Below are 55974 nucleotides of genomic sequence, written 5' to 3' on the forward strand. Positions count from 1 at the left end.
GCGGGCGGCGCTCGATCTCAAGTTCACACGACCGGTATGGCTTAAAGCCCAGCCCGACGCACATGCTTGACCAACACTTTCTCCAGCAACTCCCACATCGCCGGGTCGGTGCTGAACGCCACGTTAAAGCGCATCCAGCCGGTGGCTTTGGCATCGACCATGAACAACTGCCCAGGCCCGAGCATGATGCCTTTCTCCAGCGCGTCGTCCAGCAATGCCGCGCTGTCCGGGAGCGCCGGATGGCGGGTCCAGATGTACATGCCTTCGTCGGATTCGATGAACAATTCGAAGCCCAATCGATGCAGATGCCGGCCAACTTCCTGATGCGCCTCCGCCAGGCGCTGGCGCAGACGCTTGAGGTGCTTGCGCCAGCGGCCGTCGATGACCGCGGCATAGACCACACGCTCCATCACCTGCGATGTGGTCAGGCCCGAACGCATTTTCAGCTGCAGCAGCTTCTGCATCAGCTCGGGGTTGGCCAGCATGTAGCCGACGCGCACATTGGGCGAAATGCTCTTTGAGTAGCTGCCTACGTACACCACCTGCTGCAGGTGGTCGAGGCTGGCCAGGCAGGGCTGCGGCTCGGCGACCATGTCGGCGTACAGGTTGTTCTCGACCAGGCGGAAGCCGTGCTGGCTGGCCAGCTGCNNGGGCGGCCGGGCGGGCGGGCCGCCCCCCCCAGCCGGTGCAGCTGCGGCAGCGGGGTGCGCGAGCAGGTCGGGCTGTGCAAATGCGGCTGGGTGAAGAACGCCGTCGGGCGGTGATGGGCGAGCAACTGCTCCAACTGGTTCAGGTCGTAGCCCGCCGGGGTACGCGGGACGCCGACCAGCGTCGCGCCCTGGGTACGCAAGATGCTCATCAGGTTCGGGTAGCCCGGGTCGTCCACCAGTACCACGTCCCCCGGCCGGACCAGCGTGCGTGCGGCCAGGTCCAGCGCCTGGCTGGCGCCGTGGGTCAGCATCAGCTGTGCCGGGTTGGCCACTATCGACAATTCCTGCTGCAGGTTCTGCGCGGTCAGTGCACGCAGCTCCGGCAGGCCCATGGGGTCGCCATACCCCGACAGTTCCAGCGGGCTGCCAGCCACCTGGCGCAGGCCACGGCGCAGGCCCTCTTCGTACATCCAGTCGTTGGGCAGCCAGCCACATCCGGGTTTGTAGGGCAACTGACGGATCTCGAAGATCTGTTGCAGGTACCACTCGGAGTTGAACGTTGGTCGACTGGTGTCGGCCTCGGCGTTGTGCTGATCCAGCAGCTCGGCTGCCGCGCGGTTGACGAAAAAACCTGCATTGCCCCGGCTCACCAGCAAGCCCTGGGCCACCAGGCGATCGTATGCCTCGACCACGGTGAAGGTACTCACCGAGTAGCTCGCGGCAAAGGCGCGAATCGAGGGCACCTTGGCGCCAGGCTTGAGGGTCTGGTTATCGATCAGCTCGCGCAGCGCGTCGATGATCTGGTTCACCAACGGGGTCGAGGAGTCTGGATGTAGTTCGAGCATTCGGGGCCTTCAGGGTGCGTATCGCCAGGCAATTGCAGGGTGTACTGCATAGGCGACCTGTACAGTGCAGTGCGAGTTTGATGCCACTGTGCATGGCTCTCTGCGTCGGACATTTTTACATTAGGTGTCAGATATCGCCACCAATAGCATGTTCAGTTCGCGCCAGGCGCCAGCCCTGGGGCGCGTCAGCAGGCCGCCATGGAAGGCCTGCGTGTGTTCGCGCACACCATCCTGCCCGCATTAGCACTGATGTACAGGTGAAACCGCCAGCCATCGGGGTTTCACGGTTTTCCTTGGATAAAAAGAAGCACGGGGTACACAACTGATGGACGCAACATCCACTACCACCACCGCGAAAAGCGGGCACGAGAGCAAGCTCAGTGCCTCGCTGAAGTCGCGCCACCTGACGATGATGTCGATCGCCGGGGTTATTGGCGGCGCCTTGTTCGTCGGTTCCGGCAGCGTGATCCACAGCGCCGGCCCAGCCGCTGTCCTGGCCTATCTGGCAGGCGGCATCCTGGTGGTGCTGATCATGCGCATGCTCGGTGAAATGGCGACTTCCTCGCCTGATACCGGCTCGTTCTCCACTTACGCCGACCGCGCCATCGGCCGCTGGGCCGGCTTCACCATTGGCTGGCTGTACTGGTGGTACTGGGTCATTCTGATGGCCTGGGAAGCTTACGTAGCCGGCAAGATCCTCCATGGGTTCTTCCCGGATGTGAGCGTCAACGTGTTCGTGCTGGCCACGACCCTGTTGCTGATCACCGTCAACTTCTTCAACGTCAAGCACTACGGTGAGTTCGAGTTCTGGTTCGCCCTGATCAAGGTGATCGCGATCGTCTGCTTCCTGATCGTGTGTACCGCTGCGGTAACCAACGTCTGGCAATTCGGTGAAGTGCGCGGCATCAGCCACCTCACCGCCGAAGGGTTCATGCCCAACGGCATTACCACGGTCATTGGCGCCTTGCTGGGGGTGATGTTCGCCTTCCTCGGCGCAGAAATCGTCACCATTGCCGCTTCCGAAGCCAAAGACCCGGCCGCTCAGATCGTCAAGGCGACCAACTCGGTGGTGTGGCGGGTGTGCCTGTTCTACGTCGGTTCGATCTTCCTGATCGTCTGCCTGGTACCGTGGAACGACCCGCACCTGGGGGTTTCCGGCTATGGCGCCTACCGCCGTACCTTGGAGCTGCTGGGCGTGCCGTACGCCGAACTGCTGATGAACTTCGTGGTACTGACCTCGGTCAGCAGCTGCCTGATCTCTGGCCATTACACCGCTTCGCGCATGCTGTTCTCGCTGGCCCAGCGGGGCGATGCACCGTCGTTCTTCAAGATCACCCGCGCCGGCACCGGTGTACCGGTGTACGCGATCATGGGTTCGTGCGCGGTGGCCGTGGTCTGCGCGCTGATCAACTTCAGCGAGACCCTGCGCCCCAAAGACGTGCTGGAAACCCTGATGAACACCACTGGCATGATTGCCCTGCTGGTGTACCTGGTGATCGCTTTCTCGCAGCTGCGCATGCGCCGCAAGCTGATCGCCGAGGGCAAGGAAGTGCGCCTGAAGATGTGGTTGTTCCCTTGGCTGACCTACCTGGTCATCGCCTTCATCGTGGCGGCACTGGTCACCATGGCCTTCATGCCTGACTACCAGATCCTGGTGATCTCCACCGGTGTGGCGGCGGCCATCGTGGTGGCCATGGGTGTGGTGCACCAGATCCGCTCTGGCAGCAAGCAGCACTAAGCGTCACTCGCGCTTGGAAACGGCCGGCTCCCGTGGGGACCCGGCCGTTTCGCGTTGTTGGGCCTGGGTTTTTTCGGCGGGCATGTGAAAGCCCTGGTTCATCCACGGTGAGCCGAGCAGGGCGGCGGCCGCGATCAGGGCCAGGATGGCAATGGCGATATAGGTTTTCAGGTGGCTGCGCATACAGCAGATGACCCTGCACCCAGCCAGACAGTTCATTGCGTGTGCCGCAACGAACGCGCCGGCCGCCACATGGCGTATGCTCCACTTATCACCCGCCTGGAGGAGCTGCACATGGCCTGGTCCGCCACCCAGTATTCGCTGTTCGAAGACGAACGTACCCGCGCCGTGCGCGACCTGCTGGCCGCCGTGCCGTCACGCCCGGTACGCCACGCCACCGACCTGGGTTGCGGCCCTGGCAACTCCACCGAGGTACTGCTGCAACGTTACCCCGATGCCCAGGTAATGGCGCTGGACAGCGACCCGGACATGATTGCCAAGGCCCGGGAACGCAAACGCTTGTGCATCCCCCGGGTGCGCACGGTGGTTGCCGACATCAGCGGCTGGTCGGCCCCGGAGCCGCAGGACCTGATCCTTGCCAATGCCTCGCTGCAGTGGGTGCCCGAGCATGCCAAGCTGTACCCGCACCTGGTGCGCCAGTTGAGCGAAGGCGCCAGCCTGGCGGTGCAGACCCCGGACAACCTCGATGAGCCGGCCCACCGGCAATTGCGCGAGATTGCCAGCCAGGGCCCGTGGGCCGAGAAGTTCGCCGACCTGCAACTGCCACCCCGGCACGGGGCGGCCTTTTACTACGACCTGCTCAGCCCGCTGTGCGCGCGGGTCGATGTGTGGCGCACCACCTATCACCACCCGCTGGTGGGCGGCGCCGAGGCGGTGGTGGAGTGGTTCAAAGGTTCGGCTTTGCGCCCTTACCTGGCCAGGCTCGATGAGCGGGCGCAGGGTGATTTCCTGCAGATGTACCTGCAGGCCATGCAGCGCGACTATCCGCCGGCCACCGATGGCAAGGTGCTGTTGCCGTTCCCGAGGCTGTTCGTGATCGCTACCCGCTAGGGGCAGTTCAGTGCCAGGCGGCTGCCAGGGCGGCAGGCAAGCGGATCGAGGCTGATGAGATTTCTTGTCGAACCCATGCGCGAGGGCGTATAAACTGCACCCACTTTTGGCCGGTCGCTTCCTGAACCGGCCGCTGAAACAAAGAGAGTCGACATGGGCGCACAGTGGAAAGCCAAGCATAGAGAAACAGCTGCCAATGCCAAGGGCAAGATCATGGGCAAGCTGGCCAAGGAAATTCAGATTGCGGCCAAATCTGGCGCCGACCCGGACATGAACCCGCGCCTGCGTCTGGCCATCGTCCAGGCCAAGAAAGCCTCGATGACCCGTGAAACCCTGGAACGCGCCATCAAGAAAGGCGCTGGCCTGGACGGCGAGGCCGTGCAGTACCATGCCGTCAGCTACGAAGGGTTTGCCCCGCACCAGGTGCCGCTGATCGTCGAGTGCCTCACCGACAACGTCAACCGCACCGTTGCGCAGATCCGCGTGCTGTTCCGCAAGGGCCAGCTGGGCGCAAGCGGTTCGGTGACCTGGGACTTCAACCATGTCGGCCTGATCGAAGCCACCCCCGAAGGCGATGCCGACCCGGAAATGGCCGCGATCGAAGCCGGTGCCCAGGACTTCGAAGAAGGTGAAGAAGAGGGCTCGACCCTGTTCATTACCGACACTACCGACCTGGACGCGGTGCAGAAGGCCCTGCCCGAGCATGGCTTCACCGTGACCTCGGCGAAAATCGGCTATACCCCGAAAAACCCGGTGAGCGCGGCCAGCCTGAGCGCCGAAGCGCTGGCTGAGGTTGAAGCGTTCCTCGAAGCGATCGACGAGAACGATGATGTGCAGAATGTTTATGTTGGTCTGACCGACTGATCTGTGCAATTGGGGCCGCTTTGCGGCCCATCGCGTCGCAAGGCCGCTTCTGTAGGCGCGGCCTTGTATCGCGAAACGAGGGCGAAGCCCTCGCAGCGGTCCGGAGCCGAACCCGATGAACCCCACCTTCGCCTCCCTCAGCCTCACCCACCTGCGCACCCTCGACCACCTGCTGCAGCTGAAGAACCTCAGCCACGCTGCCGAGCGCCTCGGCGTCAGCCAGCCGGCCCTGAGCCGCCAGCTGGCCCTGCTGCGCGAAGCGTTCGGCGACCCCTTGCTGGTTCGCCAAGGCCGTGGCTACGTGCTCAGCGAACACGCCGAAACCCTGGTCGAGCCCCTGCGGCAAGTGCTTGAAGAGCTGCAGGCCCTGCGTCAGCCTGCAGTCTTCGACCCGGCCCGCTGCGAGCGGCGCTTCTGCCTGGCTGCCTCGGACTACGTGGCCGAACACATGCTGCCGTTGCTGGTGGCTGCGCTGGAACAGGAAGCGCCGGGGGTTTCCCTGGAATACCGCACCTGGCAGGCCGGCCAGTACGCCTTGCTGGCCAGCGGCGAGATCGACCTGGCGACCACGCTGTTCGACGAGTCGCCACCCAACCTGCACGGGCGCCTGCTGGGTGAGGACCGCGCGGTGTGCCTGATGCGCCGCGACCATCCGCTGACGGCGCAAGCCACCCTCAGCCAGGCGGACTACCTGGCGCACAAGCACGTGCGGATTTCCGGTGGCGGCGACAAGGACAGCTTCATCGACCGCCACCTGCGCGCCCAGGGCCTGCAGCGGCGGGTCAGCCTGGAGGTGCCGTTCTTCTGTGCCACGGTCAAGGTGGTTGCCGGCAGCCAGGCCGTGGCCACCGTCCCCGAGCACATCGCCCGGCAACTGAGCCGCTTGCATGGCCTGGCTTGGCGGCCGCTGGGCTTTATCGACCATAGTCAGCGCTACTGGGTGGTGTGGCACCAGCGTTTGCAGGCCTCGGCCGAGCACCGCTGGTTACGCAACCGGGTATTCGAGTTGTGGCGCCAGTCGCAGTTCGGCGTGCAGGGTGGGCATGCGCGTTTGCCATAGCAACTATGCGTGACATGGGGTTATTCGTCTGGGTATAGGCGCCTAGACTGGGGGCATTGTGTTGCCTGTGCTGGCCCTGTCCAAGCCAGCGTCCTGTTCTGTGGGCGCTGGCTTGCCTGCGATGGGGCCATAACAGGCTACGGATGACCCAAAGGAGAGCCCGCGTGACCCCCGAACAATTCCGCCAATACGGCCACCAGCTGATCGACCTGATCGCCGACTACCGCCAGACCGTGGGCGAGCGCCCGGTCATGGCCCAGGTCGAACCCGGTTACCTCAAGGCCGCCTTGCCAGGGCAAGCCCCCCAGCAAGGTGAACCCTTCGAGGCCATTCTCGACGACGTCAACGCACTGCTCATGCCTGGCCTGTCCCACTGGCAGCACCCTGACTTCTATGGCTACTTCCCCTCCAATGGCACCTTGTCCTCGGTACTGGGTGACTTCCTCAGTACCGGCCTGGGTGTGCTTGGCCTGTCATGGCAGTCCAGCCCGGCCTTGAGCGAACTGGAAGAAACCACCCTCGACTGGCTGCGCCAGTTGCTGGGTTTGTCCAGCCAATGGAGCGGGGTCATCCAGGACACCGCCTCGACCAGCACCCTGGTGGCGTTGATCAGCGCGCGCGAACGCGCCACCGATTACGCTTTGGTGCGGGGTGGCCTGCAGGCCGAAGCCAGGCCATTGATCGTGTATGTCAGTGCCCACGCCCACAGCTCGGTGGACAAGGCCGCGCTGCTGGCCGGGTTCGGGCGTGACAACATTCGCCTGATCCCCACCGACGAACACTACGCGCTGCGCCCGCAGGCCTTGCAGGCGGCCATCGAGCAGGACCTGGCTGCCGGCAACCAGCCCTGCGCCGTCGTGGCCACCACCGGCACCACCACCACCACAGCCGTGGACCCGCTGCGCCCGATCGGCGAAATTGCCCAGGCCCACGGCCTGTGGCTGCACGTCGACTCGGCCATGGCCGGTTCGGCGATGATCCTGCCGGAATGCCGCTGGATGTGGAACGGCATCGAGCTGGTCGACTCGGTGGTGGTCAATGCGCACAAGTGGCTGGGCGTGGCGTTCGATTGCTCGATCTATTACGTGCGCGACCCGCAGCACCTGATCCGAGTGATGAGCACCAACCCCAGCTACCTGCAGTCGGCAGTGGATGGCGAGGTGAAGAACCTGCGTGACTGGGGCATCCCGCTGGGGCGCCGGTTCCGCGCGTTGAAACTGTGGTTCATGTTGCGCAGCGAGGGCGTGGAAGCGTTGCAGGCGCGGCTGCGACGCGACCTGGACAATGCCCGCTGGCTGGCAGGGCAGGTCAGCGCTGCGCAGGGTTGGGAGCTGTTGGCGCCCGTGCAGTTGCAGACCTTGTGCATTCGTCATCGGCCGCAGGGGCTGGAGGGCGAGGCGTTGGACACGTACACCCAGGCTTGGGCGCAGCGGCTCAACGCCAGCGGTGATGCCTACGTGACCCCGGCGACGCTGGATGGCCGCTGGATGGTACGGGTGTCGATCGGCGCCTTGCCGACCGAGCGGGGCGATGTGGAGCGGCTGTGGGCGCGCTTGCAGGGCGTGGTTCAGGGCTGAAATGGCTGGGGCCGCTTTGCGGCCCCGCGCCTGTCAGTGGCTTACCGCCTGGACGCTGCCTTTACGGCTGGCTTCATAGGCTTCCTTTTCCATCGGCTTGGCCTGCGGGTTACCCAGGTCTTCCATCGCCAGGCGATGGGTTTCCGGGGCAATGTAGGCCGCCAGGGCACACACGCAAGTGATGAAGAACGCCAACCCACCGATCACCAGCGGGATGTTGTCCGAGCCGGGTGGCGCAACCAGGGCGAACAGCGCCGGCAACATGGCGGTCAGCATGGTGCCGATGTTCTGCGCAATGGCCATGGCCGAAACGCGGTAGCGGGTTTGGAACAACTCAGGGTAGAAGCTTGGGAATACCGCGTTGTAACCCTGGTAGACCATGCCCCACATGACGATCGAGGTGATGAATGCCAGTGGCACGTTCTGAATGCTGATCGCATACAGGTAGACGAACGCCAGCAGGCCCGAGCCCAGGCAGCCGGCAATCATGGTCGGGCGGCGGCCGATCTTGTCCGACAGGTTGCCGACGAACGGAATCACCAGCACCGCGACGATGTTGCCGACCACGGGGATCCACAGGTAAACGCTCTTGTCGAAGCCGATGCCATAGGCCGGCTGCACCGCGTAGGCCGCACCGAAGATGGTGGCGACTACCGGAATCACGTTCATCAGGGCCATGAACATCACCAGCACCATGTGCTTCCAGCTGTGGCGGAACGCTTCGCTGATCGGCGACTTGGCCACTTTGTCCTGTTTCTCTTCCTTCACGAATGCCGGGGTTTCATGCACTTCCTTGCGGATGATGAAACCGGCGATCAGCACGATGGCGCTCATCAGGAAGGGAATGCGCCAGCCCCAGTCATTGAAGGCCTCGCTGGGCATGAAGTACGCCAGTGGCAGGGAGACCGCCGCTGCCATGACCTGGCCCGCCTGTACACCCTGCAGGGTGAAGCTGGCGTAGTAGCCCCTTCGGCCGAAGGGCGCGTGCTCCATGATCATCGAACTGGCGCCGGAAATTTCCCCGGCCACGGCGAAGCCCTGGATCAGGCGCAGCACCACCAGCAAGGCCGGTGCCAGGAAGCCGATGTCGTGGTAGGTAGGCAGCAGGCCCACGGCCATGGTCGACAGGCCCATCAGGAACATGCACAGCAGCAACACGTTCTTGCGGCCACGGGTATCACCCCAGTGGCCCAGCACGAAGGCGCCCACCGGGCGCGCCAGGTAACCCACGCCATAGGTGGCCAGCGAAGCGATGATGGCCATTTTCGGGTCGGTATTGGGGAAGAAGATCTGCGGGAAAATCAGTGCAGCGGCCTGGGCATAGATGAAAAAGTCGTAGTACTCGAGTGCCGAGCCTATCCATCCACTGGCGGTCGCTTTTTTTGCTTGCGAGCTGGAGTGAGCCATCGTTGTCTCCGTTGTTATTGTTGTTTGCGCAGGTTCCGCCAGGGGTGTTTGCCAAGGCAGGAGGCAGCGGTCGGTGTGCCTGCGTCTGTGGATCATGTTGACCACGGGCCAGTTGACTGGCAATTCGCTAAAACGGGTTTTGTGCGATAATCGAACGCAAAACTAACCATTCCGTACAAAGAGATTGAAGCAGCGACTCTACCTGCGAATAATCGATCGTGCCATAAACTGTGACAGGTCTTTCTGCCTGTCTGGCACTGTATACCTTCCAAACAACAAGGAACTCCCGCCATGCAGCGTTCGATCGCTACCGTGTCCTTGAGCGGCACCCTGCCGGAAAAGCTCGAAGCCATCGCCGCCGCCGGTTTCGACGGCGTCGAGATCTTCGAAAATGACCTGCTCTACTATGCCGGCAGCCCCCGCCAGGTGCGGCAGATGTGCGCCGACCTGGGTATTGCCATTACCTTGTTCCAGCCGTTTCGTGATTTCGAAGGCTGCCGCCGCGACCGCCTGCAGAAAAACCTGGACCGCGCCGAGCGCAAGTTCGACCTGATGCAGGAGCTGGGTACTGACCTGGTGCTGGTGTGCAGCAACGTCCAGGCCGATGCCCTGGGCGATGAACAGGTGCTGGTCGACGACCTGCGGCTGCTTGCCGAACATGCTGGCAAGCGTGGCCTGCGTATCGGTTACGAAGCGCTGGCCTGGGGCCGCCACGTCAACACCTACCAGCAGGTCTGGAACCTGGTGCGCCAGGCCGACCACCCGGCCCTCGGGGTAATCCTCGACAGTTTCCATACCTTGTCGCTGAAGGGCGACCCGCGCGCGATCCGCGACATCCCTGGCGACAAGATTTTCTTCGTACAGATGGCTGACGCACCGATCCTGGCCATGGACGTGCTGGAGTGGAGCCGCCACTTCCGCTGCTTCCCGGGGCAAGGCGAAATGGACATGGCCGGCTTCCTCGCGCCGATCCTGGCCACCGGCTACCGTGGCCCGCTGTCGCTGGAAATCTTCAATGACGGCTTCCGTGCAGCGCCCACCCGGCAGAACGCCGCCGACGGCCTGCGCTCGTTGTTGTACCTGGAAGAGCAAACCCGGCTGCGCCTGGAACAGGAAAATACCCCGATCGAGCCTGGCGTACTGTTCACCCCGCCCGCGGCCAGTGGCTATGACGGCGTCGAGTTCCTGGAATTTGCGGTCGACGAGGCCGTCGGCGCGCGCCTGGGCAGTTGGCTGAAACGGCTGGGCTTTGCCGAAGCGGGCAAGCACCGCAGCAAGGAAGTGCAACTGCTGCGCCAGGGCGATATCAACATCGTGTTGAACGCAGAGCCTTACTCCTTTGGCCACAACTTCTTCGAAGCCCATGGCCCGTCATTGTGCGCCACCGCGCTGCGGGTCAAGGACCAGCAGGCTGCGCTCAAGCGTGCCACTGCCTACCGTGGCCAGCCGTTCCGCGGCCTGGTCGGCCCCAACGAGTGCGAGGTGCCAGCGGTACGCGCACCCGATGGCAGCCTGTTGTACCTGGTAGAGCAGGGCACCGCCGGGCATACCCTGTATGACACCGACTTCAGCCTGGACCCGAGCGTGACCGCCACCGGTGGCCTGCGCCGCATCGACCACATGGCCCTGGCGCTGCCAGCCGAGTCGCTGGACAGCTGGGTGTTGTTCTACAAGAGCCTGTTCGATTTCGCCGCCGACGACGAGGTGGTGCTGCCCGACCCGTACGGCCTGGTCAAGAGCCGCGCCCTGCGCAGCCAGTGCGGCACCTTGCGCCTGCCGCTGAACATTTCGGAAAACCGCAACACCGCCATTGCCCATGCGCTGTCCAGCTACCGCGGTTCCGGGGTGCACCATATTGCCTTCGATTGCGACGACATCTTCAGCGAAGTGGCGCGCGCCAAGCTGGCCGGTGTGCCGTTGCTGGAAATTCCGCTGAACTACTATGACGACCTGGCGGCGCGCTTCGATTTCGACGACGAGTTCCTCAGCGAGTTGGCTTACTACAACGTGCTCTATGACCGCGACGCCCAGGGTGGCGAGCTGTTCCATGTGTACACCGAGCCATTCGAAGAGCGCTTTTTCTTCGAGATCATCCAGCGCAAGGGGGGGTATAGCGGCTACGGTGCGGCTAACGTCGCGGTGCGCCTGGCGGCCATGGCCAAAGCCCGGAGCGGCGCGGTGCGCAAGCCAGTGCTCTGACTACACGGTGCCCTGGAGCCTGGGCGTCAGTCACCTCGCGGCGGCGCGCGATGGCGCCGCTGCGTACTGCGTCAATCCAGGCCTGGGCATTGTGCTGCCAGCTGTCGAGCAAAGCGTCTTCAGGGTCGCGCCTGTTCATCTGTGTTCAGCCTGCCGCGGTGCGTTGCCGTTTGACCCGGTACATGTGGCCGTCAGCATGGCGCAGCAGCATATCGGCATCGGTGCCGTCTTCGGGGAAGCGCGCGATGCCGATGCTGCAGGAAGGTGCCTGGAGCCCGGCCAACTCGGCATCCAGCGGCTCGGCCATGACGGCCAGGATATGCTGCACCTGTGCGGCCACGACCTCGGCTGACGGGCAATCGGGCAACAGCACGGTGAACTCGTCACCGCCCATCCGCGCCACCGTCGCGCTGCCCGCTACGCAGCTTTCCAGGCGCCGGGCCAGTGTGCACAGTACCCGGTCGCCCACGCTGTGGCCGTGGTTATCGTTGATCTGCTTGAAATCGTTGATATCGATAAACAGCAATGCCAATGGGCGGTCATGGCGCCGGGCGCTGGCCAGGGCGGCGTCCAGCCGTTGGTTGAACATGGCCCGGTTGGCCAGCCGGGTCAGCGGGTCGTGATGCGCCAGAAAGCGCAGCTCGGCTTCGGCCTGGTGCTGGGCGGTAATGTCACGCGCCACGCCGATGCGGGCCTGAGCCTCATCTGACCAGCAGGCTGCCCAGAGTATATGCACCACGCCACCGTCCTTGCGGATGTAACGGTTGTGGAAGTCGTAATGCGGTTGGCCATTCATGACCCGCAGGATCGAAGCGCGAGTGGTTGCCAGGTCTTCGGGGTGCATGTAGTCGGTAATTGCGGTACCGACCAGCTCGCATGCCCGGTAGCCCAGCAGCGCTTCGCAGGCATCGCTGACAAAGATGATCTGGTTGTCCCGGTCGACCACGAAGACCGTGTCGAGCATCAGGTGGATCAGCCTGGGGTACAACGCGTGCAGGTCTACGGGCATGGTTCACGGCGTCCTCGGCGGGATGCCCGATCATAGCTGAAACAGCGCCGGATGTGACCGGGGGGCAAGCCTCTGCAGGGTGGTTTGGCCGTGCCTGAGCGCCAGCCAGGCGTGGGCAGCCACCGCGGCCGTGCAGGCGCGGTATACTCCGCGCTTTTGCCCGTGCCGGAATTCGCCCATGCGCCAGGTGTTGTTAATCGTCGATGTCCAGTCCACCTTCAGCCCGCCCGAGTGGCTGGTCGATGGGCTGCGGCGGTTGTCAGCCAATATTCCTACCGTAGCCTCGGTCGAATTGCACGACGAGCGGGTCACGCCGTTTGCCCGCCAGCTTGGCTGGCACCCGGCGGCAGAGGACGAAAGCCTGGTGGAGGCTGACCAGGTGTTCGTCAAGCATGGTTACGGGCAAAGCGCCGAAGCGATCGCGTACATCCGGCAAATGGGCGTGGAGCGCGTGCTGGTGTGTGGCCTGCAGACCGAAACCTGTGTGCTGGCCGCCGGCTTTGCCCTGTTCGATGCTGGGCTGATGCCTACCCTGGTCACCGACATGACGGTCGGCTCCTCGCTGGACCGTTCCGGCAAGCTTGGCATCGAGCTATGGCAGCACCACTTCCGCCAGGTCACCACGTCGGCTGAAGTCCTGGCTGAACTGGCGGGCTAGGTCACGCGTTGCACCCCGTCATCATCCCCGCGCGTTTTTCGGCCAGCCCGCCAGCGGCTGAGCAGCCAGCGCGTGCTCGTATTCCACGCGACACTCACGGCCACGCCCCCGGCGATGGCCAAGGCAACCTCGAACAGCAGGTAGGGGGCGATACGGTCCGCCACCGACTGGAACTGGAAGTGCGTCAGGTAGATGAACAGGGTGGCCGAAGCAATCACCGCACCCGCACGTGCCAGCCAGGCCGGTACGGGGACTGCGCGCAGCCAGATCAGCGCCAGCATCGCCGGCAAGGCAATATCGACGTAGTGGGTGACGGCCTGCCAGCCAATACCGGCCACCGCCATCAGGTCCAGTTCTGCAACCACCAGCACCGCTACCGCGCTGGCCAACGCTTTGCGTGCGGGGGTATCGGCATGGTGCACGGCCATGCCCAGCACCATCACCGCCAGGAAGTGTTGCGGCACCCGGTGCAGCAGGCCACTGGCGTCGAACACCCAGCGGTCGAGTAACACATCCACCGCTACCAGCGTACAGGCAGCCATGATCAGCCAGCGGAACGGGGCAGCGTTGACGGCCTGGCGTACCCGCTTGCTCGACAGCACCAGGCCAATGATCACGATCATCTGCACCAGCACTTCGATATACCAGTAGTTGAACAGGCCAACCTCGCCGGTCGCAAACCAGTTGGACACCAATAGCAGCGTTTGCCAGTGCACCCGGTCGAACACCAGTTGCAGCAGAGCGGTATACAGCACGGTCGGCACCACGATGGCGGCCAGGGACGGCAGCAGTGTGCGTGCATCCCCCCGGGTTTCAATGGCCTTGAGCTGGAAACGCGCCAGGCTGATGCCAGAGACCAGGAACAGTACCGACGTTTCGCCCACGATCGGCCAAGGGGTCATGCCGCTGAGGTGGCCGACCACGATCAGGATGATGGCGAGCATACGCACGAACACCGGCATTTCCATGACCCGCCACCCGCCTTCATGCGGTGCGCTGAGCTCGGCCAGCTGGTTGACCGGCAGGCTTTCCCAACGGTCTGGCAGGTGGCCGATCAACCGCTCGAGCACCCTCGAGGCCTGTACGAATGAAAGCGAGTCACCGCCCAGCTCGACAAAGCTCAAGCGTGGGTCCAGGCGCGGCACCCGCAGTATTCGTGCCCACTCGCTGCAGAGCTTCTCGGCCAGCGCTGACGAGGGTTGGCTGGTCGGCGCTTGAACCGGGGCGGGCAGGGCGCGTTTGTCGACCTTGCCGTTCGGGGTGAGCGGTATGGCCTGCACGAAGATGAACAGTGCCGGCACCATGTAGTCCGGCAATTGGCGGGCGATAGCCAGGCGCAGGTCGTCGGCGCTGCCGGGCTGATGCAACACGCAGTAGGCAATCAGGCGGGGCAATGGGTGGTCATGGTTGGCCAGTACTACGCACTGCCGGACGGCAGGCAGGCGGCTGATGGTGTTTTCTATCTCCGCCAGTTCCACGCGGTGCCCCCGCACTTTCACCTGGCCGTCAGCCCGGCCGAGGAAACAGGCACTGCCATCGGCCAGGTAAGTGCCCAAGTCGCCAGTGCGGTAGCAGCGGTCGCTGGCCAGCCCGGTGAACGGGTTGGTGATGAACCTGGCTTCGGTCAGCGCCGGGTCGCCCCAATAGCCAAGGGACAGATAGGGGCTGCGGATCAGGATTTCGCCGGTTTCACCTTCGCCCACCAGTTGCCCGGCCGCGTTCACGACCAGCAGTTGCGCATCGGCGATGCCTTTGCCCAGGGGCACCCGGGCCTGTTCCGCGGTCGGGTCGAGCGTGTGGTACGCCATGGCTTGCGGGGTTTCGGTGGTGCCATAGAAATTTACGTTGACGGCATTCGGCGCCACGGCACGCATTTGCTGGTACAGCGCCGGGCTGAGTGCATCGCCGCCCCAGAACAGGTAACGCAGTTGCCTGAACAGCTGGCCCTGCAGCTGCGCGCCGGTCTCGATCAGCTTGCCAAGCGGTGGGGTGAGGTGAATGACGCTGACGCGGTGCAACGCAATCCAGCTGGCCAGCTGTGCAGGGTCGGTAAGGCTGGCCTGGGCCGGGCAGGCAATGCTGGCGCCCAGCGACAGTGGCGTGAATACATCGCGGTAAACCGGGTCGTGGCCGAGGCCGGACAGTAGCGAGAACGTGTCGGCCTGGGTCAGCCCGTGCTGGTGCACATGCCAGTCGATGAAGTGCACCAGCGGCGCGTGATGGGTAACGATCGCCTTGGGCTCGCCGGTGCTGCCCGAGGTGAAGGTGATGTAGGCCGGTTGCCCTGCGCTGACCGCGGGCAGTTGCGCCGTTGGCCGGTCAAAGGCATGCAGTGCCTCGACCGGGTCCTGGGGCACAGTTACCACACAGGCGTCTGCTGCTTCGACGTGTGCCTGGCCACAGCGCAGGACTACCCGAGGTGCCAAGCTGCTGGCGAGCTGTTGCAGGCGGGCGGCAGGGTAGGCCGCATCGGCCACGCTGAACGCCCGCCCGGCGCGCAGGCAGCCAAGCATGGCGTAGACCAGTGCCGCACCCCGCTCGGCAACAATCAGCACACGGTCGTCGCTATTGACGGTTTTTTCCAGCAAATACGCAGCGATACCTTGGCTGATCTGCGCCAGCTGGGCGTATGTGCAAAGCCTGTGCGCGGTGATGATTGCAGGGGCTTCGGGACAACGCTCAGCCTGTTGCAGGAAGGCTTGGTGAATAGGCTGCTCGGCACGGTACTGCAGGCACAGCGTCGGGTTCGGGCGCAGGTCCGGCATGATGGGTTGGGGCTCCGCATGAACGTTTTGCCTGGCTGGTAGCACAACGCTAGTGCAGGCTGGCCCATGGCGCCAATGGGTGCGAACAACAGGCGATGTTCAGCGTTCGCGCATGAAGAACCCGGCAACGAACTTGCGGAAGGTTTCCGGGCTCTTGAAATCGGCGTAGCGCTTGAAGTTCTCCGCGTCCGGCTCGGGGCCCAGCGGTTGCTCCAGGAGCGATATCGACAATACCCGGTCCTGATCCGAGGTCATCACCAACTCGTCTGCCAGCGCGCCGCCGATCACCGGCCGGCGCATCTGCACTTTCACACCCTTGCTGGCCATCCAGTCGACCAGCGACACCAACGCCTTGAGCGGCTCGCGCTCCTCGTCGCGGTACACGGGGAACAGGTGGGCGCGGGACAGCACGGGTACGCTGGCCACATGGATCAGCTCGTAGTAGTGGCTGCCGGCACTGGTCGGCGAGTACAGCATCAGTGCCAGCAGCGGTCCGCTGGTGCGGCTGCCGCCCCAGTACAAGTGATGCCCCTGGAAATCGAACCCGTCTTCGTTGCGGTTGTTGAACAGCTTGCGCCCCTTGATCTGATCGACGCAGTCAAGCAACAGGCCGTGCCGGCGGTGGTTGCCGAACACCTTGGCTTCGCGCAACCGCGCCTTGAGCATCATCATGTGCTTCATGTCCAGGCGGGTTTCCAGGTAGTTGCTGGCCGGCACCCGCTCCAGCAGCGGGTAGCGGCTTGCCACGCTGCGCAGTTCGGCAAACTGCCCGGTCAGGTCCTTCTTCAGGTGCGTGGCATACAGGTTCAGGCCACTGGTCTCAATCCAGGTCAGCAACAGCGCCAGCAGGCGCTGCTGTGCGCGTCGCTCGCTGCCTTCGCCACCGTCGCCAGCGCCGCCGGCACGGAAATCACCAATCAGCCGCAGGGGCGTGTCGGGTGGCAGCCAGGCGGCGGGTGGCGTGGGGTCGTTTTCGCGCTCGGCGGCTTCGCGCTCGTCTTTGCTGAAGGGGCAACCGGCCGCATGCTCGGCGGTCCCCGGGTTGTTCTTCAGGAACAACGTGCCGGTATTGCCATTGAGCGTGACATTGAGCACCGGCAAGGCGTCGTTACGGCAATCGCAGGCCAGCCACTGGTTGGCATTGCGCACCTTCATCAGCAGCTGGTTGGCCTGCAGCAGGCGCGGGCCGCCCAGGGTGCCGGTGGCAAAGCCGACCAGCAGCTCTTCTTCGGCGGGGGTCAGGCTGCGCACCTGGGTGGCGGTTTTGTCGATGATTCGCATGAAGCAGCTCCAAGCTACGAGCCTCAAGCTTCAAGCAAAGCGCTGCCGCTTTCAACTGGCCGCTCGGTTACCGCCGAGTCGATGCTCCTGGCAATGGGCACCGGTGCGGTGCCCTGTTGCCTGGAATCGGTCATGCAGGCGCAAAAGCGAGCGGTCAGAAGATGTAGTCCGTGGTCAGGAAGCTGGACTGGCGATTGCGAATGATGTCGCTGATCAGTTCCTTGTTGGCGTCCTGGAAGCGTGTGGCGACCAGGGTACGGATCGAGAATACCCGCAAGGCATCATCCACCGACAACGTGCCTTCGGCGCTGTTCTTGCGGCCGTTGAACGGGTAGGTGTCAGGGCCACGCTGGCATTGCGCGTTGATGTTGATGCGCCCGACCTGGTTGGCGAATATATCGACCAGGCTGCCGATGGTCTGCGGGTCGTTGCCGAACAGGCTCAGTTGCTGGCCGTAGTCAGAGTCCAGCACATAGTCGATCACCGTTTGCAGGTCGCGGTAGGGCACCACCGGTACCAGCGGGCCGAACTGTTCTTCGTGGTACACCCGCATGCTGTGGTTGACCGGGTACAACAGCGCCGGGAAGAAGAACGAGCCGCGGCTGTGGCCGCCGCCTTCGTTGAGTACCTGGGCGCCCTTGGCCCTGGCATCGGCGACCAGGCCATCGAGGTAGTCGATCTTGCCGGGTTCGGGCAGGGGTGTCAGGGCCACCCCAGGTTCCCACGGCATGCCGGGCTTGAGCGCGGCCAGCTTGCGCTGGAACTTGTCGAGGAAGGCCTCGACCACGTCCTCGTGCACAAACAGGATCTTCAGTGCCGTGCAGCGCTGGCCGTTGAATGACAGCGCACCGGTCACCGCTTCTTCGACCGCGTTGTCGAGGTCGACCTGCGGCAGCACGATGCCCGGGTTCTTGGCATCCAGGCCCAGGGCCGCGCGCAGGCGGTGCGGGCGTGGGTGCAGTTTTTTCAGGTCGCTGGCAGCCTTGTGCGTGCCGATGAAGGCGAACACGTCGACCTTGCCACTGGCCATCAGTGCGCTGACCGTTTCGCGGCCGCGCCCGTAGATGACGTTGATCACCCCAGGCGGGAAGCTGTCGCGGAACGCTTCGAGCAGCGGGCGGATCAGCAGCACGCCGAACTTGGCCGGTTTGAACACCACGGTGTTACCCATGATCAGCGCCGGGATCAGCGTGGTGAAGGTTTCGTTCAGCGGGTAGTTGTAGGGGCCCATGCACAGCGCCACGCCAAGCGGGGCCCGGCGGATCTGGCCCAGCGTGCCTTGTTCCAGTTCGAAGCGGCTGGAGCGGCGGTCGAGGTCTTTGAGGGCGTTGATGGTATCGACGATGTAGTCGCAGGTACGGTCGAATTCCTTTTCCGAGTCCTTGAGGTTCTTGCCGATCTCCCACATCAGCAACTTGACCACCGCCTGGCGCTGTTCGCGCATACGGGCGAGGAAGGTCTCCACGTGCTGGATACGCTCGGCCACCCGCATGTTCGGCCAGGCGCCACGGCCCTTGTCGTAGGCCTGCACGGCGGCATCGAGGGCGGTGAGGGCGGTATCGGCATCGAGCAAGGGTGCGCTGCCCAGTATGACCTGCTGTTCCTCGTCACCCTGCTTGAGCCACACGGGGCTGCGCACCGTGGCCAGCGGGCCTTCCCAGCGTCGCAGTTGCCCGTTGACCAGGTATTCGCGTTGTTCCAGTGGGCCCCCCAGGCGCCAGGTTTCCGGGATGCTATCAGCGGTGGGGAAGAGTGAATCGAGCAGACGGTCCATGGTTACTGCACCTCACGTTACAGGGCGGATTTCAAGCCAGGTGAATCGCTTCAGCACTGAGCATGCACCGGCGCCGGGAAAAACACCAGTGTGGTACACCCGTGAGCGCAGCGCCTGGCTGTTCGACCAGGCGCTGCGGATTGCTCAGAGCGCCAGGGTGAACAGTGCCTGGGCCGGGCGCATCAGGCCTTGCTGGCGCAGCGCCGGATCGGCGTCGAGCACGGCCAGCCGTCGCCAGAACTCCACGCGTGCATGCTGCGGTTGAGACTGGAATGGCTCCATGTCCAGCAACGCTCTGAGGTCACGGCGGTACGGCAGCGGCAGGCGCTGCCACAGCGCCCCTTCGTCGGGGCCTGTTTCGTCGAAGAAATCCAGGTAGTCGCTTTCGCTGACCAGCAGGTCGACCTGGTGCGCGGCGTTGTAGGCGTCGATCTGAGCCCGCACGGGCGTGCCCAGCCACTCGCTTTCAAGGCGCAAGGCATCGGCGACAGGCCGGGTGACCGCGAAGTTTGCAGGCAGGTGCTGGAACTGGTTGGAAGCCAGGTCCAGCACGAACGGTTCGCTGATCTGGTCCAGGCCTTGCGGCAGTTCGACGAGGCTGCAACCGGACAGGAACAAGGTTTTCAGTTGCGCAAGATTGCGCAGGTCCGGTGCGCTGATCAGCGGGTTGTCCGACAGGTCCAGTTGCACCAGCCGCGTGTAGCGGTCCAGTGTTCGCTGGGCATTGGCATCCCAGGTAATGCGGTTGCTGTCCAGGTCCAGCCAGTGCAATTGCCACGGCTGGGGCAGGCGCGGTACACGGTCGAAGCGGCAATCCGACAGCATCAGGTGCCTGAGGTTGGGGAAGCCCCAGGGCAATGGCACTTTCGGGTGTGAAGGTTTCATCATCGGCGAAGTTCTGCAGGGCAGCCTGCAGCAGGCTATCGCGACGATGGCTGTAAAGATGACGCAGCCCCAGCCAATGCCAATCATGCTCGACCCGCAGTAGTTGGGTATGGAGCAAGGGCGTGTCCAGCCCATGTTCTGCCAGGCGGCCTTTTAGCAGTGGTTCGGCAAACTCACTGATCTGCTTGAGCCCTTTAAGCGCCTTTGCCAAGGCCGCTTGCGCATGCAGCAACTGGTTCTGGCTGGCGCAAACCGCCTCGCGCAGGTCGGGTGCGGCATTGTCGAACCAGTCCTGCAACTGCCAGGGGCATTTTGACTGGCCTGTAAAGCGCCCCATTGCCCGGGGCTGGCACAGCGTGCCCAATGCGGCAGTTGTGCCGCGAGCAGGGCGTGGTGTGGATTGTTGCCTATCATGATGATGCACCTCTTTATGCAAAGAAGGCATCAAACGCCAGTTATCAATAGCGAAGTGGTAACCGCTTCTCGTGATGTCGGCACGCTTATAGCAATCTGTTGCAACTAAACGCAGTGGCGGCAGGAAATTTGACGCCAGAATAATTCAGACAAATACCAGCCAAGTGCCACTTGCCAAAGTGATTTCGCCCACCTTAAATTGTTACTGAATGTGAAATTAATGTGCGGCCTAACCTCTGAATATCAATGCGTTAGATGTTTTTCCGCTGTTTATCTGTCTTGTTCCGATACACCCTGGCACTTCAAAGGACGTGGAAGAAGAAATGAAAGCGACCTTGACCGCAGCGGCGCGAAAATTCATATCGCCCTCCACCCGTTACGAAATCAGACAGTTGGGTAGCCAAGTGCGTGAGGTAATGGCGCGCGCCTGTTTGTGGCGCTGGGAAGTTGCCAGGTTTCGGCTGCAACAGGAAAGCCCTTACGAGATCCTTTACATCGGCCGCAAGCACCAACGGGAAATGGCCAAGCTGCTGATTGGCGGCAAGGGGCAGGGCAGTGCGGCGATCGTGGAAAGCGCCAGTGCCAGCGCACCTGCCGACCATGTGGTGCTGATCAGCGAAATGCCCACTACTGGCGCGCTGTCGGTGCCGCACTATCTGAGCGCCGTGGTGCCACTGGGGCGCCCCCTGGAAGACATCACCGCGCGCTACGACAGTGAACTGCGGCGCAGCATTCGCAAGAACCGCCCGCTTTACCAGATGCGCCAGGCACTTGCCGATGACGAAATTGCCATGGCCGACCGTGAGCTGTTGCGGCCGTACGCGACTGCCAGGCAGGGCATTCATGCGGCGCAGTTTCCCACCGACGAAGTGTTCCGCATTGCCCAGAGTGTCGGGCGGCTCGACCTGATTACCTGCGGCGATGAGGTTATCGGCTGCCACCTCGGTTGCGAGGTGGTGCGCGATGGCAAGCGTTACTGGAGCACCTTGCGCTTCGGCTATTGCGAAGCGGTGTTTTCAGACGCCAGGAAGTTGCGCGAAGTGAACTCGATCACCACCTTCATGGCCCTGGAATGGGCCCTGGAACACGGCTTCGATTATTACGACATCGGCCTGTGCCTGGCGCGCCCGGACGACGGCTTGCTGAAGTGGAAGCGGCGGCGTGGGGGCGACATCGATTCGTTGGGCAACCATGCTTACCTGTTCGTGCGGCTGCCAAAGACCGGTACGGCGAAGTTTCTGTGGGACACGCCCATGTTTGCAATGGAAGGCGACAAACTGACCCTGCACCTGGGCCTGCCAGCAGGCCCCAGCGATGACGAAGTTGCCAGCCGCTACCATGAGATGGTGTTCGGCGGCCTGCACAAGATCTACCTCTACGGCGACAACGCCACTGGCGAAACCTTCGTGCAAGCCCTGCGCAACCGCTACGCCAACCAGCAGTCACCCCCCATCATGCAGCGCGTCATGTGCAGTTGAAGGGGCGCACGGATGCATTGAGTCATCCTATTGCGCCATGCGCTGAACCTCGCCATCAAGGGGGACGCTTCATGAGAAGCGACATCTCGCAGTTCAATGCTTCGCCGGCCGCTGCGCCACGCAGCTGGACCCTCGCTGCCTACCGTTACATCGCCCGCAAACGGTTGGGCAGAACCCCGCCAATCGACGTCAAAAGCCTTGCCAGCAAAAGTTGGGACATCGCCCCGGGCGAGACCACGGTGTCGCCACCGGCCATTTACCTGCCGGGGCAGTTGGAGCGGGTCACCGGATGGGAAGGCAAGCGGTTCTACCCCTACGTGCACCCGGCGCGCACCATGGAGGGTGGCATCAGTGCGCTGCAAGGGCCGACCCGTGGCTACCTGATCAAGGATGTATGGCTGGTCGACGGGGCGTTGTACAAGGGTAAGGCCAGCCACTGGCTGTCGCAGAAGCCGAACACCTTTCCGCGCATTGCGGTGGACCACGAAATCGACCGCGCTGCCATTTACTGCACGCAGAATGGCAATTCATGGTTCGGCACCTGGCTGATGGAGGATTGCCCCACGTATGCGCTGGCCTGCAACGAGGGCGTGCCGGTGACCACGGCACCGTCGGCCAGGTACCCCTTGTTCACCCAGGCACCGGCCTACGAAGACTGGTTGGATATGCAGCCGCTGCGCCTGCGCAGTGCGTTTTTCCGGGAGCTGGTGCTGTTCGACGATCAGAGCAACAACCGCAGCCGGCATGCCCGCTACCGTGCCATGGGCGACAAGCTGTTGGCGCATGTCGCCCATGCGCCGCACCCGGGTGTGTTCCTGCTGCGCGGCGGTGATGGTGACCTGCGCCTGCTGCGCAACGAGCTGGCGCTTGCCGAGCACCTGCGGGTTACTCGGGGTTTTCGCATCGTCAACCCGCTCAAGTCGGATGTGCCGAGCATCATCGCCGCCTGCGCCGGGGCCAAGGTGGTGATTGGCGTGGAGGGCAGCCAACTGGTGCATGGCGTGAATGTGCTGCAGCCCGGCGGCTGCCTGCTGACGCTGCAGCCGCCGAACCGCTTCGTCAGCTACTACAAGTACCTGACCGACCGTGATCAGCAGCACTTCGGCTTCGTGGTCGGTCTGCCGGAGGGCGACGGGTTCAGGGTCGATATCGGTGAAGTGGAACGCACTCTGGACCTGTTCCCGCAATAACTGTGTAGTATCCAGGCACACGGCAACTGGGGATGGCAATGATCGAGGTATCACGGTTCTGGCGCGACCCTGCGCTACCCTTTGTCGAGGCCCGCAAGGTAGGCGACGGGCGCCAGGTGTGCTACGCCGCGCATTCTCATGAAAGCTTTTCCATTGGGGTGATCACCGGTGGGCGTAGCACCTACCTCAATGGCGATCAGCGCCATGAGGTTGCGGCGGGCACTACCGTCCTGATGAACCCTGGCGTCGTGCATACCTGCAACCCGATTGCAGGGGAGCCGTGGTCCTATCTGATGCTGTTCGTCGACTGGCCGTGGCTGCAGGCGCTGGGGTTCACCTTGCCGGTGCAGACACTCAGCACCTCTGCCGTGCTGTACCAGCGGCTGTTGCAGGCTTTTGCCGAGCTGTTCGATGCCAGTGTGCCGGACCGCGAGGCGCGCCTGGCCACGCTGTTCCGCGAATTGCCCGCCCTGCTGCAGGGCAGTGCGCAGGCCGCCGAAGTGCGTAACCCACGGCTGGAGGCCGCAGCCGCGTTCATCCGTGCCCATCGCTGCGATGCACTGCGGCTTGAGGATATCTGTGCTGCCTGTGGCCTTTCGCGTTCCTACCTGATCCGGGCGTTTGGCCAGCATTTCGGGCTGACCCCCCACGGCTATCTGCTCGACCAGCGCGTGCAACTGGCGCGGGCGCAGCTGCGCCAAGGGCGGGCTATCGCCGAGGTGGCACAAGCAGCCGGTTTCGCCGACCAGGCGCACCTGCAGCGCGCCTTCAAGCAGCACCTGGCGGCAACACCGGGGCATTACCGCAATGCTGGCACCCGCGCGCGCACGCCTGCATAGGCCAGCGTCTGCCGCCAAAGGCGGGGCCGGGTCGGTCTCAGATCACCAGGTAAAGCGCACTGCCGACCAGCAGCACGGCCAATCCTCGGTTGAGCAGGCGCATATGCCGCGGGTTGCCCAGGTACTGGCGGATAACGCTGCCGGCCCAGGCCCAGCACGCTACCGAAACGAAACAGATAGGCCCGTAGATCCAGGTGAACAGCCACAGCAGCTGCTGCTCGCCGCCCGTGTAGGCGCCAACCCCGGCCACCGCTGCCAACCAGGCCTTGGGGTTGAGCCACTGCATGGCGGCGCCGTGCCAGGCCGACGGTGCCTGCTCGGGGTGCGTGCTGCCCAGCTCGCCGCTGTCACTGGCCAGTTTCCATGCCATGTACAGCAGAAACGCCACACCGCCCCAGTGCAACAGCAGCCCCAGCACCGGCCAGCGCACCAGCAGTTGGTGCAGGCCCAGGCCGACCAGCACCAGCAACACACAGAAGCCCAGCGTGGCGCCGGTCACATGGCCCAGGCTGGCCCGCAGGCCATGACGGGCACCGCTGCCAAGCGCGACGATGTTGACCGGGCCGGGGGAGATGGAGGCCGCCAGTGCGAAGGCGGCCATGGAGAGGGACAAGCTCATGAAGGAGATCCATTTTGTTGTGAGGCGGCTATGCTGGCCGGTCACGGGGTGGGGTGTATTGAACAAAAGTACCCGCACCAGGCGACCCGTCGAAATGCGCGCCCAGCGGCCGGCCTCATTCCGCCCGCCGGCCTGTTACAGGTTTTGTAATAGTTTTACGCTGTCGGACAATCCTGATGTCCTTGTAGCATCATTCTCCCTAATTGTTATCAAGGTCTATATGAGCACCTTCGCGGAGCCCCCCAGTTCGTGGCCGTCCTGGCCAAACCTTCCCCGTCCTCGTGACGCTGCCCTCGTGAGTACCCGCTAATGGAATGGCTAGCCGATCCTACGGCCTGGCTAGGCCTGTTGACGCTTATCGTCCTCGAGCTGGTGCTGGGTATCGACAACCTGGTGTTCATCGCCATCCTGGCGGACAAGCTGCCCCCGCATCAACGCGACCGTGCCCGGGTCATTGGTCTGAGCCTGGCGCTGATCATGCGTCTGGGCCTGCTGGCCAGCATTTCCTGGATGGTCACCCTCACGGCACCGCTGTTCGAGGTGTTCGGCAAGAGCTTCTCTGGCCGTGACCTGATCATGCTGTTCGGTGGTGTGTTCCTGTTGTTCAAGGCCACCATGGAGTTGCATGAACGCCTGGAAGGGCATGTGACCCAAGCCAGCGGCACCTTGCGTCATGCTGCGTTCTGGCCAATCGTCGCGCAAATCGTGGTGCTGGATGCGGTGTTCTCGCTGGACGCCGTGATCACTGCGGTGGGTATGGTCGAGCACCTGTCGGTGATGATGATCGCGGTGATTTTCTCGATCGGCATCATGATCGTTGCCAGCAAGCCGCTGACCCGCTTCGTCAACGCCCACCCCACGGTCATCATGCTGTGCCTGGGCTTCCTGATGATGATCGGTTTCAGCCTGACCGCCGAAGGCCTGGGCTTCCACATACCCAAAGGCTATCTGTACGCGGCCATTGGCTTCTCGATCCTGATCGAGCTGTTCAACCAGCTGGCGCGTGCCCGGCGCAAGCGCAGCCTGCAGCAGCACAAGCCGCTGCGTGAGCGCACTGCGCATGCCGTGCTGCGCCTGCTGGGCGGCCGCCGCGTCGAAGCTGACGAGGTGGGTGAGGAAATCGCCGACTTGGTCGAGGGTGGCGAAGAACAGGTGCTGTTCGACCGCCGTGAGCGGGTGATGATCAGCGGCGTGCTGAACCTGGCCGAGCGGCCGATTCGCACGGTGATGACCGCGCGTACCGAGGTCGACGTGATTGACCTGGCGCAGCCGCCCGAGGCCATTGCCCAGGCCCTGGCCAACTCGCCGTATTCGCGCCTGCCGCTGATACGCGGCGGCCGAATCGACGAGCCTTTGGGCTTCGTGCACAAGAAAGAGCTGCTCAAGGAGCTGCTGTCGGGTAACCAGCCCGACCTGGAAGGCATGGCCCGGGTACCGCTGAACCTGCTGGAAAGCTTCAGTATCCTCAACGCCCTGGAGCAGATGCGCGCCCGGTCCACGCACATTGCCTTCGTGGTCAACGAGTTCGGTGACTTCACCGGCCTGCTGACCATGACCGACATCCTGGAGTCGATTGCTGGCGAACTGCCGGATGCCAGCGAGGTTGACGGCCCTGGCATCGTGCAGGAAGGTGAGGGTTTCGTGGTCAGTGGTGCCTTGAACCTCAGCCAGGTGCAGGCGCGTACCGGCTTCAGCGCCCGGGCCACCGAGGACTATCAGACCCTCGCCGGGCTGGTGATGAGCCTGCTCGACCGCCTGCCAATGGTGGGTGATCAGCTGTGTTGCAATGGCTGGACGCTGACCGTGGAGGCGATCGAAGAACGGCGGGTAAGGCAGGTGCGCCTCACACCGAACGGCGACGCTGACGCAGCAGGTGCTTGAAGCCTTCGAGCACCAGCACCAGCACGGCGGCCCAGATCGGCAGGTATGTCAACCACTGGTCTGGGCCGATGGTTTCGCCCAGCAGCAACGCCACGCCCACCAGCAGCACGGGCTCGACGTAGCTGAGCAGGCCGAACAGGCTGAACGGCAACAAGCGGCTGGCCAGCACGTAGGCGATCAGGGCGCAGGCGCTGATCGCCCCCAGCAGCGGAATCAGCGCATACAACCCTGGGTGCGCCTGCAGGTCAGCGCTGGAAAGCGGCCCCTGCATCACGAAATACAGCGCCCAGGGCAGCAGCAGGCACATGTCGCACCATAGGCCACCGAGGTGGTCGGTGCCGCAGCGCCGGCGCAGTACGAAGTAGACGGGGTAGCCGGTCACCACCACCAGGGTTTCCCAGGCGAAACTGCCATGCTGGTAGAGTTCGTGGCCCACACCCAGTGCGGCGCAGGCCACGGCTACTGCCTGCAGGCGTGACAGGCGCTCGCCGTACACCAGCCGCCCGGTCAGGACCATGGCCAGTGGCAGCAGGAAGTAGCCCATCGACACTTCCAGGCTGCGCCCGTGCAGGGGCGCCCACAGGAACAGCCACAATTGCACCCCCATCAGCCACGAAGTGCCGAGCATGCCGAGCAGTAGCACCGGCGTGCGGCGCACGCGCCCCAGCAATTGGCCGACGCGTTTCCAGTCTTTCGAAACCACCATGAACAAGGTCAGGCAGGGCAGGGTCAGCAGCGTGCGCCAGCCGAATATCTCTTCGCCATCGAGTGGCCTGAGCAACGAGGTATAGAAGTACATCACGGCGAACATGCAGGACGCCACGACGGATGAAACAATGCCTTTTGACACGAATGCCTCGAATACAGGAGTGGAGCGGTTAGGTCAGCCGCCAATGATCTCAGGGGGCGCGGCTTGCGGCAACCGCGAGGCGCCGGGGCGGGTGGCCAGCGCTTCGAGAAACTGCTGTGCAGGCATGGGCCTGGCGAACAGGTAGCCTTGCTGATAGTCCACGCCATGGCTAGCCAGGTAATCGCGCTGCGTTTCGGTTTCCACGCCTTCGGCGACAATGCCCAGGCCCAGTTTGGCTGACAATTCGATGATGGTTTCCAGGATATGCACCGACAGCGCATCGGCACCGATCATGGCCACGAAGCGCTGGTCGATCTTCAGGTAATCGACCTTGAACTGAAGCAGGTAGTTGAGGCTGGACTGGCCGGTACCAAAGTCGTCCAGTGCGATTTTCACCCCCATGGCATCGAGCTTTTCGAACAGCTCGAGCGCCACGGGCGTGGGTTCGATGAGCTTGCGCTCGGTCAGCTCCAGGGTCAGCACTACCCGGCCTGGGGGAAAGTGCTGCAGGAACGTGCGGCAGTCCTCCAGCAAAGTCAGGTCGCGGCAGTGGTCGGCCGTGATGTTGATGCCGACGTGGAAGCCGTCCTCCAGCAGCGTTGCATAGGGCGCCAGGGCTTGCGCAGTGTGCATCATCAGTGCCCGGGTCATGGCCACGATCTGCCCGCTGTGCTCTGCGTAGGGGATGAACAGGTCTGGGCGTACCAGCCCCTCTTGAGGGTGGTTCCAGCGCATCAACACTTCGACGCCGGCCCAACGGTAATCACCCTTGCGCACCACCGGTTGGAAGTACGGCAGGAATTCGTCGGCCTCCAGCGCCCGCCTCAGCTCGGCGCGGGGTGAGTTGGCGCGGCGCACCTGCCAGTGGCTTACCAGGCCGGCGATCACGCCCAGCACCAGCAGCATGCCGAGCAGGGCAGGGTAATGGCTGCGCCACAGCCGGCTTTGCTCGGCGGCGCTGTACCCGCCCTGTACGCTCAGCGGATAACGCGTGGAGGCCAGCTGCACATTGGCGTGATCAGCGACCGGCGGCTGGCCATGGTGCACGATGCCGTCCTTGCCCATCCAGGCGTCGCCGACGCGGATGTACAGCGCTTCGTCGGCGCCTATCAGGCGCAGCGCCGTCAGCAGGTGATCGCCGTCGACCGTGCTGATCGCACCGTGGTCCCCTTGGCTGGCCCTGTACACCAACAGTGGGTGACCGGGGGTGACCGAGTTGCCATCCATCAGCCACAGTTTGCCATCGACATAGTCGGCGGGGTTGACTGGCTCATCGAATGCGCCGAACAGCGACGTGCAATAAATGCTGTTGTGCCTGAACAGGTTGGTGGAGCGCACGAAGGCGTTGCGCGTGACCTGGGTGCGTAGCAGCAACTGGGCTTGCTCGCAGGGGACATCGGTGTGCGCCAGCAAGCTGTCGGCGGCGCTCGACAGGTTGTCGAGGATATGTTCGATATGGCCGAGCACCTGCTGCGTGGTGGTGTGGCTGCTGGCCTTCATTTCCCGTTCGATCTGCCAGTGCATGATCACCAGGCCGCTCACTACCGGCACCATACCGACCATCAGCGGTAACAGGGTGCGCCAGCTGAAGACGCTGCGGCGTTTGGCTGTAAGGGGCATGCTGGGTGGCTACGTTGAAAGGCTACGCTGAAGGGTTAACAGAGCATAGCCGTTAGTCGGGCAAGGGCCTTAACAAAAACGCGACAAAGGCATTTACGCAATGTAGAATCGGTTTACGAATAAAACAATAAGGTCCTTCAGTGCCGAAGGATCAAGCCCGCCGAGAATGGGTCCATATGACATACCATGGGTTCAAGCTGATAATTGGTGACTTCCTCGCCCGCAGCGTGCGAGGTATCCCGTGCGCCCCGCCATTTCTGTTCCGCATCCCACGCAATCATTAATTTTTAGCTGCAGATGAGGGCACGAACATGGCTGATATCTTCGAAAATCCAATGGGCCTGATGGGCTTCGAATTCATCGAACTGGCGGCCCCGGCCCCTGGCGTACTGGAGCCGGTATTCCAGATGCTGGGCTTCACCAAGGTCGCGACCCACCGCTCCAAGAATGTGCACCTGTATCGGCAGGGTGGCATCAACCTGATTCTGAACAACGAACCCAAAAGCATCGCGTCGTATTTTGCCGCGGAGCATGGCCCATCGGTATGTGGCATGGCCTTCCGTGTGCGCAATGCCCATGAGGCCTATGCCCGTGCGCTGGAGCTGGGCGCGCAGCCGGTAGAAATCGAAACCGGCCCGATGGAACTGCGCCTGCCGGCGATCAAGGGCATTGGCGGTGCGCCGCTGTACCTGATCGACCGTTTCGAGGAAGGCAGCTCGATCTACGACATCGACTTCAACTTCATCGAGGGTGTCGACCGCCACCCGGTCGGTGCCGGCCTCAAGGTCATCGACCACCTCACCCACAACGTTTACCGTGGGCGCATGGCCTACTGGGCGGGCTTCTACGAGAAGCTGTTCAACTTCCGTGAAATCCGCTACTTCGACATCAAGGGTGAGTATACCGGCCTGACCTCCAAGGCGATGACCGCCCCGGATGGCATGATCCGCATTCCGCTCAACGAAGAGTCATCCAAGGGCGCCGGGCAGATCGAGGAGTTCCTGATGCAGTTCAACGGTGAGGGCATCCAGCACGTTGCCTTCCTGACCGATGACCTGCTCAAGACCTGGGACGCGCTGAAGGGGTTCGGCATGCGCTTCATGACGGCGCCGCCGCAAACCTATTACGAAATGCTCGAAGAGCGCCTGCCCGGCCATGGCGAGCCGGTCGATCAGTTGCAGGCGCGGGGTATCCTGCTCGATGGTGCCTCGCAGCCGGAAGACAAGCGCCTGCTGCTGCAGATCTTCTCGGAAACCCTGCTCGGGCCGGTGTTCTTCGAGTTCATCCAGCGTAAAGGCGACGACGGGTTTGGTGAAGGCAACTTCAAGGCCCTGTTCGAATCCATCGAGCGTGACCAGGTGCGTCGCGGCGTGCTGAGCACCGACTGACACGCTGGTAGTGGCGCCGCCGTCATGTCCCTTCGGCGGCGCGGCTACGCCTATTCGCGCGCCCTTTCATCAGCGCCAGGAAAACCACCGAGGCGGTCAGAACCCCCACCAGTAGCAAGGAGGGCAGGGTCTGGCGCATCGACTGGCGAATCTCCCGCGCGGTGAAACCTTCGGCATAGCCGCCTACGACCCGGTAGCCGTATTTCTGCGAAAGCATGCTGGTCGAAAACTCGTCCTGCGAGGGGCGGGCGCCGGCGCGGCTGTCACCGCCACTCCACAGGTAGCGGTCGTCGAATTCCAGCAGCAGCGTCAACCCGTCCTGGAAAGCGTCCAGCTCGCTGCGAAGCTGCGAGGCATACGCCGTCACAATGACACCCTGATTATTGTCGGCCGTATACAGGTTCACCAGCAGCTTGCGGCGGGTGTCGGCGAGCCCATAGGAAATCTCGACCTGGCGGCCAGACGTGGCAAATGCGGTCAAATCCTCCAGCGGGTCCGGCGTGGTACTGCAATAGGCCTGCTCGTCCTCTACCAGCGTGAGGGACCTGAGCATGGACAGGCTGGTGACATGATCGTGCAAGGTGTTCAGGGCGCTGGCACAAGGCTGCCCGGCCAGCGGCAGTGAACGCAACGCGGTTTCCTGCATGCGGTTGAATGCCTGATCGACACTGTAAACCGCTTCCTTCACGGAAACAGCCGCATTCTCCGCAAGTTTCGTTTGCAGTTGCAGGATCATCACCAGCAACCCGGATACCACGGGTACCAGCCCCACCACGATGAGCAACAGCAACTCCAGCATGCTACGCCCGGCGTTGACGATGTACGACATAGACCTATTGCGCTCCGCTGCAACGCTGTTCCAGTTGAACAGCCGAGCCCAAAGCCTAGGTCTTCGATGGTCGTTCGGCTGTAGGCCGAAGAAAGCGCGCGTGACAGTAATTGCGCAAACCTGCGTAAGCCCTATCGGCCTGACGGCCGGGCCACAACCTTGAACTCCGCCATGGTGGGCCGAACGTGCTGTGCTAACTTCAATAGCATTACCCGCAGCCCCCTTGGCCATGCTGGAGCCATGACATTGGTCGCCAAAAAATCATCACCTGGCCTCGAGCCACAGATCCGCCTTCACCCGCCTGCTGCCGCAGCCCGCAGGCCGGTTGACGACCGGATCGTGCAGCTGGACTGGAGCCGCACCTCGCTAGGGCCGCTGCCGCGCTGGCCGGCTTCGTTGCGCATCGCGGTGGATATGATGCACCTGTCGCCGTTCCCCTGTGCCGTGGTCTGGGGGCCAGACCTGACGGTGGTGCACAATGATGCCTACCATGCATTGCGCGGCGGCGCTGTGGATGGGCTCGGCCAGGCGTTCGATACACTGTGGCGCGAAATCTGGCCGACAGTGGGGCCGTGGGTTTTCAAGGCCCTGGAAGGGCAGTCGAGCTTTGTCGAGGACCCTCCCTTGCGCATCGGCAGTGACCCGTGCGGCGAGCCCCTCTGGTGCGCATTCGGTTACGCGCCCCTGCACGATGAGCAAGGCAATGTCGCGGGTTTTCTGCACACGGTGATCGAGACCACTGCCAGCGTCGAGGCACACCGGCATTGGCGCGAGCAGGCGCAAGGCTTCGAGCAGCAGATCGAGCGGCATGTGCTGGAGCGCGAGCAGATCTGGCAGATGTCACGCGATGCGATGATGAGGGTTACCCCGGAGCTGAAGGTGCATGCCGCCAACCCCGCCTGGCACCGGGTTCTGGGTTGGGACGAACAGCAGATCCAGGGGGTGTCGGTACTGGAACTGGTGCACCCGGCAGATCGGACCGAGGTGCAGGTGGTGGTGTCGGCGTTACTGCAAGCCAGCAGCGCAGACCCGATCGAGACCCGCTTGCGGCACCGCGATGGGCATTACCATACCTTCCGCTGGAGCGCGCGCTTCGATGGGCGCTTGCTCACCGTAGTCGGCCAGGATATCAGCGAGGACCGCGAAGAGGCGGCGCGCCAGTCCGAAGCGCTGATGCGCAACACTGAACGGATGGAAGTCGTGGGGCAACTGGCCGGGGGCATGGGCCATGAGTTGAATAACCTGCTTTCTGGTATCGGCGGTAGCCTTGAGCTGCTCCAGCGCCGCCTCCAGGAGGGGCGCCCGGAGCGGATCGGTGCTTATGTGGATGTTGCCCGCGATTCGGTGATGCGGGCCATGGAGCTGACCCACCGTTTGCTGGCCTTTTCCCGCCACCAACCCTTGGCGCCAAAGCCGCTGGATTTCAACCGGCAGTTGCGCCTGTGCGAGCCGTTGTTGCGCAGGACCTTGGGTCCGGAGTTGTGCTTGCACTGGCAACTGGACGTCGCCCCGTGGGTGGTCAACCTGGATGTCACCCAGCTCGAAAATGCATTGATCAACCTGTGTACCAACGCCCGCGAGGCGTGCCTGGAGCGGGGCAATGTCACGATCCGCAGCGTCAACGAACGCTTGATCGCGGCGTTCCCGGACGAGAACGGGCTGCCGCCGGGTGACTATGTGGCCTTGCATGTTGAGGACGATGGCCACGGTATGGCGGCTGCGGAAATCGCCAAGGCGTTCGAGCCTTTTTTCACCACCAAGCCCATCGGCCGTGGCTCCGGCCTGGGGCTGTCGATGGTCTACGGTTTTGTCGGCCAGTCGGGGGGCTATGCGTGGATCGAGTCTGCGCCGAACCAGGGGACCAAGGTGTCGATGTTGTTCCCCAGAACGTTCGAGCCGCTTCCTGATGAGTGCAAACCGGTGCAAAGGACGCAACGCATGGCCCAGGGTGAGCGGCTGCTGCTGGTGGATGACGAACTCAATCTGCGCGCGGTGATGCGTGAATACCTGGTTGAGCGCGGTTTCCAGGTGGTTGACGCAAGCGACGCCAATACCGCATTGGAGCGGTTTCGCCATGACGGTCCGTTCGACCTGGTGATCACCGATATCGGTTTGCCGGGCGGCTTCAGCGGGCGCCAGGTGGCCAAGGCCATGCGCATGCAACTGCCACAGCAGAACATCCTGTTCATCACAGGCTATGCGGGGCAACCGGTGGAGCCCCAGTTGCTCGAACAGCCTGGCACTGCGTTGATGAACAAGCCGTTTTCGCTGGCAGACCTGGCAGACCAGGCGTTGCGCATGCTTGAACAGTGAGCCCCTCAGGGTTGGCCAAGGATCACGGCCACCTGTTCCTGCAGCTGTCGCAGTTCGAATGGCTTGCAGATCAGGTGCATATCGCACCCCAGAAATCCCTCGCGCGCCATCGCGGTTTCCGCATAGCCGGTAATGAACAGCACCGGTAACCGGGGGCGCAAGCTACGTGCAATCTCCGCCAGTTGCCGACCGTTCATGCCGGGTAAACCTACGTCGCTTATCAGCAGGTCGATGGGTTGCGAGGCGCGTAGCACCTCAAGCCCCTCCTCGGCGTTGGCCGCACTCAGGCACGTGAAGCCATTGTCACGCAGGGCCTGGCACAGCAGTTCGCGAACATGCAGGTCGTCCTCGACCAACAGCACCCGGTGGCCGTGTGTGGCTTGCGCAGGTACCAGCGGTTGGGCGGGCGAGGGTGCCTGGTCGATGTGACGCGGCAGGTACAGGTCTACCCGCGTGCCCTTGCCAATTTGGCTGTGCAGGGTGACATGGCCATGGGATTGCTTGCTGAACCCGTACACCATCGACAAGCCCAGGCCGATGCCTTGGCTGGTCGCTTTGGTGCTGAAGAAGGGTTCGAATGCGTGCTCCAGTGTGCTTGGCGCCATGCCCTGGCCGTTATCGATCACGCTCAGGCGCAGGTAATCGCCGGCGGTCAGGGGGCCGTCGGCCATGGGGCTGCTGTAGATAGGCTGGTTGGTTGCCTCGATTCGCAGCAGGCCACCGCTGGGCATGGCTTCACAGGCATTGAGGATCAGATTGTCGAGGGCCTCGCGCAATTGCTGGTCGTCAGCTTCCGCGTTCCACAGGCCTTTGGCGATGCTCACCTGCAGCTTTATCCCAGGCTTGAGTTGAGCCTTCAGCTGCTTGGTCTGCAACAGGGTGTGCAGGTTGACGCATCGGCTGTGCAATGACTGCCTGCATGAGAAGGCCAGTAGACGGTGGGTCAGGCGGGCGGCGCGTGACACCGCTTCGCGGCCCAGGCGCAACACACTGTCCAGGCCGTCGGTGCGGCCTTGCTTGAGGCGCCGGTCGATCAGCTCGAAACTGCCGCCAATACTGGTGAGCAGGTTGTTGAAATCGTGGGCTACGCCGCCAGCGAGTTGGCCGATAGCTTCCATCTTGCGCGCCTGGAAGCGGGCCTGGGCGTAGCGCTCCGTCGGCTCATCAGGCTGGGCGAGCCCGTTATCCAGCCGCTGCTGCAGGTTTTTTAGCTGGTCGCGGGTCAGGTACTGCCGACGCCTGTGGCGCAGCGCGGACTGGGTCATGTGCAGCAGTTGGTCGTCGCCGAAAGGGGGCACCAGCAGGGTAAGGTTGCCGACCGGGTGATTGTCCACGCGGCTGGCCGACCATGCACCCTGGGTCACCAGCACGATGGGCAGATCCGACCAGTGCGGTTGCTGGTCGATAAAGGCCTGCAGCAGGGTACTAGGGCCTGCGTTGAACACTTGCTCGGCGATGATCGCCAGGCCGGCGCCTTCTGCCAGGCGCGCATGCAGGTGCGCCAGGTCGGTGGCACACAGGCAATTGATGCCGGCCGCTGAAAGCAGGTGCGAGGTTTGCGCCGCCAACGGCGGTGGGGCGAGGATCAACGCACGTTCATCCAGCGCCAACGAACTGGCCAAGGCAATTCTCCTGCAGAGTGGCCTGATAACCACTGGACCCTGGGCACGGGCTCAGGGTTCAACAGGTTTCAGGCAGACCTAGAGGCCTTGCTGCAGGGCGGGGTCATCCGGGTTTTGCTGCTCCAGCTCGGCCAGCAGCACCTGCACGTTCTGAAGTTGGCCGGATTCTTTCCAGTACTGGATCAGCAACACCCGCGCGCGACGGTTGGCCGGTTGCTGGCTGAGCACGGTTTCCAGCTGCTTCTGCGCCGCATCAAGTTGCTCCAGCGCATGCAGGGTCATCGCCAGGGTATAGCGGTAATCGACGTTGTCCGGGTCCAGTTCAACCGCGCGGGACAGTGCCAGCAAGGCGTACTCACGTTGCTGGTGGCGGATCAGCCAGCGCCCAAGCTGGTATTGCAGGAAGGCCGAGTCCGGGCTCAGGGCCAATGCCTTGCCGAGCACCTGGCGTGAGGCATCGTGCTGGCCTTGACGTTCCAGCAGGCGCACCTGGGTGGCTAGCGCATCGAGGTTGCCTGGGGCGACGGTCAGTGCACGTTGCAGGGCTACCGCAGCTTGGGTGTAGTCATTTTCGTGCATGTACAAGCGCGCCAGGTGCACTTGCGCGTCTGCTTCCTCGGGTTGTTGCGCCAGCGCTTGCTGGTATTGCTCCAGGGCCGCCTGCAGCGGGCCGAAATACAGGCCTATGTCATCCGGGGAAAGGCCAAGCAAGGCGTCCACGGCAGCGAAGCGCACGCTTTGGTCGTCATCGTCCAGCAGCGGGCCAAGCACCAGGCTGCGCTGCGCCGCAGGCAGCAGCCGGCGGATACCTGCGATGGCGGCACGGCGCACCAGTGGCTCGGCGTGTTCCAGGTCTTGCCGGGCGATTTTCAAGGCCAGTGGCGAAGGGTAGTTGGGCAGCTCGGCGTACAGGGCTGCGCGCCGGATCGCGGGCAAGTCGGTGCGTTGCAACTGCTGGTAAAGCACCCTGGCAGCGCCAGGCCGACCGTCGTGGGCCTGGCGCAGGGCCTTGGCATAGCTATGCGCCGGCAAGGTCGGCTGGGCTGACGGAGTATCGCGCCACAGGTACCCGAACAGGGCCGATACCAGGATCAACAGCAGCACGGCGATCAGGTAGCGGTTGCGTCTGGGCATCGGGGGGTCCATGGCGGCAAGAAGGGCTGAGCTTGGGCCAGGCGGTAGATAAAAGCAACGGCTTGGCTATCGACCGTTCGGTTTCCGGGCGTTTGTTCTGCCGGCTTCAGATTCCCTTCAGATTCGTCACTGATACTTCGCCCAACCCATTAATCAGGGGGGAGTCCCATGACCCATACCCTTTGGAGCCACCTGCTCCCATTGCCGATAGGCACCCATGCAGCGCATCACGGCTGTTTGTCCCTGCACCTGCCGGACGACCCTGACCGGGAGGCGCTCGAGCAGTTCATTCATCGCTGTTTCGCTGAAGTTCACCACGCCGATGTACACCATTACCTGCCCGAGTTGCTGGCCTTGCGTGATAGCCACGGGCACTTGATCGCGGCGGCGGGTCTGCGCCCGGCCAGCAGTGGGCCGCTGTTTCTCGAGCGTTACCTGGACGTGCCCCTGGAAACCGCGGTTTCCCGCCTGACCAGCCTGCCCGTTGCCCGCGAGTGCATGGTCGAGGTCGGCAACCTGGCGTCGCTGAGCGCTGGCAGCGCACGCATCATGATCACCGCCGTGACCTGGCTGCTTGCCACCCGTGGGCTGAAGTGGGTGGCGTTCACCGGTGCCTCCACCTTGATCAACAGTTTCCAGCGCCTGGGCCTGGCACCTACCGTGCTGGCGCAGGCCGACCCGGCACGCCTGGACGAGCCCGTTGCGCAATGGGGCAGCTATTACGCCCAGCATCCGCAGGTGTACGCGGGTGAAATCGGCCAAGGCTTCGACTTGCTGCGTAGCGCTGGTGTGTTTCGCCGCCTGGGCTTTCCGGTGCTGGACGAGGAGACCGGCCATGCCGCTTGAACTTGAACGTTTCTGGCAGGCATTGCTGGCCCATGGTGACGCGCCCGCGCTGGAAGGGGCCAGTGCACGCTACACCTACAAGCAGCTGCTTGCCGAGGTGCTACAGCGTGCCGAGGCCCTGCGCCAGCGTCAGGCCGGTGTGCTGGTGCTGGGGCTGGATAACGGTCCCGAACTGCTGTTGTGGGACCTGGCCGCGCTGGTCTCGGGGCGCGCCTGCGTGACGGTGCCCACCTTCTTCAGCCCAACCCAGTTGGAGCATTGCCTGCAACAGAGCGGCGCCAGCCTGGTGCTCGGCCCGCCCGCCTGGGAGAGCTTGCTCGGGCGGTTGGGTTTCGTCGACCAGCAAGGCTTCTGGTCGCGGCCAGCGCTGCCTGCGGTGGCCCTGCCTGAAGGTACCGCCAAGGTCACCTACACCTCTGGCAGTACCGGCAACCCCAAAGGCGTGTGCCTGAGCGCGCATGCCATGTTGCGGGTCGCACACGAACTGGAACAGGCCAGCCGGCCTACGCAGCCTCGGCGCTACCTCGCTGTGCTTCCGCTGGGGGTGTTGCTGGAGAACCTGGGCGTTTACGCCGCCTTGCTGGCAGGGGCCAGTGTCATGCTGTACCCACAGGCCCAGCTGGGTATGGGGGGGGCCAGCCAGGTCGATTTCAAGCGGCTGCTCGGGGCCATCGCCTTGAGCGGCGCACAAAGCCTGATTCTGGTTCCGCAACTGCTGCTGGGGCTGGTCACGGCAATCGAGCGCGGGCTGATGGGGGTTGGCATGCTGCGTTTCGTTGCGGTGGGTGGCGCCCGTGTGGCGCCCAGCCTGCTGGCGCGGGCCGAGGCCGTAGGCTTGCCGGTATTCGAGGGCTACGGGCTGTCGGAATGTGCCTCTGTGGTGGCGCTGAACCGCCCCGGTGCGGTGCGCCCGGGCAGTGTCGGCCGGCCATTGCCGCATGTACAGGTGCGTATCGCCGAAGACGGTGAGGTGCTGGTTGCCGGGACCCTGCTGCTTGGCTATCTGGGCGACACGCCCAGCCAAACCGCGTGGTGGGCTACCGGCGACCTGGGCTTTTTCGATGATGAAGGCTACCTGCACCTGAACGGGCGCAAGAAACACCAGTTCATCACCAGCTTCGGGCGCAACGTCAACCCTGAATGGGTAGAAGCCGAGCTGACCCAGAGCGGTGTGATCGCCCAGGCGTTCGTTCATGGCGAGGGCATGCCGCGCAACGTGGCCTTGCTCTGGCCGCTCGCCCCGGGCACCACGGACGCGGCTATCGAGCAGGCCGTGCAGCACAGTAATGCCAGTTTGCCCGACTACGCCAGGGTGCATGCCTGGCGGCGTTTGCCAGCGCCATTCTCGGTCGCCGAGCACACCCTGACCGCCAATGGCCGCCCACGCCGTGAGGCGATCCTGCAGCGTTATCAATCTTTGTTGTCCGACATTCCTTCATGAGGTCTACCATGTCATTTTTCGACACCCTGCAGCTGCAAACCAGCTACGAACGTCAGGCTTTGTTCGCCGTGCCGGTCATTCGCGAGGCGCTGGCCGGCCAGGTCAGCCGGGCCAGCTACATCGCCTTCCTCACCCAGGCCTATTACCACGTGCGCCATACCGTGCCGCTGATGATGGCGTGCGGCGCTCGGCTGCCGGCGCGGCTGGAGTGGTTGCGCGGCGCGGTGTGCGAGTACATCCAGGAGGAGTACGGCCACGAGCAGTGGATCCTCAACGATATCAAGGCCTGTGGCGGTGACTGGGAGGCGGTACGCGACGGCCTGCCTGCCTTGCCCATCGAGTTGATGGTTGCCTATCTGTACGACCTTATCGCACGGGGCAACCCGGTGGGGTTGTTCGGCATGGTCAACGTGCTGGAGGGCACCAGCATCGCCCTGGCCACCCATGCTGCCGGGGCGATCCAGAGCACCCTCGGGTTGCCCAACCAGGCCTTCAGCTACCTCAGTTCCCACGGCGCGCTGGACCAGGACCACATGGTCACCTACAAAAGCCTGATGGACCGGCTGGACGACGTGGCCGACCAGCAGGCGGTGCTGCACGCCGCCAAGGTGGTGTACCAGCTGTATACCGCCATGTTCGAAGGTTTGCCACGCACTGAGCATGCCGAGGTGCAGCATGCGCTTGCATGAGTCGGTGGTGGTGCTGACCGGGGCCAGTGGCGGCATCGGCCTGGAACTGGCCGAGCAATTGTGTGCAGCCGGTGCCCGGGTCCTGGCGGTAAGCCGGCACATGGGCAAGCTGGCGGGGCTGATGAACCGCTACCCTGAGCGCCTGCGTTGGCAAACGGCCGACCTGCGTACGCCGACCGGGCGTGAACAGGTGGTCAGCCGCGCCCGTGAAATGGGCGGGGTCAATGTGCTGATCAATGCCGCCGGTGTAAACCGTTTTGCCTTGCTGGACCAGTTGGACGAGTACGTGCTGGATGAATTGCTCGACATCAACATCAAGGCGCCCCTGCAGCTGACCCGTGCCTGCCTGCCCCTGCTGCGCGAGCAACCCAAGGCGCTGGTGGTGAATGTCGGTTCCACTTACGGCTCGATCGGCTACCCCGGCTACGCCACCTACTGTGCCAGCAAGTTCGCCCTGCGCGGTTTTTCCGAGGCGTTGCGCCGTGAGTTGGCCGATACCACGGTGAATGTGCTGTATGCAGCCCCGCGGGCCACCCGCACCACCATGAACAGCAGCGCCGCCACCGCGCTAAACCAGGCGCTGAAGGTCGGCATGGACGACCCGGCCGATGTCGCCCGCGCCGTGCTCGTAGCCGTCCAGTCGGAGCGCAGCGAGCTGTACCTGGGGTGGCCGGAAAAGCTCTTCGTACGCATCAACGGCATGTTGCCAGGGGTGGTCGACCGTGCCCTGCGCAAGCAATTGCCTGTCATTCGCCGCTACATTGGCGGCCATATCAAGGAGTCGAGCAAATGAAGCGACTGGCCTTCGTCAGCCTGCTGGCGTTCACCCCGTTCACCTGGGCACTGGACCCAGCCGGAAACCAGCAGCTCAGCGCGCTGCAACAGCGTTGGGCACAAATCCAGTATCAGACGCCCAAGGCCCAGCGTGCCGATGCTTTCGAGAAGTTGTCCGGTGAGGCGGCGGCATTCGTCAGGCAGCACCCCGGCACCCCCGAGCCGCTGATCTGGGAAGGCATCATCAACAGCAGCTGGGCTGGCGCCGTGGGCGGGCTTGGTGCGCTGGGCAAGGTCAAGTCAGCCAAGGCCAGCCTGGAGCAGGCCATGAAGCTGGATCCTGATGCCCTGCAGGGCTCGGCCTATACCAGCCTTGGCACGCTTTACGACCAGGTGCCGGGCTGGCCGATAGGGTTCGGTGACGGCGACAAGGCGGACCAGCTGTTGCGCGAAGCCCTGAAGATCAACCCCAACGGCATCGACAGCAACTATTTCTGGGCCGACCACTTGTACCGGCAAAAGCGCTACGCTGAAGGCACTGCTGCCTTGCACAAGGCCATGCAGGCGCCGCCGCGGCCGGGCCGTGAACTGGCGGACCAGGGCCGGCGGGCGGATATCGCGGCTTTACTCAAGGCAATCAAGGACAAACAGGACTGAACATGCGGCTACTGCTGGTTGAGGACGATACCGCACTGGGGGAGGGGATCTGCGATGGCTTGCGCCAGGAGGGTTATACGCTCGACTGGTTGCGCGACGGCCAGAATGGCGTGCACGCGCTGCTGCATGAAACATTCGACCTGGCCATCCTGGACCTGGGCTTGCCGCGCCTGGATGGCATCGAGGTACTGCGGCGCGTGAGAGGCGCTGGCAATAGCTTGCCGGTACTGATCCTCACCGCGCGGGACGCCCTGGATGATCGCATCGCCGGGCTGGATGCTGGCGCTGACGACTACCTGGTCAAGCCGTTCGACCTCAACGAGCTGAAGGCCCGCTTGCGGGCTTTGCTCAGGCGCAGCGCCGGGCGTGCCAAGGTATTGATCGAGCATGCCGGGGTCATGCTCGACCCCGCTACCCAGCAGGTACATTACCAAGGGCTGGAAGTGATACTGACCCCCAAGGAGTACCGCTTGCTGCATGAATTGCTGGCGCAGCCGGGCAAGGTGTTCACCCGCGAACGCCTGACCCAGCTGCTGTATGGCTGGGATGAAGAGCCCGAGAGCAATACCCTGGAAGTGCACATCTACCACCTGCGCAAAAAGCTCAACAACGGCCTGATCCGCACGGTGCGGGGCATTGGCTATCTGGTCGAGGGCAAGGCATGACCTCGTTGCGGCGAAGGACGTTGTGGCGGGTCATGCTGCTGTTGCTGCTGGGGACAGGCCTGCTGACGCTGTACAACTATCATGACAGTCGCCATGAGATCAACGAAGTGTACGACGCCCACCTGGCCCAGAATGCCCGCCTGCTGCAGGGGGTCATGAGCCTGCCGGTCCAGGGCGGCTCGCGCGAGGCCATGTACCAGGCGTTCAACGACGCCTTGGCCCAGGCCGGCCACCACCGGGTTGGCCACCCCTACGAAAGCAAGCTGGCATTCCAGGTATGGGGTGAGGGGGGCGTGTTGCTGGTGCATACACCCAGTGCCCCGCAGTTGTCGCTGCCGCCGTCCGAACCTGGGTTCTACGACTTTTCCAGTGGTGACCGGCAATGGCGCGGCTTTGTGTTACCGGTGCCGGAAAAGCACTGGGTCATCTGGGTGGGTGAACGTGATGATGTGCGCTACGACCTCATCGACCGGATCGTGCGCCATACCTTGTTCCCCTTCCTGCTCGGCAGCCTGGCCCTGGTGTTGCTGGTCTGGGTCGCGATCGGCTGGGGGCTGCGCCCCTTGCAGAACATGGCCACGGTCATTCGCGCACGCCACGCCGATTCACTCGAACCCTTGCGCCTGGCGCCATTGCCCTCGGAGCTGGAACCCATGCAAGCGGCCATCAACCGCCTGCTGGCGCAGATCGAAGACATGTTGCGGCGCGAACACCGCTTCATTGCCGACGCCGCCCATGAAATGCGCACGCCGCTGGCGGTGTTGCGCCTGCATGCCCAGAACGCACTCGAGGCCGCAAGCGAGGCCGAACGGCGCAAGGCGCTGGGCTTTCTGATTGGCGGTGTGGACCGGCTGACCCGGGTGGTCAACCAGTTGCTGACCCTGGCCCGTGTCGAGCCGCGCCTGGGCCAGCACGCCGCGGTCAAGGTCGACCTGGGTGAGGTGGTCACCGACACCATGGCCGAGCTGACTCCCTGGATACTCGACCGCGGCCTGGAGCCATCGCTGGATATCGGTGAGGGTGATCACCACCTGGGCATCGACGCCGGTGCGTTGACCATCGCGTTCCAGAACCTGGTTTCCAACGCCGTCGAGCACTCGCCCCCGGGAGGGCGCATCAGCGTACTGCTCAGGCGCCTGGAAAACCGTTTCGAGCTGATCGTGGAGGATGAAGGGCCAGGTATCGAGCCGGCTGACATAGCGCGCGTGTTCGAGCGCTTCTACAGCCGTAACAGCCCCAACGGTGCCGGGCTGGGGCTGTCCATTGTCGCCACCATCATTGACCGCCTGGGCGGGCATGTTCACCTTGAGAACCGACCGAGCGGGGGCTTGGCAGCAACCCTGCGGCTGCCTTTTAACTGATGCAAAAAGCTGTACATTGAGGGTGACAAACCTGTACAAGGTGCTATGTTTGTACAATATTGGTCATGGCAGCCGAGGCCAGCATGGCAGTCCCAGCCCGATTCACATCCCTGTGTCTGTTGCTGACCGCTCTGGCCACGGCGGCTGTGGCGGACTGGCGCTCGGATGTGCCGGCCGCACAACGGCTGGGTGAAGGCGATTTCAGCTGGTGGGGCCTGCGTTTGTACAGTGCGCGGCTGTGGGCGGCCGGCCCCGTGCAGCGCTGGGATGAGCCGTTCGCGCTGGAGCTGCGTTACCACCGCTCGCTGTCCAGAGACACTTTGGTCGAAGCCAGCCTTGCAGAAATGCGCAGGCTCGACGGGGGCAGCATGACGGCGCAACGCAGCGCGCAACTGACCGCGCTGCTGCAACAGGCATTCGTCGACGTACGCCCTGGCATGCGCATAACAGGTGTTTACCTGCCGGGCCAAGGCTGCCGTTTTTACGTTGACGGCAAACTCAGCCGCGAAATCACCGACCCTGTCTTTGCCCGGGCATTCTTCGCCATCTGGCTCGGCCCGAATGCCAGGGACCCACAATTACGGCAGCGCTTGCTCGGGCTGGCCGGCACCGATGGAGAGCCGTGACATGAACGTTGGCAAAGCGCTGTTACTGGTTGGCTGCCTGCTGTTGGGCAGTTGCGGCAACGTGGGGGTCGAGCATTATGCCGGTGAGCAACCCAAGCTCGACCTGGCGGCGTTCTTCTCCCGGCCGGTTCAGGCCTGGGGCATGTTCCAGAAGCGTTCCGGCGAGGTGGTCAAGCGGTTTCATGTGCGCATCGACAGCCGCCGGGAAGGTGAGCGGCTGATTCTCGACGAGCACTTCGTGTACAGCGACGGCACGCGCCAACAGCGCACTTGGACCTTGGTGCCGGACGGGCCTGGGCGCTGGCGTGGCACGGCCGGCGACGTGATCGGCGAGGCCCGTGGCGAAGTGGCGGGCAATTCGCTGCGCTGGCGCTACCGGCTGGACTTGCCGGTGGACGGCAAGCACTGGGAGGTGGACCTGGACGACTGGATGTACCTGATGGATGACGACACGCTGATCAACCGCTCGAGCATGAGCAAACTAGGTGTGGAGATCGGCCAGATCACGCTGTTCTTCCGCCGCCTGCCGGAGGCTACGCCATGAACCTGAATGCATTGGCCCAGCACGTGGATGCTGGCGAAATCGAAGAGCTTGAAGTGCTTTCGCTGGAAGGCGGCTTCTACGTATTGCGTGCCATGACCGCAACCGGCCCGGTTACCTTGAGCGATGCGCAGGGGCAGCCTGTGCGCCTGCGCTCCACTACCGAACTGCGCGATTTGCTGGCTGACATGGCCGAGGTGCCATGCGTGCTGGTGCAGCAGTTGGTGCATGATGAGATGTGCGGGCAACGCGACGGCCCCATTGCACCGTTGCGCGTGCCGATTACACTGGCCAGCCAGTGGTAGGCCGCCCCGTGCGCCTGGGTCTGGTGCTGGGTGACCAGTTATCGCTGGAGCTGCCAAGCCTCAAGGCACTGGACCCTGCCCACGACGCTATCCTGATGGCAGAGGTGGAGGGCGAGGCGCGCTATGTGCCCCATCACCCGCAAAAGATCGTGCTCATTTTCAGCGCCATGCGCCACTTTGCCCAGGCGCTGCGCGAGCGCGGCTGGCAAGTGCACTACGTACCGATCGATGACAGCGACAACAGCGGCACCATCGTCGGTGAGCTGCGCCGCTGGCGCGAACGGCTTGGCGCGGCGCAGATCGACCTCACCGAATGTGGCGAGTGGAGGCTCGAGCACGGGTTGCGCGAGTCCGGGCTGCCCTTGACATGGCACCGCGACACCCGCTTTCTGTGCTCGCGTGAGGCGTTCGCGCGCTGGGCAGAGGGTCGCCGGCAGTTGCGCATGGAGCATTTCTATCGCGGTATGCGCAAGCGGTGCGGCCTGCTGCTGGAGCCCGACGGCAGCCCTGCCGGGGGCGCCTGGAACTTCGACAGTGAAAACCGTAAACCACTGCCTCGCAACCTGGGCGCTCCGTTCGCGGCGCGCTTCACGCCCGATGCCATTACCCTGGCGGTCATGGCGCTGGTACGCCAGCGCTTCGGCGACCATTATGGCGAGATAGACGGGTTCGAGTACCCCGTCACCCAGCAGCAGGCGGGTGAGCTGTGGCAGCATTTTCTCGACTTCGGTCTGGCGGCATTCGGTGACTACCAGGACGCCATGGCCGAAGGTGAGCCGTATCTTTTCCATTCACGCATCAGCGCGGCCCTGAACATAGGCTTGCTCGATGTGCGGCAGTTGTGCGAAGACGTGCAACAGGCTTGGCGCGAAGGCAGGGTGCCGCTCAACGCCGCCGAAGGCTTCATCCGCCAACTGATCGGTTGGCGTGAATATGTCCGCGGTGTGTATTGGCTGCGCATGCCCGACTACGCCACATTGAACCACTTCGGCAACGCCCGCGCCTTGCCCGAGTTCTACTGGACCGGCAACACCCGCATGCGCTGCATGGCGCAAGCGATAGGGCAAACGCTGCGGCTTGGGTATGCGCACCACGTGCAGCGGCTGATGGTGACCGGCAACTTTGCGCTGTTGGCAGGCATCGCGCCTGCCGCCATCTGTGAATGGTACCTGGCGGTTTACATCGACGCGTTCGACTGGGTCGAACTGCCCAACACGCTTGGCATGGTGATGCATGCCGACGGTGGCTACCTGGGCTCCAAACCGTATTGCGCCAGTGGGCGTTACATCCAGCGGATGTCCGACCACTGCAAGGCCTGCAGCTATCGGGTAGACAAGGTGGTGGAAGCCGATGCCTGCCCGTTCAATGCGCTGTACTGGCATTTTCTTATCCGCCACCGTCAACGCCTGTCAGCCAACCCGCGCCTGGCAATGGTCTACCGCAACCTCGACCGCATGGCTGCCGCGCGCCGTGATGGTGTGTGGCAACGTGGCGAGCAGTTGCTCGCCGAGCTGGATGCAGGCAGGCCGCTGTGAAGAAGCAAAACCTGCCAAGCAAGGTGTGCGTGGTGTGTGGCCGGCCATTCACCTGGCGCAAGCGCTGGGCGCGTTGCTGGGACGAGGTGCGCTATTGTTCCGAGCGCTGTCGCCGATCAGCGCCACGCGGCCAGGCGCACCAGCAAGGGCAGGGCCAAGGCCCAGATCGGCACTAGAACCAGGGTGGTTGCCAAAGGCCCCAGGGGCAGCGCGACATCGGCCAGCCTGGCGCCGCCCAGATATGCCAGGGGGCCGGCAACCGCGCCGACCACGGCACCGCGCAAAAACGGCCGACCAGCCCAGGCCAGGCTGTGGCGCAAACCGCTGGCCAGCACCAACCACATCGATGCCAGCCACAAGGGTAACGGCCAGGCATGAAAATCAAATACGCCAAAACTGCCAAGCAGGCTGTCCAGCAGGCAGCCAACCAGGGTTACGCGTAACAGCGCCCACGCTTCTGCCCGCGGCTGTGTGCATGTCCACAGGTGTAGCGCCAGGCCCACAGGTAACAGCACCAGCACCCCAGGTGTGCTGGCACCCCATATGCACAACCACCAGCCCAATTGCAGCCACAGCGCATTGGCAATCTGGCCGCGGGTAACCATCACGCTGGTACAGGCAGTGGCGCGCGACGCGCGTTCGGCGCCGCCCACAACAGCTGCGCCACGCCAATGGCACGCTCTTCGAAGCCGCCCTGGCAGTAGCACAGATAAAACTCCCACAGGCGCTGGAACGTCTCGTCATAACCCAACGCCGCGAGCGCGGCGCGCGACTGCTTCAGGTTGTCGTGCCAGTGCCGCAGCGTCAGGGCATAGTCGACACCGAAATCCTCCATGTGAACCAGGTTCAGCGCGGTCTGGCGGCTGGCCGTATCGACCAGCACGCTGAGCGAGGGCAGGGCGCCGCCGGGGAAAATATAGCGCTGGATGAAGTCCACCGAGCGCCGTGCCTGAGCATAGCGCTGGTCGCGAATGGTGATCGCCTGGATCAGCATCAGGCCATCGGGCTTGAGCAACGCTCCACACTGGCGGAAGTACGTGGGCAGGTAGCGGTGGCCTACAGCCTCGATCATCTCGATCGACACCAGTTTGTCGAATGTCCCGCGCAGGTCGCGATAGTCCTCCTGCAGCACCGTGATCTGCCGCTCCAGCCCCAGGTCTTTGACCCGTTGCAGGGTATGGCTGTACTGGGCCTGTGACAGGGTGGTGGTGGTGACCCGGCAACCATGATGGCTGGCCGCATGGATGGCAAGGCTGCCCCAGCCAGTGCCGATCTCCAGCAGGTGGTCTTCCGGGCCCAGTTCAAGCTTTTCGCAGATGCGTTGCAGCTTGCGAAGCTGGGCCTGTTCAAGGGGTTGGTCGGGGTGCTCGAACTGGGCAGCCGAGTACATCATGGTCGGGTCCAGCAGCTGTTCGAACAGTGCGTTGCCCAAGTCATAGTGGGCCAGTATGTTGCGTCGCGCACCGCGCTTGCTGTTGCGGTTGAGCCGGTGCAGCAGGCGCAGGGCGGGCCGGCCCAACCGCGCCAGGCCCCCTTCCAGGGCGTCGAGCACCTCAAGGTTGGCGACGAACAACCGCGTGACCAGGGCCAGGTCCGGGCTGCGCCAGTAACCATGGATATAACCCTCACCGGCACCGATCGAACCATTGCTCGCCAGCAGGTTCCAGGCAGCATCATCGAGAATTTCCACCTCCGCCTGCAGGGCACTGGCGGCATCACCGAAGGCCCATTGTTGCCCATGGCAGAGCACACGCAGGTGGCCATGGCGCAACTTGCCCAGCTGTGCCAGCACAGCGTTGCGCGCCAGCGCGCCCAACCAAGGGGCGATGCCTGCTGACTTGCTAACGCTCAGGGTGGGATTCGACATGATCGGAGTCCTCGCAAGGTTGGCCAAGTGCCAGGTCAGCCTGGCTGGCGGTGTGGTCGTGAATAGGCGTGCGCTTGCAGAACAGGCGCAGGGCTTGCCAGTAGATGCCCGTCAGGGTGCGCAGGCTCATCCAGGGGAAGGCCAGGATGTAGCGGTGCAAGGCGGGGCGGTCCAAGGGTTGGCGCCGTAGTGCCAGGTCGGCTTCGAAGACCTTGTGGCCGCTTTGCCAGTTTTCCATGTGGATGCGCACCCGGCTCTCGTCGAGGTGGAAGCGCAAGCGGTAGTCCATGTCCAGCGGCATGAACGGCGACACGTGAAAGGCCTTGTTCACCGCGAACGGCTGCGCCAGCCCGCCCTGTACGGGCAGCACATAGTGGAAGCGCTCTCGCCAAGGGGTGTTGCGTACTTCCAGCAGGATTGCCGCCAGGTGCCCATCGCGGTCGTGGCAGAAGTAGAAACTCACCGGGTTGAACGCCAGTCCCCAGCAACGCAGCTGGGTCAGCAGGCGTACCGGTCCTTCCGGCACCTGGCCCGTGGCCCGGCCCACCAACCGCCGCGCGGCGCCGGCCAGCGATTGCCCTTGGCCGGTAAAGGCCGGCAGGTAATCGGTTTCACGGAAGCTCAGCGGCGCCAGGCGCGAGCGCCGTAGCCAGCGCGACAGGGTCATCAGCCAGGCTTGCTCGTCCAGGTCCAGGTAGAACATGCCGACTTGGTAGCGGAAGGTGTGCGGCCGCGGGCTCAGGCGCCGGTGGCTGAGCCAGCCCAGGCACAGACCGCTGTTCATAGCTGTTCCCCGAAATGGCTGGCCACCTGCAGCGCGCTGGTGACGCCGTCCTCGTGAAAGCCGTTGCCCCAGTAGGCCCCGCAGAAATAGCTGTGCTGACCGCCTTGCAGCTGCGCATGCCGGGCCTGTGCGGCCAGCGCCGCCAGGCTGTATTGCGGGTGGGCGTAACTGAAGCGGGCGATGATCTGGGCGGGGTCGATCAGGGCGGTCTGGTTCAGGCTCACGCAGAACGTCACCGGCGCCTGCAGGCCTTGCAGGATATTCATGTTGTAGGTCAGCGCGGCCGGTGCCTGACCGTCGCCGGCCAGGCGGTAGTTCCAACTGGCCCAGGCTTTGCGCCGGCGGGGCAGCAGGCGGGTGTCGGTGTGCAGCACCACATCATTGTCGGCGTAGCCGATGGCGCCCAGTACTGCCTGCTCCTGTGTACTCGGTGCCTGCAGCAGGGCAAGGGCCTGGTCGCTGTGACAGGCGAATACCACTTTGTCGAAGCGCTCGGTGCCGGCAGCGCTGTGCAGGGTCACCCCATCCTGGTCTCGGTCGACCCGGTGAACCTTGCAGTCAAGCCGTACCTGTTCGGCAAACCGCCGGCTCAGCGGGCCGATATAGCTGCGTGAACCACCTTCTATCACCCGCCATTGCGGCCGCTTATTGACCGACAGCAGGCCGTGGTTGCGGCAAAAGCGCACGAAGAACTGCAACGGAAAAGCCAGCATGTCGGCCCGGGACATCGACCAGATCGCCGAGCCCATGGGCACCACGTAGTGATCGACAAAACGTTGCCCGTAGCCTTGCGCCTGAAGATAGCTGCCCAGCGTGGTGTGATCGTCTATGCGCCCTGCATCCAGGTCGGCGATAGCCTGCCGGTTGAAGCGCAGGATTTCGCGCAGCATCCCCCAGAAACCCGGTGACAGCAGGTTGCTGCGTTGTGCGAACAGGGTGTCGAGGCTATGACCGTTGTATTCCAGGCCGCTGAGTGGGTCGTTTACGGAGAAGCTCATCTGCGTGGGTTGTGAGCCCACATCCAGTTGCTCGAGCAAACGAATGAAGTTCGGGTAGGTCCAGTCGTTGAACACGATGAAGCCAGTATCGATGGCATAGCGCTCGCCTGCCCAGTCCACGTCCACGGTGTGGGTGTGGCCGCCGACCCAGCTCGCGGCTTCGAACACCGTGACCGCGTGGCGACGGGAGAGCAGGTAGGCACAGGTGAGGCCGGCAATGCCGCTTCCAATAATGGCGATGCGCATGGGTCAGTCCTGTTCGTGGCGGGCCAAGCGCAGGCCCAGGGCCAGGCGCAGACGCGGGGGCAGGGCCCCGAGCACACGCAGGCCCCAGGTGAAAAGGCTTGGGAAGTTGATTTCAAGCGGGCGCCGGGGCAAGCGCTTGGCAATATGTTGTGCCGCGCGCTCGGCAGACCACAGTTGCGGCATGGGGAAGTCGTTGCGGCGGGTCAACGGCGTATCGACAAAGCCCGGGCTGACCAACGTCACGTCGATACCCTCGCGTGCCAAGTCGATCCGCTGCGACTCCACCAGGTAACGCACGGCTGCCTTGGACGCCCCGTAGGCTCCGGCACGCGGCAAGGCCAGCCAGGTTACCGAACTGCCGACCACCACCAGGTGCGGGCGCACGCCTGCCCGCAGCAAGGGCAGGGCGGCGGCCAGGCAGTTGCTCACGCCCAGCAGGTTGGTGCGTACCACGCGTTCGACAAGCGCCGGGTCGAAGTGGCCGGGCTCCAGGTATTCACAAGTGCCTGCATTGAAGACCGCCATGTCCAGCCCACCCCAGGCTTGCTCGATGCGGGCGGCCATCTGTGCCACTTGTGCAGCGTCGGCAATGTCGCCCTCGGCCAACAGCACCTGCCCCGGATACCGCTCGGCCAACGGCAGCAGTGCCTGGCTGCGACGGCCACCCAACGCGACCTGGTGCCCTTGTTCCAGCAGCGCTTGCGCAAGGGCTGCGCCAAGGCCGCTGCTAGCGCCTGTCAACCAGCAGCGGCTCATGCCAGCCTGCCTTTGAGCCAGCGAATGGCCCCGCCCATCAGTGGAACGTGCTCATACAACAGGGCGCCGGCGTCGAAGAAATCCTGGTGAAAATGGACGCGGTCACGCCACTGCAGAAAACTGCAGCCTTGCACCGTTATCGGTTCGCCCCGTGCCAGCCGTGGGTGACGAAACTCGAGGGTCCAGCGCAGGTAACCCTGGCCAGGTAGCACCTCGTCCGCCGCGGCGAAGGCATAGCGGATATCGCGGGCATTGGCGTACAACTGGGCGAAATAGGCCTGCAGGGCGTCGAGCCCGTGAATTTGATGCAGGGGGTCGCGGAAGACAACGTCTTCGCTGTACAGGGTGTTCAGTGAATCGAGGCTGTCCACGTCAAGGTGGGCAAAGCGTTCGGCGAACTGCTGCAGGTAAGCGGACATGCTCGGCTCCGGACAATCCTGTACAACACCCGATTGTTGTACAGGTATACTCGAAGCCTACGACAAAAATTGTACAAGTCAAAGTTTTTGTATAGCTATTTCAGCTTTCGCGTTGCGCCAACTGCTGCCGCAGTTCAGCGACCTCGGCTTCCAGCGCCTTGATCCGCGCCTCGGCCTCTACCTGCCGGGAAACATCGTGCTGAATGCCGATGTAGTAGGTTAGTTGATCCGCTTGGTTGAACACTGGGCTGATGGACAATTCGTTCCAGAACGGGCTGCCATCCTTGCGGTAGTTGCGCAGGACTTCCCGCCACGGCTTGCCGTCACGAATCGCCTCGCGGATGCGCTGTACGGCTTCCTGGTCATGGTCGGCGCCCTGCAAGAAGCGGCAGTCCTGGTATAGGATGTCCTTGGCCTGGTAGCCCGTCAGTTGCTCGAAAGCTGTGTTGGCATAGATGAGGATGCTGTCTTCGCCTTCCTGCTCGGCTACGACGATGCCGTCGTTGGATTGCTCGACCATCAGTTGCAGGAGTTTTGCAGTGATCATGTAGCGCTACCTACGCAAATGTCATGTTCAGTAAGCGCAGCGTAGCCTCTGTGCAGGGCTTCGCGCGCAGTTTGCTGCATGATGACCCAGTTCGGCACTGCGCAGAAGGTGTGTATCGGTTTAGAATGGGGCACTTCCCGGACGACCCGTGCAATGACTGATACTACTCAAGCCTACCTGCTGCCCATGCGCGATGTGGTCACCCTGACGGGCATCAACCCGGTGACCCTGCGCGCCTGGGAGCGGCGCCATGGCTTGCTCCGCCCGCAGCGCACCGACGGTGGTCACCGGCTGTACACGGCCGAGGACGTGCAGCGTATCCGCGACATTCTGCACTGGACCAACCATGGGCTGCCGATCAGCAAGGTCGGTGAGCGCCTCGCCGCCCAGCCGAAAGCCGCCGTGCAGTCGGATTCGGCCTTTGCCCAATGGCGCGCAGCGCTGCTGCGTGCTACCCAGGCGTTCGATGCCCAAGCGCTGGATGCGCTGCATGGCCAGCTGTTCACGTTGTTGCCCAAGGCGACGGTGCTGCGCGAAGTGCTGATGCCGGTCTGGCAGCAACTGGCCGCCGGGCGAGCCTTCGGCCAACGCAGCCAATGGGTGTTCTTCGATAATTTCTTGCGTGCGCGCCTACTGATGCGCCTGCAGATGAACCAGGCCAATGCGCCGCGCGTGATAATGGCGGGCACTGAAGGGCATGCTGAAGCGCAGTTGCTGTGCACCGGTCTGTTGCTGAGCAGCGAGCAACAGCGCATTGACGTGCTTGGCTGTGATCAGCCACTGGAAGAGCTGGCGCTGGTCTGCGCCGCCGTGCAGCCTGCAGCGTTGGTGATTGCCGTACAGGGCTCGGTGAGCGCAACACTGGCCCGCCAGCTGCGCGCCTTGCAGATGGATGTCGCGTGCCCGCTGGCGTTGGTCGGTGCGGACCTCGCCGGGTCACAATCGATCTTGCAAGGCATACCCTTGCGGCTGCTGGATGAACAGGGCGATGACCTTGCCGGGGTGCTGAGTGCCTTGCTGGCAGGCCGGTTGGAGCTTTGAGCACCCGCTGCATGACCGGGTGCGCAAAACTCACAGCATCAACGCGACCTCAGCCTGCCTTGGCTGACGCGGTTCATTCGCTCAGTGCTTTGATCAACTGATCGTTGAAGGCCGGGATATCGTCCGGCTTGCGGCTGCTGATCAGGTGGCCGTCTACCACCACCTTCTCATCCACCCACTCGCCCCCGGCGTTGCGAATATCGTCCTGCAAGGTCTGGTAGCTGGTCATCCGCTTGCCCTTTACCAGGCCCGCCGATATCAGCAGCCAGGCCCCGTGGCAGATCACTGCCAGTGGCTTGTTTGCCGCAGCGTGGCTTTTCACCAGCGCTTGCGCGCCCTCGATCAGGCGGATGGTATCGGAGTTCTGCACCCCGCCCGGCAACACAATGGCGTCGTACAGGTCCACCTGCGCGCTGTCGAAGGTGGCATCCACGGTAAACTCGTCAGCCGGTTTGTCATGGTTCCAGCCGCGTACCGTGCCGTCCTTTTCGCTCAGGATATCGACCACCGCGCCTTTTTGTTCCAGGGCTTCACGTGGGCCGGTCAACTCGACCTGTTCAAAACCGTCAGTCACCAGGAATGCCACGCGTTTGCCATTCAGTTTGTCGTACATCGTGATTCTCCGTTTTCGATAGGCCTGAGAAGGAGGCCATCGTCCCGCCGCGAAGTTCCAACGCAATTCACCGGCGGTGCTGGCTGATGACATCGCATCCATGCCCCCGAAACAAAACTGAACGCTGAGGTGCGGCCGCCAGTCGTACCGCTAACTTTCATGAAAAAGGATGTTGGCGATGAAGACGATGACTCGACTGTTCACTGGCCTGGCGCTGGCGACCGCGCTAGGCAGTACGGCGGCGTGGGCGGACCAGCCTGGTGCTGACTGGAAGGTGAGCAAAGACCAGGCGGAAGCGACGCTGAAGGGCGCTGGCTACACGCAAATCACCAAGATCGAGGCCGATGACGGCCATTGGGAAGGTGAGGGCATCAAAGCCGATGGCAAGCAGTACGAGTTCAAGGTCGATCCGCGCGACGGCAAGGTCGTCAAGGACGAACTGGATAACTGATCCAGAGCGGGTGTTGCTCACTGAGCGGCCCGTGCCTGGCGCACGGTTTTTTTTGGGGGCCGGTTCCTGCGCCGTTCTGTTGCGCAGTGACCGGCCGCGCTCTACCGCCGATGCACCCGGACTGAACATCGCGCGCTCGAGGTGCTCTCACCCTTAATGAGTGAGCGAGGGCAGCGCCATGAGTATCGAACGCAGCATTCCCGAGCTGGCAGCGTGGTACGCGCAGTACGACGACGTCAGTTACCGCAGCGAATCGCCAGACGCCTACCACCATGAACTGCTGCGCACCGCCGAGGCACTGCGCGACGATGGCACACTCGACTGGGACGACTGGCTGGCGCTCAAGGCACTGGCCGACGAAGCCCATGTGCGAGCGCTGGAAGACGCAGTTCAGGCCCACGTGAATGACCCTGACGCATGAAAAACCTCCGCATCGCCACGTTCAACATCAATGGCATCAGCAGTCGCTTGCCTGCGTTGCTGGAGTGGTTGAAGCGCGAACGGCCCGACATCGCCTGCCTGCAGGAGTTGAAGGCCGCCGATAACAAGTTTCCGCGCCAGGAAATTGAAGCGGCAGGTTACGGCTGTGTTTATCAGGGCCAGCCCGCCTGGAACGGCGTGGCCATTCTGGCGCGTGACAGCGAGCCGCTGGAGGTGCGCCGTGGCCTGCCAGGCATGGAGGACGACACCCAGAGCCGTTACCTGGAAGCAGCGGCGCATGGGGTGCTGGTCGGGTGCTTGTATCTGCCCAACGGTAATCCGCAGCCTGGGCCGAAATTCGATTACAAGTTGCGCTGGTTCGAATGCCTGATCCAGCATGCGCGAACGCTCTATGCCAATGGGCACCCAGCGCTCCTGGCGGGTGATTTCAACGTGGTGCCCACGGACCTGGACATTTACGACACACGTTCCTGGCTCAAGGATGCCTTGTTGCAGCCAGAGTCCCGTGCCTGTTTCGAGCATCTGCTGACGCAAGGTTGGACGGATGCCGTTCGCCACCTGTACCCGGACGAGCGCGTGTACACCTTCTGGGATTACTTCCGCAACCACTGGGCACGTAACGCCGGGCTGCGCATCGACCACCTGCTGCTCAACCGCGAGCTCTCCCCTTACCTGAAAGGGGCGGGGGTAGATGCTTGGGTGCGCAATGAGGCCAAGGCCAGCGATCACGCCCCTGTATGGGTCGAATTGGGCGGCCGCCGCCGCAACTGAGGCAACGGGCAAAGCGCTCTGCCTCGGTGGCTACCGCAACAGCCGAGGCCCATTCCGGTAGCGCAGTCACGTGGTGCGTTACTTCTTGCCCGGCAGCACCGAGCTGAGCACCTGTTTGGCCGCCTGCACGATGACCCCGGCCTGGTCAGGGTCGCCCTTGAGCAGGCTGCTGGCGAAGTTCTTGGCCTGCTCCAACTTGATGTGTGGGGGCAGGGGAGGCACATTCGGGTCGGTCTTGAACTCGATCAGCACAGGCCGGTCAGCCGCCAGCGCCCGCTCCCACGCGTCGGCGATATCCTCCTCCCGCTCCACATAGATACCCTGCAGGCCGATGGAGATGGCGAACAGGTGATAAGGCACATCAGGAATTGACTGTGAAGCCTCGAACTTCGGGTCGCCTTCCATGACCCGTTGTTCCCAGGTGACCTGGTTGAGGTCTTCGTTGTTGAACACCGCGCAGATCCACTGGGGGTTGTCCCATTGCTGCCAGTACTTGGCAACGGTAATCAGCTCGGCCAGGTTGCTCATCTGCATCGCGCCGTCACCTACCAGCGCGACCACGCCACGCTGCGGGTGGGCGAACTTGGCGGCGATGGCATAAGGTACCGCCGCGCCCATGCTCGCCAGGCCCCCTGACAACGAACACTGCATGCCTTGGCGCACCATGAGGTCGCGGGCATACCAGTTGGCGCAGGAACCCGAGTCGCTGGTGACAATGGCATGGTCGGGCAGGCGCGGGGAAAGTTCGTGAACGACCCGCTGCGGGTTGATGGGGTCTGCCTTGGCCATGGCCCGCTTGGCCAAGGTCTTGTCCCACTTGCCCCGCCAGCCTTCGACCTTGGCCCGCCAGCGCCGATCGGTCTTGTGCTCCAGTAGCGGCAGCAGGGCCTGCAGAGTTTCGCTGGCATCCCCCACCAGGTTGACTTCCATCGGGTAGCGCAAGCTGAGCATGTCCGGCTGCAGGTCGATCTGCACGCCACGGGCCTGGCCTTCCTTGGGCATGAATTCGGCGTAGGGGAAGCCGGAACCGATCATCAGCAAAGTGTCGCATTCGTTCATCAGGTGCGCACTGGGCTCTGTGCCTAGCAGGCCTATCGCCCCGGTCACCCACGGCAGGTCGTCGGGCAATACCGCCTTGCCCAACAGCGCCTTGGCCACGCCCGCACCCAGTGCTTCAGCCACCGCCACCACCTGTTCGCTGGCCTGCAGCGCGCCTGCCCCCACCAGTATCGCCACCTTGCGCCCCGCGTTCAGCACCTCTGCGGCGCGTTGCAGGTCGGCTGCGAAGGGCACTACCTTGGGTTTGCTGTAGCCAACGCCGGAGTGCACGGTGCCGTGGGCCCGCGGTGGGTCCTCATAGGGCAGGTCCTGCAAGTCGTTGGGAAGAATGACAGCGGTAACCCGGCGCTCGCCGACGGCAGTGCGCACCGCGCGGTCAAGCAGGTGCCGTACTTGCGCTGGGGTCGACGCCTGCTGCACGAAGGCCCCGGCAACGTCCTTGAACATCGACACCAGGTCCAGCTCCTGCTGATAGTGCCCGCCGAGCGCGGCGCGCGCCTGCTGGCCGACAATCGCCAGAACCGGCTGGTGATCCATGCGCGCGTCATACAAGCCCGTCAGCAGGTGCGAAGCGCCTGGGC

The 55974-nt window shown here is 63.6% G+C and carries 51 protein-coding genes and 3 pseudogenes (1 of these 54 only partly in view); 29 read left to right on the plus strand and 25 right to left on the minus strand.

Features of this window, described 5'->3' with window-relative positions:
- Window positions 1-41: 41 nt before the first annotated feature.
- Window positions 42-1495 (minus strand): annotated as a pseudogene (locus G1E_RS14810) (PLP-dependent aminotransferase family protein).
- A gap of 325 nt (window positions 1496-1820) precedes the next feature.
- Here G1E_RS14810 and G1E_RS14815 point away from each other — a divergent pair.
- Window positions 1821-3233, plus strand: coding sequence for an amino acid permease (locus G1E_RS14815; protein ID WP_009685581.1), 1413 nt, complete (start codon window positions 1821-1823; stop codon window positions 3231-3233).
- Window positions 3234-3236: 3 nt separating this feature from the next.
- Here the strand turns inward: G1E_RS14815 and G1E_RS14820 are convergent, their stop codons facing one another.
- On the minus strand, window positions 3237-3416 hold the full coding sequence (locus tag G1E_RS14820) for a hypothetical protein (protein WP_009685580.1): 180 nt from the start codon (window positions 3414-3416) through the stop codon (window positions 3237-3239).
- A 111-nt stretch (window positions 3417-3527) separates the two neighbouring features.
- Here G1E_RS14820 and tam point away from each other — a divergent pair, with 111 nt between their 5' ends.
- From tam to G1E_RS14840, 4 genes are all read left to right on the plus strand, one after another.
- Window positions 3528-4304 carry a trans-aconitate 2-methyltransferase gene (gene tam / locus G1E_RS14825; protein WP_009685579.1) on the plus strand — a complete coding sequence of 259 codons (777 nt, stop codon included), beginning with the start codon at window positions 3528-3530 and terminating at the stop codon, window positions 4302-4304.
- Window positions 4305-4457: 153 nt separating this feature from the next.
- A complete protein-coding gene (locus tag G1E_RS14830) occupies window positions 4458-5168 on the plus strand; it encodes a YebC/PmpR family DNA-binding transcriptional regulator (protein WP_009685578.1) in 711 nt (236 codons plus the stop codon).
- A 115-nt stretch (window positions 5169-5283) separates the two neighbouring features.
- The gene (locus G1E_RS14835; RefSeq protein ID WP_009685577.1) at window positions 5284-6228 is read left to right on the plus strand and encodes a LysR family transcriptional regulator; all 945 of its coding nucleotides are present in this window, start codon (window positions 5284-5286) and stop codon (window positions 6226-6228) included.
- Between the two features lie 164 nt (window positions 6229-6392).
- Complete coding sequence (locus G1E_RS14840) at window positions 6393-7805, plus strand: DOPA decarboxylase (RefSeq protein ID WP_047149907.1); 1413 nt, start codon at window positions 6393-6395, stop codon at window positions 7803-7805.
- A gap of 33 nt (window positions 7806-7838) precedes the next feature.
- Here G1E_RS14840 and G1E_RS14845 read toward each other — a convergent pair whose 3' ends face one another.
- On the minus strand, window positions 7839-9212 hold the full coding sequence (locus G1E_RS14845) for an MFS transporter (protein WP_047149908.1): 1374 nt from the start codon (window positions 9210-9212) through the stop codon (window positions 7839-7841).
- Between the two features lie 291 nt (window positions 9213-9503).
- Here G1E_RS14845 and quiC point away from each other — a divergent pair, with 291 nt between their 5' ends.
- Window positions 9504-11411 (plus strand): 3-dehydroshikimate dehydratase QuiC, encoded by a 1908-nt coding sequence (gene quiC, locus G1E_RS14850; protein ID WP_009685572.1) that lies wholly within the window; start codon window positions 9504-9506, stop codon window positions 11409-11411.
- 25 nt (window positions 11412-11436) lie between these two features.
- Here quiC and G1E_RS29550 read toward each other — a convergent pair.
- A pseudogene (locus tag G1E_RS29550) lies at window positions 11437-11550 on the minus strand (class I SAM-dependent methyltransferase); the annotation flags it as partial.
- Window positions 11551-11556: 6 nt separating this feature from the next.
- On the minus strand, window positions 11557-12420 hold the full coding sequence (locus G1E_RS14855) for a sensor domain-containing diguanylate cyclase (RefSeq protein WP_009685571.1): 864 nt from the start codon (window positions 12418-12420) through the stop codon (window positions 11557-11559).
- 178 nt (window positions 12421-12598) lie between these two features.
- Between G1E_RS14855 and G1E_RS14860 the strand changes: the two genes are divergently transcribed.
- On the plus strand, window positions 12599-13078 hold the full coding sequence (locus tag G1E_RS14860; RefSeq protein WP_009685570.1) for an isochorismatase family protein: 480 nt from the start codon (window positions 12599-12601) through the stop codon (window positions 13076-13078).
- Here the strand turns inward: G1E_RS14860 and G1E_RS14865 are convergent.
- From G1E_RS14865 to G1E_RS30255, 5 genes and pseudogenes are all read right to left on the minus strand, one after another.
- On the minus strand, window positions 13075-15843 hold the full coding sequence (locus G1E_RS14865; protein WP_009685569.1) for an amino acid adenylation domain-containing protein: 2769 nt from the start codon (window positions 15841-15843) through the stop codon (window positions 13075-13077). The genes G1E_RS14860 and G1E_RS14865 overlap by 4 nt on opposite strands.
- Window positions 15844-15942: 99 nt before the next feature.
- Window positions 15943-17124 carry a hypothetical protein gene (locus tag G1E_RS14870; protein ID WP_009685568.1) on the minus strand — a complete coding sequence of 394 codons (1182 nt, stop codon included), beginning with the start codon at window positions 17122-17124 and terminating at the stop codon, window positions 15943-15945.
- A 154-nt stretch (window positions 17125-17278) separates the two neighbouring features.
- The gene (locus tag G1E_RS14875; RefSeq protein ID WP_009685567.1) at window positions 17279-18898 is read right to left on the minus strand and encodes an NADP-dependent glyceraldehyde-3-phosphate dehydrogenase; all 1620 of its coding nucleotides are present in this window, start codon (window positions 18896-18898) and stop codon (window positions 17279-17281) included.
- Window positions 18899-19042: 144 nt separating this feature from the next.
- Window positions 19043-19786 carry a leucine-rich repeat domain-containing protein gene (locus tag G1E_RS28345; RefSeq protein ID WP_156327344.1) on the minus strand — a complete coding sequence of 248 codons (744 nt, stop codon included), beginning with the start codon at window positions 19784-19786 and terminating at the stop codon, window positions 19043-19045.
- A gap of 22 nt (window positions 19787-19808) precedes the next feature.
- Window positions 19809-20228 (minus strand): annotated as a pseudogene (locus G1E_RS30255) (hypothetical protein); the annotation flags it as partial.
- A 292-nt stretch (window positions 20229-20520) separates the two neighbouring features.
- Between G1E_RS30255 and G1E_RS14885 the strand changes: the two are divergent.
- The 3 genes from G1E_RS14885 (at window position 20521) to G1E_RS14895 (ending at window position 23704) form a co-directional block, all read left to right on the plus strand.
- Window positions 20521-21675, plus strand: coding sequence for a hypothetical protein (locus tag G1E_RS14885; protein WP_009685564.1), 1155 nt, complete (start codon window positions 20521-20523; stop codon window positions 21673-21675).
- Window positions 21676-21746: 71 nt separating this feature from the next.
- Window positions 21747-22865: a glycosyltransferase 61 family protein gene (locus G1E_RS14890; protein WP_009685563.1), complete on the plus strand. Its 1119-nt coding sequence runs from the start codon at window positions 21747-21749 to the stop codon at window positions 22863-22865.
- Between the two features lie 38 nt (window positions 22866-22903).
- Complete coding sequence (locus tag G1E_RS14895; protein WP_009685562.1) at window positions 22904-23704, plus strand: AraC family transcriptional regulator; 801 nt, start codon at window positions 22904-22906, stop codon at window positions 23702-23704.
- A gap of 37 nt (window positions 23705-23741) precedes the next feature.
- Here the strand turns inward: G1E_RS14895 and G1E_RS14900 are convergent, their stop codons facing one another.
- On the minus strand, window positions 23742-24323 hold the full coding sequence (locus G1E_RS14900) for a LysE family translocator (protein ID WP_009685561.1): 582 nt from the start codon (window positions 24321-24323) through the stop codon (window positions 23742-23744).
- Window positions 24324-24632: 309 nt separating this feature from the next.
- Here G1E_RS14900 and G1E_RS14905 point away from each other — a divergent pair, with 309 nt between their 5' ends.
- A complete protein-coding gene (locus tag G1E_RS14905) occupies window positions 24633-26204 on the plus strand; it encodes a TerC family protein (RefSeq protein ID WP_009685560.1) in 1572 nt (523 codons plus the stop codon).
- On the opposite strand, the gene rarD is transcribed toward G1E_RS14905, so the two are convergent.
- Together rarD and G1E_RS14915 are read right to left on the minus strand one after the other, a co-directional pair.
- A complete protein-coding gene (gene rarD, locus G1E_RS14910) occupies window positions 26167-27054 on the minus strand; it encodes an EamA family transporter RarD (RefSeq protein WP_009685559.1) in 888 nt (295 codons plus the stop codon). The two genes, G1E_RS14905 and rarD, sit on opposite strands and share 38 nt — an antisense overlap.
- Before the next feature lie 33 nt (window positions 27055-27087).
- On the minus strand, window positions 27088-28674 hold the full coding sequence (locus G1E_RS14915) for an EAL domain-containing protein (RefSeq protein ID WP_009685558.1): 1587 nt from the start codon (window positions 28672-28674) through the stop codon (window positions 27088-27090).
- 311 nt (window positions 28675-28985) lie between these two features.
- Between G1E_RS14915 and hppD the strand changes: the two genes are divergently transcribed.
- Window positions 28986-30062 (plus strand): 4-hydroxyphenylpyruvate dioxygenase, encoded by a 1077-nt coding sequence (gene hppD / locus G1E_RS14920; RefSeq protein ID WP_009685557.1) that lies wholly within the window; start codon window positions 28986-28988, stop codon window positions 30060-30062.
- 22 nt (window positions 30063-30084) lie between these two features.
- Here the strand turns inward: hppD and G1E_RS14925 are convergent, their stop codons facing one another.
- Window positions 30085-30891, minus strand: a complete 807-nt coding sequence (locus tag G1E_RS14925; RefSeq protein ID WP_047149909.1) for a CSS-motif domain-containing protein — start codon at window positions 30889-30891, stop codon at window positions 30085-30087.
- A 240-nt stretch (window positions 30892-31131) separates the two neighbouring features.
- On the opposite strand from G1E_RS14925, the gene G1E_RS14930 reads away from it, so the two are divergent.
- Window positions 31132-33204 (plus strand): PAS domain-containing sensor histidine kinase, encoded by a 2073-nt coding sequence (locus G1E_RS14930; RefSeq protein WP_009685554.1) that lies wholly within the window; start codon window positions 31132-31134, stop codon window positions 33202-33204.
- Between the two features lie 5 nt (window positions 33205-33209).
- On the opposite strand, the gene G1E_RS14935 is transcribed toward G1E_RS14930, so the two are convergent.
- On the minus strand, window positions 33210-34826 hold the full coding sequence (locus G1E_RS14935; protein WP_009685553.1) for an ATP-binding protein: 1617 nt from the start codon (window positions 34824-34826) through the stop codon (window positions 33210-33212).
- A gap of 78 nt (window positions 34827-34904) precedes the next feature.
- Complete coding sequence (locus tag G1E_RS14940) at window positions 34905-35960, minus strand: HEAT repeat domain-containing protein (RefSeq protein WP_009685552.1); 1056 nt, start codon at window positions 35958-35960, stop codon at window positions 34905-34907.
- Window positions 35961-36128: 168 nt separating this feature from the next.
- Here G1E_RS14940 and G1E_RS14945 point away from each other — a divergent pair, with 168 nt between their 5' ends.
- The 12 genes from G1E_RS14945 (at window position 36129) to G1E_RS27685 (ending at window position 45576) form a co-directional block, all read left to right on the plus strand.
- Window positions 36129-36806, plus strand: a complete 678-nt coding sequence (locus tag G1E_RS14945; protein ID WP_009685551.1) for a thermostable hemolysin — start codon at window positions 36129-36131, stop codon at window positions 36804-36806.
- On the plus strand, window positions 36796-38247 hold the full coding sequence (locus G1E_RS14950) for an AMP-binding protein (RefSeq protein WP_009685550.1): 1452 nt from the start codon (window positions 36796-36798) through the stop codon (window positions 38245-38247). The genes G1E_RS14945 and G1E_RS14950 overlap by 11 nt, the downstream gene beginning before the upstream one ends.
- Window positions 38248-38255: 8 nt before the next feature.
- On the plus strand, window positions 38256-38936 hold the full coding sequence (locus tag G1E_RS14955) for a TenA family transcriptional regulator (protein ID WP_009685549.1): 681 nt from the start codon (window positions 38256-38258) through the stop codon (window positions 38934-38936).
- Window positions 38923-39729: an SDR family oxidoreductase gene (locus G1E_RS14960; RefSeq protein ID WP_009685548.1), complete on the plus strand. Its 807-nt coding sequence runs from the start codon at window positions 38923-38925 to the stop codon at window positions 39727-39729. The genes G1E_RS14955 and G1E_RS14960 overlap by 14 nt, the downstream gene beginning before the upstream one ends.
- A complete protein-coding gene (locus G1E_RS14965; RefSeq protein WP_009685547.1) occupies window positions 39726-40367 on the plus strand; it encodes a hypothetical protein in 642 nt (213 codons plus the stop codon). Before G1E_RS14960 ends, G1E_RS14965 begins: the two co-directional genes overlap by 4 nt.
- Before the next feature lie 2 nt (window positions 40368-40369).
- Window positions 40370-41032 (plus strand): response regulator, encoded by a 663-nt coding sequence (locus G1E_RS14970; RefSeq protein WP_009685546.1) that lies wholly within the window; start codon window positions 40370-40372, stop codon window positions 41030-41032.
- A complete protein-coding gene (locus tag G1E_RS14975) occupies window positions 41029-42393 on the plus strand; it encodes a sensor histidine kinase (protein ID WP_033690926.1) in 1365 nt (454 codons plus the stop codon). Before G1E_RS14970 ends, G1E_RS14975 begins: the two co-directional genes overlap by 4 nt.
- Window positions 42394-42476: 83 nt before the next feature.
- Window positions 42477-43019 (plus strand): chalcone isomerase family protein, encoded by a 543-nt coding sequence (locus G1E_RS14980; RefSeq protein ID WP_029887142.1) that lies wholly within the window; start codon window positions 42477-42479, stop codon window positions 43017-43019.
- A gap of 1 nt (window position 43020) precedes the next feature.
- Window positions 43021-43563 (plus strand): DUF3833 domain-containing protein, encoded by a 543-nt coding sequence (locus G1E_RS14985; RefSeq protein WP_009685543.1) that lies wholly within the window; start codon window positions 43021-43023, stop codon window positions 43561-43563.
- Complete coding sequence (locus G1E_RS14990; protein ID WP_009685542.1) at window positions 43560-43865, plus strand: DUF6482 family protein; 306 nt, start codon at window positions 43560-43562, stop codon at window positions 43863-43865. Before G1E_RS14985 ends, G1E_RS14990 begins: the two co-directional genes overlap by 4 nt.
- 8 nt (window positions 43866-43873) lie before the next feature.
- Window positions 43874-45400, plus strand: coding sequence for a cryptochrome/photolyase family protein (locus G1E_RS14995; RefSeq protein WP_009685541.1), 1527 nt, complete (start codon window positions 43874-43876; stop codon window positions 45398-45400).
- The gene (locus G1E_RS27685) at window positions 45397-45576 is read left to right on the plus strand and encodes a DUF2256 domain-containing protein (RefSeq protein WP_009685540.1); all 180 of its coding nucleotides are present in this window, start codon (window positions 45397-45399) and stop codon (window positions 45574-45576) included. Before G1E_RS14995 ends, G1E_RS27685 begins: the two co-directional genes overlap by 4 nt.
- On the opposite strand, the gene G1E_RS15000 is transcribed toward G1E_RS27685, so the two are convergent.
- The 7 genes from G1E_RS15000 to G1E_RS15030 form a co-directional block, all read right to left on the minus strand.
- A complete protein-coding gene (locus G1E_RS15000) occupies window positions 45517-46005 on the minus strand; it encodes a DUF2878 domain-containing protein (RefSeq protein WP_033690927.1) in 489 nt (162 codons plus the stop codon). The genes G1E_RS27685 and G1E_RS15000 overlap by 60 nt on opposite strands.
- The gene (locus G1E_RS15005) at window positions 46005-47267 is read right to left on the minus strand and encodes a cyclopropane-fatty-acyl-phospholipid synthase family protein (protein ID WP_029887146.1); all 1263 of its coding nucleotides are present in this window, start codon (window positions 47265-47267) and stop codon (window positions 46005-46007) included. The genes G1E_RS15000 and G1E_RS15005 overlap by 1 nt, the downstream gene beginning before the upstream one ends.
- Window positions 47242-48051 carry a DUF1365 domain-containing protein gene (locus G1E_RS15010; RefSeq protein WP_009685536.1) on the minus strand — a complete coding sequence of 270 codons (810 nt, stop codon included), beginning with the start codon at window positions 48049-48051 and terminating at the stop codon, window positions 47242-47244. The genes G1E_RS15005 and G1E_RS15010 overlap by 26 nt, the downstream gene beginning before the upstream one ends.
- A complete protein-coding gene (locus G1E_RS15015; protein ID WP_009685535.1) occupies window positions 48048-49295 on the minus strand; it encodes an NAD(P)/FAD-dependent oxidoreductase in 1248 nt (415 codons plus the stop codon). The genes G1E_RS15010 and G1E_RS15015 overlap by 4 nt, the downstream gene beginning before the upstream one ends.
- Window positions 49296-49298: 3 nt before the next feature.
- Window positions 49299-50051, minus strand: coding sequence for an SDR family NAD(P)-dependent oxidoreductase (locus G1E_RS15020; RefSeq protein WP_009685534.1), 753 nt, complete (start codon window positions 50049-50051; stop codon window positions 49299-49301).
- Window positions 50048-50470 (minus strand): nuclear transport factor 2 family protein, encoded by a 423-nt coding sequence (locus tag G1E_RS15025; RefSeq protein ID WP_009685533.1) that lies wholly within the window; start codon window positions 50468-50470, stop codon window positions 50048-50050. Before G1E_RS15025 ends, G1E_RS15020 begins: the two co-directional genes overlap by 4 nt.
- Before the next feature lie 100 nt (window positions 50471-50570).
- Complete coding sequence (locus G1E_RS15030) at window positions 50571-51017, minus strand: PAS sensor domain-containing protein (protein WP_009685532.1); 447 nt, start codon at window positions 51015-51017, stop codon at window positions 50571-50573.
- Window positions 51018-51170: 153 nt separating this feature from the next.
- Here G1E_RS15030 and G1E_RS15035 point away from each other — a divergent pair, with 153 nt between their 5' ends.
- Window positions 51171-52058: a MerR family transcriptional regulator gene (locus G1E_RS15035; protein ID WP_009685531.1), complete on the plus strand. Its 888-nt coding sequence runs from the start codon at window positions 51171-51173 to the stop codon at window positions 52056-52058.
- Between the two features lie 73 nt (window positions 52059-52131).
- On the opposite strand, the gene G1E_RS15040 is transcribed toward G1E_RS15035, so the two are convergent.
- A complete protein-coding gene (locus tag G1E_RS15040) occupies window positions 52132-52671 on the minus strand; it encodes a type 1 glutamine amidotransferase domain-containing protein (protein WP_047149910.1) in 540 nt (179 codons plus the stop codon).
- 178 nt (window positions 52672-52849) lie between these two features.
- On the opposite strand from G1E_RS15040, the gene G1E_RS15045 reads away from it, so the two are divergent.
- From G1E_RS15045 to xth, 3 genes are all read left to right on the plus strand, one after another.
- Entirely contained in the window at window positions 52850-53122 is a 273-nt protein-coding gene (locus G1E_RS15045; protein WP_047149911.1) for a PepSY domain-containing protein, read from the plus strand.
- Window positions 53123-53300: 178 nt separating this feature from the next.
- Window positions 53301-53543, plus strand: coding sequence for a hypothetical protein (locus tag G1E_RS15050; protein WP_009685528.1), 243 nt, complete (start codon window positions 53301-53303; stop codon window positions 53541-53543).
- Window positions 53540-54334 carry an exodeoxyribonuclease III gene (xth, locus tag G1E_RS15055; RefSeq protein WP_009685527.1) on the plus strand — a complete coding sequence of 265 codons (795 nt, stop codon included), beginning with the start codon at window positions 53540-53542 and terminating at the stop codon, window positions 54332-54334. The genes G1E_RS15050 and xth overlap by 4 nt, the downstream gene beginning before the upstream one ends.
- Window positions 54335-54412: 78 nt before the next feature.
- Here xth and G1E_RS15060 read toward each other — a convergent pair whose 3' ends face one another.
- Window positions 54413-55974 carry the 3' portion of a thiamine pyrophosphate-requiring protein gene (locus G1E_RS15060; protein ID WP_009685526.1) on the minus strand. It continues 226 nt past the right edge of the window, so the window shows 1562 of its 1788 coding nt (coding positions 227-1788); its start codon lies beyond the right edge, outside the window — the gene reads right to left on this strand; it ends in the stop codon at window positions 54413-54415.

It is taken from the genome of Pseudomonas sp. TJI-51 (assembly GCF_000190455.2).
Classification (GTDB): domain Bacteria; phylum Pseudomonadota; class Gammaproteobacteria; order Pseudomonadales; family Pseudomonadaceae; genus Aquipseudomonas; species Aquipseudomonas juntendi.

Excerpts from the sequence above, each read along its gene's own strand:
- G1E_RS14815 (WP_009685581.1), top strand. The coding sequence starts at position 1,821 with ATGGACGCAACATCCACTACCACCACCGCGAAAAGCGGGCACGAGAGC.
- G1E_RS14820 (WP_009685580.1), bottom strand. The coding sequence starts at position 3,416 with ATGCGCAGCCACCTGAAAACCTATATCGCCATTGCCATCCTGGCCCTG.
- tam (WP_009685579.1), top strand. The coding sequence starts at position 3,528 with ATGGCCTGGTCCGCCACCCAGTATTCGCTGTTCGAAGACGAACGTACC.
- G1E_RS14830 (WP_009685578.1), top strand. The coding sequence starts at position 4,458 with ATGGGCGCACAGTGGAAAGCCAAGCATAGAGAAACAGCTGCCAATGCC.
- G1E_RS14835 (WP_009685577.1), top strand. The coding sequence starts at position 5,284 with ATGAACCCCACCTTCGCCTCCCTCAGCCTCACCCACCTGCGCACCCTC.
- G1E_RS14845 (WP_047149908.1), bottom strand. The coding sequence starts at position 9,212 with ATGGCTCACTCCAGCTCGCAAGCAAAAAAAGCGACCGCCAGTGGATGG.
- quiC (WP_009685572.1), top strand. The coding sequence starts at position 9,504 with ATGCAGCGTTCGATCGCTACCGTGTCCTTGAGCGGCACCCTGCCGGAA.
- G1E_RS14855 (WP_009685571.1), bottom strand. The coding sequence starts at position 12,420 with ATGCCCGTAGACCTGCACGCGTTGTACCCCAGGCTGATCCACCTGATG.
- G1E_RS14860 (WP_009685570.1), top strand. The coding sequence starts at position 12,599 with ATGCGCCAGGTGTTGTTAATCGTCGATGTCCAGTCCACCTTCAGCCCG.
- G1E_RS14865 (WP_009685569.1), bottom strand. The coding sequence starts at position 15,843 with ATGCCGGACCTGCGCCCGAACCCGACGCTGTGCCTGCAGTACCGTGCC.
- G1E_RS14870 (WP_009685568.1), bottom strand. The coding sequence starts at position 17,124 with ATGCGAATCATCGACAAAACCGCCACCCAGGTGCGCAGCCTGACCCCC.
- G1E_RS14875 (WP_009685567.1), bottom strand. The coding sequence starts at position 18,898 with ATGGACCGTCTGCTCGATTCACTCTTCCCCACCGCTGATAGCATCCCG.
- G1E_RS28345 (WP_156327344.1), bottom strand. The coding sequence starts at position 19,786 with ATGATGAAACCTTCACACCCGAAAGTGCCATTGCCCTGGGGCTTCCCC.
- G1E_RS14885 (WP_009685564.1), top strand. The coding sequence starts at position 20,521 with ATGAAAGCGACCTTGACCGCAGCGGCGCGAAAATTCATATCGCCCTCC.
- G1E_RS14890 (WP_009685563.1), top strand. The coding sequence starts at position 21,747 with ATGAGAAGCGACATCTCGCAGTTCAATGCTTCGCCGGCCGCTGCGCCA.
- G1E_RS14895 (WP_009685562.1), top strand. The coding sequence starts at position 22,904 with ATGATCGAGGTATCACGGTTCTGGCGCGACCCTGCGCTACCCTTTGTC.
- G1E_RS14900 (WP_009685561.1), bottom strand. The coding sequence starts at position 24,323 with ATGAGCTTGTCCCTCTCCATGGCCGCCTTCGCACTGGCGGCCTCCATC.
- G1E_RS14905 (WP_009685560.1), top strand. The coding sequence starts at position 24,633 with ATGGAATGGCTAGCCGATCCTACGGCCTGGCTAGGCCTGTTGACGCTT.
- G1E_RS14915 (WP_009685558.1), bottom strand. The coding sequence starts at position 28,674 with ATGCCCCTTACAGCCAAACGCCGCAGCGTCTTCAGCTGGCGCACCCTG.
- hppD (WP_009685557.1), top strand. The coding sequence starts at position 28,986 with ATGGCTGATATCTTCGAAAATCCAATGGGCCTGATGGGCTTCGAATTC.
- G1E_RS14925 (WP_047149909.1), bottom strand. The coding sequence starts at position 30,891 with ATGTCGTACATCGTCAACGCCGGGCGTAGCATGCTGGAGTTGCTGTTG.
- G1E_RS14930 (WP_009685554.1), top strand. The coding sequence starts at position 31,132 with ATGACATTGGTCGCCAAAAAATCATCACCTGGCCTCGAGCCACAGATC.
- G1E_RS14940 (WP_009685552.1), bottom strand. The coding sequence starts at position 35,960 with ATGCCCAGACGCAACCGCTACCTGATCGCCGTGCTGCTGTTGATCCTG.
- G1E_RS14945 (WP_009685551.1), top strand. The coding sequence starts at position 36,129 with ATGACCCATACCCTTTGGAGCCACCTGCTCCCATTGCCGATAGGCACC.
- G1E_RS14950 (WP_009685550.1), top strand. The coding sequence starts at position 36,796 with ATGCCGCTTGAACTTGAACGTTTCTGGCAGGCATTGCTGGCCCATGGT.
- G1E_RS14955 (WP_009685549.1), top strand. The coding sequence starts at position 38,256 with ATGTCATTTTTCGACACCCTGCAGCTGCAAACCAGCTACGAACGTCAG.
- G1E_RS14960 (WP_009685548.1), top strand. The coding sequence starts at position 38,923 with ATGCGCTTGCATGAGTCGGTGGTGGTGCTGACCGGGGCCAGTGGCGGC.
- G1E_RS14965 (WP_009685547.1), top strand. The coding sequence starts at position 39,726 with ATGAAGCGACTGGCCTTCGTCAGCCTGCTGGCGTTCACCCCGTTCACC.
- G1E_RS14970 (WP_009685546.1), top strand. The coding sequence starts at position 40,370 with ATGCGGCTACTGCTGGTTGAGGACGATACCGCACTGGGGGAGGGGATC.
- G1E_RS14975 (WP_033690926.1), top strand. The coding sequence starts at position 41,029 with ATGACCTCGTTGCGGCGAAGGACGTTGTGGCGGGTCATGCTGCTGTTG.
- G1E_RS14980 (WP_029887142.1), top strand. The coding sequence starts at position 42,477 with ATGGCAGTCCCAGCCCGATTCACATCCCTGTGTCTGTTGCTGACCGCT.
- G1E_RS14985 (WP_009685543.1), top strand. The coding sequence starts at position 43,021 with ATGAACGTTGGCAAAGCGCTGTTACTGGTTGGCTGCCTGCTGTTGGGC.
- G1E_RS14990 (WP_009685542.1), top strand. The coding sequence starts at position 43,560 with ATGAACCTGAATGCATTGGCCCAGCACGTGGATGCTGGCGAAATCGAA.
- G1E_RS15000 (WP_033690927.1), bottom strand. The coding sequence starts at position 46,005 with ATGGTTACCCGCGGCCAGATTGCCAATGCGCTGTGGCTGCAATTGGGC.
- G1E_RS15005 (WP_029887146.1), bottom strand. The coding sequence starts at position 47,267 with ATGTCGAATCCCACCCTGAGCGTTAGCAAGTCAGCAGGCATCGCCCCT.
- G1E_RS15010 (WP_009685536.1), bottom strand. The coding sequence starts at position 48,051 with ATGAACAGCGGTCTGTGCCTGGGCTGGCTCAGCCACCGGCGCCTGAGC.
- G1E_RS15015 (WP_009685535.1), bottom strand. The coding sequence starts at position 49,295 with ATGCGCATCGCCATTATTGGAAGCGGCATTGCCGGCCTCACCTGTGCC.
- G1E_RS15020 (WP_009685534.1), bottom strand. The coding sequence starts at position 50,051 with ATGAGCCGCTGCTGGTTGACAGGCGCTAGCAGCGGCCTTGGCGCAGCC.
- G1E_RS15025 (WP_009685533.1), bottom strand. The coding sequence starts at position 50,470 with ATGTCCGCTTACCTGCAGCAGTTCGCCGAACGCTTTGCCCACCTTGAC.
- G1E_RS15030 (WP_009685532.1), bottom strand. The coding sequence starts at position 51,017 with ATGATCACTGCAAAACTCCTGCAACTGATGGTCGAGCAATCCAACGAC.
- G1E_RS15035 (WP_009685531.1), top strand. The coding sequence starts at position 51,171 with ATGACTGATACTACTCAAGCCTACCTGCTGCCCATGCGCGATGTGGTC.
- G1E_RS15040 (WP_047149910.1), bottom strand. The coding sequence starts at position 52,671 with ATGTACGACAAACTGAATGGCAAACGCGTGGCATTCCTGGTGACTGAC.
- G1E_RS15045 (WP_047149911.1), top strand. The coding sequence starts at position 52,850 with ATGAAGACGATGACTCGACTGTTCACTGGCCTGGCGCTGGCGACCGCG.
- G1E_RS15050 (WP_009685528.1), top strand. The coding sequence starts at position 53,301 with ATGAGTATCGAACGCAGCATTCCCGAGCTGGCAGCGTGGTACGCGCAG.
- xth (WP_009685527.1), top strand. The coding sequence starts at position 53,540 with ATGAAAAACCTCCGCATCGCCACGTTCAACATCAATGGCATCAGCAGT.